General features: G+C 37.1%; 59 protein-coding genes and 1 tRNA gene (1 of these 60 running past the window's edge). 18 read left to right on the top strand and 42 right to left on the bottom strand.

Annotation, left to right across the window (positions count from 1 at the left end):
• Positions 1-869: the end of a TonB-dependent receptor gene (locus DEU40_RS07125; protein ID WP_110009197.1), read on the top strand. 1549 nt of this gene lie to the left of the window's left edge; the window shows 869 of its 2418 coding nt (coding positions 1550-2418); the start codon falls outside the window, past its left edge; the stop codon is at positions 867-869.
• A gap of 317 nt (positions 870-1186) precedes the next feature.
• Here DEU40_RS07125 and DEU40_RS07120 read toward each other — a convergent pair whose 3' ends face one another.
• Positions 1187-3442: a polyribonucleotide nucleotidyltransferase gene (locus DEU40_RS07120; protein WP_110009196.1), complete on the bottom strand. Its 2256-nt coding sequence runs from the start codon at positions 3440-3442 to the stop codon at positions 1187-1189.
• A 438-nt stretch (positions 3443-3880) separates the two neighbouring features.
• Here DEU40_RS07120 and DEU40_RS07115 point away from each other — a divergent pair, with 438 nt between their 5' ends.
• Together DEU40_RS07115 and DEU40_RS07110 are read left to right on the top strand one after the other, a co-directional pair.
• Positions 3881-5302: a sugar MFS transporter gene (locus DEU40_RS07115; protein ID WP_110009195.1), complete on the top strand. Its 1422-nt coding sequence runs from the start codon at positions 3881-3883 to the stop codon at positions 5300-5302.
• A 124-nt stretch (positions 5303-5426) separates the two neighbouring features.
• Complete coding sequence (locus DEU40_RS07110) at positions 5427-5786, top strand: DUF4260 domain-containing protein (protein WP_110009194.1); 360 nt, start codon at positions 5427-5429, stop codon at positions 5784-5786.
• Positions 5787-6175: 389 nt separating this feature from the next.
• Here DEU40_RS07110 and rpsO read toward each other — a convergent pair whose 3' ends face one another.
• Positions 6176-6445 (bottom strand): 30S ribosomal protein S15, encoded by a 270-nt coding sequence (gene rpsO, locus DEU40_RS07105; protein ID WP_034692246.1) that lies wholly within the window; start codon positions 6443-6445, stop codon positions 6176-6178.
• Positions 6446-6618: 173 nt separating this feature from the next.
• Here rpsO and DEU40_RS07100 point away from each other — a divergent pair, with 173 nt between their 5' ends.
• The 7 genes from DEU40_RS07100 (at position 6619) to DEU40_RS07085 (ending at position 11070) form a co-directional block, all read left to right on the top strand.
• Positions 6619-7167 carry a pyruvate decarboxylase gene (locus DEU40_RS07100; RefSeq protein WP_110009193.1) on the top strand — a complete coding sequence of 183 codons (549 nt, stop codon included), beginning with the start codon at positions 6619-6621 and terminating at the stop codon, positions 7165-7167.
• A gap of 323 nt (positions 7168-7490) precedes the next feature.
• Positions 7491-7631, top strand: coding sequence for a bacteriocin-like protein (locus DEU40_RS22360; RefSeq protein ID WP_171006355.1), 141 nt, complete (start codon positions 7491-7493; stop codon positions 7629-7631).
• A gap of 34 nt (positions 7632-7665) precedes the next feature.
• Positions 7666-7812, top strand: a complete 147-nt coding sequence (locus DEU40_RS22355; RefSeq protein ID WP_171006356.1) for a bacteriocin-like protein — start codon at positions 7666-7668, stop codon at positions 7810-7812.
• 151 nt (positions 7813-7963) lie between these two features.
• Entirely contained in the window at positions 7964-8113 is a 150-nt protein-coding gene (locus tag DEU40_RS22350; protein WP_181397941.1) for a bacteriocin-like protein, read from the top strand.
• A 344-nt stretch (positions 8114-8457) separates the two neighbouring features.
• On the top strand, positions 8458-9780 hold the full coding sequence (gene mgtE, locus DEU40_RS07095; RefSeq protein WP_110009192.1) for a magnesium transporter: 1323 nt from the start codon (positions 8458-8460) through the stop codon (positions 9778-9780).
• Positions 9781-9806: 26 nt separating this feature from the next.
• A complete protein-coding gene (locus DEU40_RS07090) occupies positions 9807-10547 on the top strand; it encodes an ABC transporter substrate-binding protein (RefSeq protein WP_110009191.1) in 741 nt (246 codons plus the stop codon).
• 55 nt (positions 10548-10602) lie between these two features.
• Complete coding sequence (locus tag DEU40_RS07085; protein ID WP_110009190.1) at positions 10603-11070, top strand: cupin domain-containing protein; 468 nt, start codon at positions 10603-10605, stop codon at positions 11068-11070.
• A gap of 50 nt (positions 11071-11120) precedes the next feature.
• On the opposite strand, the gene DEU40_RS07080 is transcribed toward DEU40_RS07085, so the two are convergent.
• A complete protein-coding gene (locus DEU40_RS07080; protein ID WP_062671360.1) occupies positions 11121-11570 on the bottom strand; it encodes a GAF domain-containing protein in 450 nt (149 codons plus the stop codon).
• Positions 11571-11583: 13 nt separating this feature from the next.
• Positions 11584-13011: a nicotinate-nucleotide adenylyltransferase gene (locus DEU40_RS07075; protein ID WP_079240911.1), complete on the bottom strand. Its 1428-nt coding sequence runs from the start codon at positions 13009-13011 to the stop codon at positions 11584-11586.
• A 54-nt stretch (positions 13012-13065) separates the two neighbouring features.
• Between DEU40_RS07075 and DEU40_RS07070 the strand changes: the two genes are divergently transcribed.
• Positions 13066-13833: an MBL fold metallo-hydrolase gene (locus tag DEU40_RS07070; protein WP_110009320.1), complete on the top strand. Its 768-nt coding sequence runs from the start codon at positions 13066-13068 to the stop codon at positions 13831-13833.
• Between the two features lie 92 nt (positions 13834-13925).
• Positions 13926-14005 (top strand) — tRNA-Leu (locus DEU40_RS07065).
• Between the two features lie 82 nt (positions 14006-14087).
• On the opposite strand, the gene DEU40_RS07060 is transcribed toward DEU40_RS07065, so the two are convergent.
• The 13 genes from DEU40_RS07060 to DEU40_RS07000 form a co-directional block, all read right to left on the bottom strand.
• A complete protein-coding gene (locus DEU40_RS07060; RefSeq protein WP_110009189.1) occupies positions 14088-14771 on the bottom strand; it encodes a hypothetical protein in 684 nt (227 codons plus the stop codon).
• 453 nt (positions 14772-15224) lie between these two features.
• The gene (locus tag DEU40_RS07055) at positions 15225-16802 is read right to left on the bottom strand and encodes a Na+/H+ antiporter (RefSeq protein ID WP_110009188.1); all 1578 of its coding nucleotides are present in this window, start codon (positions 16800-16802) and stop codon (positions 15225-15227) included.
• 80 nt (positions 16803-16882) lie between these two features.
• A complete protein-coding gene (locus DEU40_RS07050) occupies positions 16883-17419 on the bottom strand; it encodes a dihydrofolate reductase family protein (RefSeq protein ID WP_110009187.1) in 537 nt (178 codons plus the stop codon).
• Positions 17420-17490: 71 nt separating this feature from the next.
• Positions 17491-18225, bottom strand: coding sequence for a helix-turn-helix transcriptional regulator (locus tag DEU40_RS07045; protein ID WP_110009186.1), 735 nt, complete (start codon positions 18223-18225; stop codon positions 17491-17493).
• Between the two features lie 272 nt (positions 18226-18497).
• Positions 18498-19817: an aspartate kinase gene (locus tag DEU40_RS07040; protein ID WP_110009185.1), complete on the bottom strand. Its 1320-nt coding sequence runs from the start codon at positions 19815-19817 to the stop codon at positions 18498-18500.
• A gap of 222 nt (positions 19818-20039) precedes the next feature.
• Positions 20040-20735: a VIT family protein gene (locus DEU40_RS07035; protein ID WP_110009184.1), complete on the bottom strand. Its 696-nt coding sequence runs from the start codon at positions 20733-20735 to the stop codon at positions 20040-20042.
• A gap of 106 nt (positions 20736-20841) precedes the next feature.
• Positions 20842-21210, bottom strand: a complete 369-nt coding sequence (locus DEU40_RS07030) for a hypothetical protein (RefSeq protein ID WP_110009183.1) — start codon at positions 21208-21210, stop codon at positions 20842-20844.
• Positions 21211-21265: 55 nt separating this feature from the next.
• Positions 21266-21589, bottom strand: coding sequence for a low affinity iron permease family protein (locus DEU40_RS07025; protein ID WP_110009182.1), 324 nt, complete (start codon positions 21587-21589; stop codon positions 21266-21268).
• A gap of 195 nt (positions 21590-21784) precedes the next feature.
• Positions 21785-22192 carry a cytochrome C gene (locus DEU40_RS07020; protein ID WP_110009181.1) on the bottom strand — a complete coding sequence of 136 codons (408 nt, stop codon included), beginning with the start codon at positions 22190-22192 and terminating at the stop codon, positions 21785-21787.
• Positions 22189-22470, bottom strand: coding sequence for a hypothetical protein (locus DEU40_RS07015; protein WP_228406460.1), 282 nt, complete (start codon positions 22468-22470; stop codon positions 22189-22191). Before DEU40_RS07015 ends, DEU40_RS07020 begins: the two co-directional genes overlap by 4 nt.
• A 2-nt stretch (positions 22471-22472) precedes the next feature.
• The gene (locus DEU40_RS07010; RefSeq protein ID WP_110009179.1) at positions 22473-23462 is read right to left on the bottom strand and encodes a cbb3-type cytochrome c oxidase subunit II; all 990 of its coding nucleotides are present in this window, start codon (positions 23460-23462) and stop codon (positions 22473-22475) included.
• 11 nt (positions 23463-23473) lie between these two features.
• Positions 23474-25225 carry a cbb3-type cytochrome c oxidase subunit I gene (locus DEU40_RS07005; RefSeq protein WP_110009178.1) on the bottom strand — a complete coding sequence of 584 codons (1752 nt, stop codon included), beginning with the start codon at positions 25223-25225 and terminating at the stop codon, positions 23474-23476.
• 125 nt (positions 25226-25350) lie between these two features.
• Positions 25351-25566: a hypothetical protein gene (locus DEU40_RS07000; RefSeq protein ID WP_110009177.1), complete on the bottom strand. Its 216-nt coding sequence runs from the start codon at positions 25564-25566 to the stop codon at positions 25351-25353.
• 131 nt (positions 25567-25697) lie between these two features.
• On the opposite strand from DEU40_RS07000, the gene lgt reads away from it, so the two are divergent.
• A complete protein-coding gene (gene lgt / locus DEU40_RS06995) occupies positions 25698-26534 on the top strand; it encodes a prolipoprotein diacylglyceryl transferase (RefSeq protein ID WP_110009176.1) in 837 nt (278 codons plus the stop codon).
• 79 nt (positions 26535-26613) lie between these two features.
• Here the strand turns inward: lgt and DEU40_RS06990 are convergent, their stop codons facing one another.
• Positions 26614-27369, bottom strand: a complete 756-nt coding sequence (locus DEU40_RS06990) for an SDR family oxidoreductase (protein WP_110009175.1) — start codon at positions 27367-27369, stop codon at positions 26614-26616.
• A 684-nt stretch (positions 27370-28053) separates the two neighbouring features.
• Here DEU40_RS06990 and DEU40_RS06985 point away from each other — a divergent pair.
• Complete coding sequence (locus DEU40_RS06985) at positions 28054-28482, top strand: cold shock domain-containing protein (RefSeq protein WP_002981005.1); 429 nt, start codon at positions 28054-28056, stop codon at positions 28480-28482.
• 249 nt (positions 28483-28731) lie between these two features.
• On the opposite strand, the gene DEU40_RS06980 is transcribed toward DEU40_RS06985, so the two are convergent.
• From DEU40_RS06980 to queG, 8 genes are all read right to left on the bottom strand, one after another.
• Positions 28732-30183, bottom strand: a complete 1452-nt coding sequence (locus tag DEU40_RS06980; RefSeq protein WP_110009174.1) for a TolC family protein — start codon at positions 30181-30183, stop codon at positions 28732-28734.
• Positions 30164-33286: an efflux RND transporter permease subunit gene (locus tag DEU40_RS06975; protein WP_110009173.1), complete on the bottom strand. Its 3123-nt coding sequence runs from the start codon at positions 33284-33286 to the stop codon at positions 30164-30166. The genes DEU40_RS06980 and DEU40_RS06975 overlap by 20 nt, the downstream gene beginning before the upstream one ends.
• A gap of 28 nt (positions 33287-33314) precedes the next feature.
• Positions 33315-34403 carry an efflux RND transporter periplasmic adaptor subunit gene (locus DEU40_RS06970; RefSeq protein WP_110009172.1) on the bottom strand — a complete coding sequence of 363 codons (1089 nt, stop codon included), beginning with the start codon at positions 34401-34403 and terminating at the stop codon, positions 33315-33317.
• A 60-nt stretch (positions 34404-34463) separates the two neighbouring features.
• On the bottom strand, positions 34464-34715 hold the full coding sequence (locus DEU40_RS06965) for a hypothetical protein (protein WP_146207833.1): 252 nt from the start codon (positions 34713-34715) through the stop codon (positions 34464-34466).
• A 375-nt stretch (positions 34716-35090) separates the two neighbouring features.
• Positions 35091-35543, bottom strand: a complete 453-nt coding sequence (locus tag DEU40_RS06960) for an SRPBCC family protein (protein ID WP_110009170.1) — start codon at positions 35541-35543, stop codon at positions 35091-35093.
• Positions 35544-35589: 46 nt separating this feature from the next.
• Positions 35590-36234: a murein L,D-transpeptidase catalytic domain-containing protein gene (locus tag DEU40_RS06955; protein ID WP_110009169.1), complete on the bottom strand. Its 645-nt coding sequence runs from the start codon at positions 36232-36234 to the stop codon at positions 35590-35592.
• A gap of 3 nt (positions 36235-36237) precedes the next feature.
• On the bottom strand, positions 36238-36921 hold the full coding sequence (locus DEU40_RS06950; protein ID WP_110009168.1) for a TIGR02117 family protein: 684 nt from the start codon (positions 36919-36921) through the stop codon (positions 36238-36240).
• A gap of 360 nt (positions 36922-37281) precedes the next feature.
• The gene (gene queG / locus DEU40_RS06945) at positions 37282-38220 is read right to left on the bottom strand and encodes a tRNA epoxyqueuosine(34) reductase QueG (protein WP_110009167.1); all 939 of its coding nucleotides are present in this window, start codon (positions 38218-38220) and stop codon (positions 37282-37284) included.
• Between the two features lie 164 nt (positions 38221-38384).
• Between queG and DEU40_RS06940 the strand changes: the two genes are divergently transcribed.
• Both DEU40_RS06940 and DEU40_RS06935 read left to right on the top strand, forming a co-directional pair.
• Positions 38385-38684, top strand: a complete 300-nt coding sequence (locus DEU40_RS06940) for a rhodanese-like domain-containing protein (protein ID WP_047377132.1) — start codon at positions 38385-38387, stop codon at positions 38682-38684.
• Positions 38685-38711: 27 nt separating this feature from the next.
• A complete protein-coding gene (locus DEU40_RS06935) occupies positions 38712-39332 on the top strand; it encodes a hypothetical protein (RefSeq protein ID WP_110009166.1) in 621 nt (206 codons plus the stop codon).
• 69 nt (positions 39333-39401) lie between these two features.
• Here the strand turns inward: DEU40_RS06935 and DEU40_RS06930 are convergent, their stop codons facing one another.
• From DEU40_RS06930 to DEU40_RS06865, 15 genes are all read right to left on the bottom strand, one after another.
• Positions 39402-40172: an alpha/beta fold hydrolase gene (locus tag DEU40_RS06930; RefSeq protein WP_110009165.1), complete on the bottom strand. Its 771-nt coding sequence runs from the start codon at positions 40170-40172 to the stop codon at positions 39402-39404.
• 14 nt (positions 40173-40186) lie between these two features.
• Positions 40187-41131 (bottom strand): NAD(P)H-dependent flavin oxidoreductase, encoded by a 945-nt coding sequence (locus DEU40_RS06925; protein WP_110009319.1) that lies wholly within the window; start codon positions 41129-41131, stop codon positions 40187-40189.
• A 167-nt stretch (positions 41132-41298) separates the two neighbouring features.
• Positions 41299-42666 (bottom strand): peptidylprolyl isomerase, encoded by a 1368-nt coding sequence (locus DEU40_RS06920; RefSeq protein ID WP_110009164.1) that lies wholly within the window; start codon positions 42664-42666, stop codon positions 41299-41301.
• Positions 42667-42752: 86 nt separating this feature from the next.
• Positions 42753-43676, bottom strand: a complete 924-nt coding sequence (locus tag DEU40_RS06915; protein WP_110009163.1) for a PfkB family carbohydrate kinase — start codon at positions 43674-43676, stop codon at positions 42753-42755.
• Positions 43677-43703: 27 nt separating this feature from the next.
• Positions 43704-44261, bottom strand: a complete 558-nt coding sequence (gene gldD, locus DEU40_RS06910; protein WP_110009162.1) for a gliding motility lipoprotein GldD — start codon at positions 44259-44261, stop codon at positions 43704-43706.
• A 44-nt stretch (positions 44262-44305) separates the two neighbouring features.
• Entirely contained in the window at positions 44306-45340 is a 1035-nt protein-coding gene (gene mutY / locus DEU40_RS06905; RefSeq protein ID WP_110009161.1) for an A/G-specific adenine glycosylase, read from the bottom strand.
• Positions 45341-45590: 250 nt separating this feature from the next.
• Positions 45591-45725: a hypothetical protein gene (locus DEU40_RS22755; RefSeq protein ID WP_262510395.1), complete on the bottom strand. Its 135-nt coding sequence runs from the start codon at positions 45723-45725 to the stop codon at positions 45591-45593.
• 7 nt (positions 45726-45732) lie between these two features.
• Positions 45733-46731, bottom strand: coding sequence for a hypothetical protein (locus tag DEU40_RS06900; protein WP_110009160.1), 999 nt, complete (start codon positions 46729-46731; stop codon positions 45733-45735).
• 21 nt (positions 46732-46752) lie between these two features.
• Positions 46753-47298 carry a hypothetical protein gene (locus DEU40_RS06895; RefSeq protein ID WP_110009159.1) on the bottom strand — a complete coding sequence of 182 codons (546 nt, stop codon included), beginning with the start codon at positions 47296-47298 and terminating at the stop codon, positions 46753-46755.
• A gap of 47 nt (positions 47299-47345) precedes the next feature.
• Complete coding sequence (locus DEU40_RS06890; protein ID WP_110009158.1) at positions 47346-48296, bottom strand: hypothetical protein; 951 nt, start codon at positions 48294-48296, stop codon at positions 47346-47348.
• A complete protein-coding gene (locus DEU40_RS22345) occupies positions 48293-49387 on the bottom strand; it encodes a hypothetical protein (protein WP_181397940.1) in 1095 nt (364 codons plus the stop codon). Before DEU40_RS22345 ends, DEU40_RS06890 begins: the two co-directional genes overlap by 4 nt.
• A 7-nt stretch (positions 49388-49394) precedes the next feature.
• Complete coding sequence (locus DEU40_RS06880; protein ID WP_110009157.1) at positions 49395-50990, bottom strand: hypothetical protein; 1596 nt, start codon at positions 50988-50990, stop codon at positions 49395-49397.
• A 195-nt stretch (positions 50991-51185) separates the two neighbouring features.
• Positions 51186-51644, bottom strand: a complete 459-nt coding sequence (locus DEU40_RS06875) for a hypothetical protein (RefSeq protein ID WP_228406458.1) — start codon at positions 51642-51644, stop codon at positions 51186-51188.
• 78 nt (positions 51645-51722) lie between these two features.
• Positions 51723-53084 (bottom strand): DUF5458 family protein, encoded by a 1362-nt coding sequence (locus tag DEU40_RS06870; RefSeq protein WP_110009155.1) that lies wholly within the window; start codon positions 53082-53084, stop codon positions 51723-51725.
• 20 nt (positions 53085-53104) lie between these two features.
• A complete protein-coding gene (locus tag DEU40_RS06865) occupies positions 53105-53551 on the bottom strand; it encodes a type VI secretion system contractile sheath small subunit (protein ID WP_228406457.1) in 447 nt (148 codons plus the stop codon).
• Between the two features lie 352 nt (positions 53552-53903).
• Between DEU40_RS06865 and DEU40_RS06860 the strand changes: the two genes are divergently transcribed.
• The gene (locus DEU40_RS06860) at positions 53904-54950 is read left to right on the top strand and encodes a hypothetical protein (protein WP_110009154.1); all 1047 of its coding nucleotides are present in this window, start codon (positions 53904-53906) and stop codon (positions 54948-54950) included.
• A 61-nt stretch (positions 54951-55011) separates the two neighbouring features.
• Here DEU40_RS06860 and DEU40_RS06855 read toward each other — a convergent pair whose 3' ends face one another.
• Entirely contained in the window at positions 55012-57108 is a 2097-nt protein-coding gene (locus tag DEU40_RS06855) for a M13 family metallopeptidase (RefSeq protein ID WP_110009153.1), read from the bottom strand.
• Between the two features lie 237 nt (positions 57109-57345).
• Here DEU40_RS06855 and DEU40_RS06850 point away from each other — a divergent pair.
• On the top strand, positions 57346-57671 hold a 326-nt coding region (locus tag DEU40_RS06850; RefSeq protein WP_262510394.1), incomplete at its 3' end, for a transposase DNA-binding-containing protein.

Raw genomic sequence — 57671 nt, 5'->3', positions numbered from 1 at the left:
CTCAGATTACCACCCATCAAATCAATAAAAGAAATTATACCCAACTGTTCCCAAGCGCTGTTCTGAGTTATGATCTGACAGAGAAAAGCAACCTTGAAATCAATCTCAGCAGGAGAATTACAAGACCAAGCTACAACCAGCTGAATCCTTTCAAATTCTATCTTGACCCTACCACAATGAAAGCCGGAAATCCTGATCTGAACCCTCAAATCACGATGAATTATGAATTAACCTACAGTCTGAGTAATAAATACTTTGCCACTTTAAGCTACAGCAGGAATTCTGATAATATTACGGACATCCTAAAACCTGTCATAGAAAACGGGCAAATAGTAACCGTACAGACCATTGAAAACCTGAATTCTGCTTCTTATTTCGGATTAAACCTGATCGCTCCGGTGAAGGTGACCCAATGGTGGGATATGAACAACAGTGCTAATTTCTATTATGGTTCCTACACAGGAAATGTCTCCGGAACCCAGATCAATAATAAAGGGAATTTTACATTCAGCATCAACAGTATTAATTCCTTTAAGCTGGGAAATGGTTTCACTGCTGAACTTACAGGAAATTACAAAGCCAGAGAAATCTATGCTTATCTGAATGTGAGCCCGAACTGGTATCTGAATATCGGAGCGCAGAAGAAGTTTAAAAACAACAGTGTTCTGAAGCTTTCCTTCACTGATGTCTTCTTTACCAGCAATATCAAAGGGCAAACGGTGTATAATGATTATTTAGAAAACTTCGCAGTGAAAAGAGATACCCGTGTCGCAACCCTCTCCTATACTTACAATTTTGGTTCTTCCAAAAACGGACAGCCTAGAAAAACAGGCGGTGCTGAGGACCTGAAGCAGAGAGTGGGAAGCTAATTGTAAGAAGTTGGAAAACGCAAAGACGCCAAGAAGGAGAAATAAAATACGGTCTTTAAGACGCAAAGATTTTATCTTCGATAAAATTGAGCACCCAATTGCTATACCTGTATTTTAGTCCCTCACACGATTAGGCAGGCAAAGCAAATGCAAAAAATAAAACAATATGCTTGCTGAAAATCTTCGATTTTCTTGCGCCCTAATAATATAAAATTAAAATTCCTTTGCGCCTTTGCGTTTTCCAACTTATAACTTATGGTATGCAAAGCAAAAATCCCTCAAATTGAGGGATTTTTTATATTTAAGAATGAATCTTATTAAGCTTCGTTAGAAGGATTCTGATTTTCCACTGGTTTTTCGCTTTGCGGCCTTTCTCCTTGTGGTTTCTGTCCTTCTGGTCTTCTTTGTCCTTCAGGTCTTTTCTGTCCTTCAGGTCTACCTTGTCCTTCAGGTCTTGGAGGTCTTGGTAAAAGAACTTTACGGGAAAGTTTCATTTTCTTACGGTCATCGTAACCCATGAACTTCACTTCTACCTCATCACCTTCTGCATAAGGAACTTTATCTAAACGAGCCCATTCAATTTCAGAAATGTGAAGAAGTCCTTCTGTTCCTTTAGCAATTGCTACGAATGCACCAAAGTCCATTACTTTCACTACTTTACCTTTGTAAACTTCGCCTACAACCGGTACGAAAGTAATTTCATTGATCTTAGCAATAGCTGCATTGATTTTTTCTCTGTCTGTTCCTGCAATTTCGATACGTCCGATTTCTCCCATCTCTTCGATAGCAATAACCGTATCTGTATCTTTCTGTAATTGTTGAATAATTTTTCCACCAGGCCCGATTACAGCTCCAATGAAATCTTTTGGAATCTCCATTACCACCATTTTCGGAGCGTGAGGCTTCACATCTGCTCTTGGCTGGGAAATCGTTTCCGTGATTTTATTAAGGATGTGTAATCTTCCGTCTTTAGCCTGCATCAAAGCTTTCTCCATGATATCCATAGAAAGTCCCTGGATTTTAATATCCATCTGACAAGCTGTGATACCGTCTGCAGTACCTGTTACTTTAAAGTCCATATCTCCAAGGTGATCTTCATCTCCCAAGATATCAGAAAGTACAGTAAATTTACCTGATTTTGTATCGGTGATCAGACCCATTGCAATTCCTGAAACAGGTTTTGTAATCTGAACCCCTGCATCCATCAATGCTAATGTACCAGCACAAACTGTTGCCATTGAAGAAGAACCGTTAGATTCTAAGATATCGGAAACAATTCTGATTGTATATGGATTTTCTGCCGGAATTACTGCTGTTAAAGCTCTTTGAGCTAAGTTTCCGTGTCCTACTTCTCTTCTTGAAGTACCTCTTAAAGGTCTTGCTTCACCTGTAGAGAATGGAGGGAAGTTATAGTGTAGGAAGAATCTTTCGTCGTGCTGCGTGATTACGCTGTCGATCATGTTGGCATCTTTTACAGAACCCAGAGTTACCGCAGTCAGAGACTGAGTTTCTCCTCTTGTAAAGATCGCAGAACCGTGAGCTCCCGGAAGATAATCAATTTCTGACCAGATCGGACGGATTGTCTGAGGATCACGACCATCAAGACGGATATTGTCTTCAAGGATCATCTGACGCATTGCTTCTTTCTCTACATCATGGTAATATACTTTAACGAAAGGAGTTACTCTTGCCAGTTCTTCTTCATTTTCAGCATATTGTGCTAAAAACTCTTCAAGAACCGCTTTGAATTTTTCTCCTCTTTCTTCTTTATTAGATGGAGTCTTCGCTACTTCATATACTTTGTTGTAGCACTCTTTCCATACTTTTTCACGAATTTCCTCGTCGTGATCTTCGTGGCTGTATTCTCTTTTAGGGAAAGATTTTCCTACTTTTTCAGCTAATCTCTCCTGAGCTTCAATCTGTTTTTTGATCTCAGCGTGAGCGAAGTTGATGGCTTCAAGCATTTCCTGCTCAGAGATCTCCTTCATTTCTCCTTCTACCATTACGATGGAGTCTTTAGTAGCTCCCACCATAATGTCGATATCTGATTTTAATAAGTTTTCATAACTTGGGTTAACAGCCAATTGCCCGTCAATTCTTACTACTCTTGCTTCAGACATTGGTCCGTTGAAAGGGATATCTGTAATTGCAATAGCTGCAGAAGCTGCCAAACCTGCCAATGCTTCAGGCATTACTTCTTTATCGTAAGAAATTAATGAAATCATCACCTGTACTTCCGCATGGAAATCTTCAGGGAAAAGAGGACGTAATACTCTGTCCACCAATCTCATTGTAAGCACTTCATCATCAGATGGTTTTGCTTCTCTACGGAAGAAATTCCCAGGAATTCTTCCACCTGCATAAAATTTTTCTCTGTAATCTACCGTTAATGGTAAAAAGTCTACACCAGGATTGGCTTCTTTGTTGGCTACAACTGTTGCTAAAAGCATAGTTCCGCCACATTTCACCACTACAGATCCGTCAGCCTGCTTAGCCAGCTTCCCCGTTTCAATAGTGATTTCCCTGCCGTCTGCAAGGGTAATCGTTTCTGTAAACGCTTGAGGTATACTCATAAATTTGCTTCTTTATACTCCGTATTGAGTATGATTAATATTTAAACTCTTTAAATTTTCGTTTGCAAAGGTACTATATAATAATGATATATTAAATTTTTCGATTGCTTTAATAGGCGTTTAAAATACAAAAAATTGGCTTTCAATTGATGAAAGACTGAAAATTTACATGAGTAATATGAACTTATACACCATTTATGAAAATAAAAAAGTGTTTTTTTGAGGATAATGTATTGAAAAATCCGGTCGTTTTTGTATTATTGTCTCAAAAAATGAAAATAATACAATCCTCTGAAAAAAGTATCTGTTTCATTCTAAAAATTAGTAAAAATATTGCAAACCAATAGGCTGATCCCTATATTTGCCCTACTTCACCAGTTACAATGCTGTAGGCTAAAAAAGTTAAGGACTTATCCTTTTCAAGATAAATAAATGTTTATGATTAATAAAGAAGTACAATCTCAAAGCAGGAATTATACGGTTCCGTTGATTACCATTACCCTGCTGTTTTTTATGTGGGGATTCATCACCTGTATGAATGATATCCTGATCCCGTATCTGAAACAACTTTTCAATCTTACCTTTTTCGAATCCATGCTGGTACAGTTCTGTTTTTTCGGAGCTTACTTTATCGGATCGCTGATTTATTTCATGATTTCCATTACGAAAGGAGATCCTATCAATAAATTAGGCTATAAGAAAGGAATCCTGTTCGGAATTTTTCTGGCCGCATTCGGCTGCGTTCTGTTTTATCCGGCAGCTACATTCTCTTATTATCCGCTGTTTCTGGGAGCTTTGTTTATTTTAGGACTTGGCTTTACAGTACTGCAGATTACAGCCAACGCTTATGTTTCATTGCTGGGAAGTGAAGAATCTGCTTCCAGCCGGCTGAACATGACTCAGGCATTCAATGCTTTCGGAACAACGATTGCCCCGGTACTTGGAGGTCACCTTATTTTTGAATTCTTCTCTTCTCCGGACGGATCATTCAGTGCGGTAGCGACAAGAATTCCTTATCTTATTTTTGCAGGAATCCTTTTGCTGGTTGCTCTATTGATTTCCAGAGTGAAGCTTCCTTCCTTCCAGATGGGTGAAGAAGAAGTGGTAAAAGGCTGGGGAGCTCTTGAATTCAGTCACCTGAAATTCGGTGTATTCGCTATGTTCTGCTATGTAGGCGGAGAAGTTGCTGTAGGAAGTTTTATCATCAGTTTCCTGGAGCAGCCGCAGATTATGGGCTTTAATGAGATCATCAGTAAAAATTACCTTTCCTTATATTGGGGAGGAGCGATGATTGGCCGTTTTCTGGGAGCCATCTCTTTAAATCAATCCATAAGCCAAAGCAAAAAGGCTCTATATATGCTGGGAGCAGCAGCAGCTGTGTTCCTTGTGATTTTCAGCATTGTCAATCTTACTTTCAGTCAGATCAGCTTTTTCATTGTGTTTATCATCCTTAATTTCATTGCCTTTTTCGTGGGTAAAGCAGCTCCGGCAAGAACATTATCCATTTTTGCAGCGATCAATGTTGCCTTGTTGATTTCTGCGATGGTAAATCATGGTGAGCTGGCGATGTACAGTATTTTAGGAATAGGAATTTTCAATTCTATTATGTTCTCAAATATTTACACACTGGCTATTTCAGGATTAGGTAAATACACCAGCCAGGGATCTTCATTAGTCGTAATGGCTATTCTGGGAGGCGCTATTGTTCCTATTTTCCAGGGATATCTTGCCGATCAGTTTGGAGTACAGCATTCGTTTATTATTCCTGTATTCTGTTATCTGGTAATTCTGATATTCGGAGCGTACTGTACCAAGTATCTGGGTCATGTACAAAGTACCGAAGCAAAGTCCGGTCATTAAAATCAAATTCAAATCAAAATGTATAAGGCGGAATATCTCAAAGGTATTCCGCTTCTTTTTCCAATCCTAAATGTAACTTTCATATGAAAAAATTGACTTATTTTAAAGATCAGTACAATAAATTATGAAAATACAGTTAAAGCTTGAATACGCAGCCTTTCTTATATTAGGAATCTATGCCTTTGCACAAACAGGATATTCCTGGTGGTGGTTCGCCGGCCTTTTCCTTGCACCGGATATTTCTATGCTGGGATACACTGTTAATAACAAAACAGGTGCTTTCTTCTACAATCTCTTCCATCATTTTGGAGTAGCTGTCATTGTTTATTTTGCGGGAACAGCCTTGTCTCTGCCCTATTTACAAATGATAGGTGCTATTTTGTTTTCTCACTCTGCGTTTGACAGGATTCTGGGTTATGGATTGAAATATCCCGATAGTTTTCAGAATACGCATTTGGGGAAGATTGGGAAGAAGGCTGAATAGTGATGTTGAAAACCACCCCGTCAAAAATTCTTTGAATTTTCGCCACCCCTCCGAGGGAGGGGAATTATAACGTCTTTAGTTATGACGTTGGTCAGGATTGGAGTTTTTGTTGAGGCTTTTCTTGTTGGTTTAATACGGCTGGATTCCTACGGAATGACACAATTGGCGTATTGGTGTATCCATACAGTTTGCCATTCCGTAGGAATCTAAATACTCTTTTATCATCACATGAAATTCTAAGGCTTTAAGAAATTTAAGTGTTCTTCTCAACCATTTCGTATTTTCTAAAAAAACTTTTGTGGCTTTTGTGGTTAAAAATCCCCTGTTACGTAAAAACAAAAAAGCAACCTCTTTCGAAGTTGCTTTTTTATTTTGAAAATCTTTATAGATTATTTTCTTAAACCTAGTTCAGCAATAATTGCTCTATATCTTGCGATATCTTTGTTTTTAAGGTAATCTAATAAACTTTTTCTCTTACCTACCAATTTCACTAGAGATCTCTCTGTGTTGAAATCGTGACGGTTAGCCTTTAGGTGTTGAGATAAGTGATTGATTCTGAAAGTGAAAAGAGCGATTTGTCCTTCAGCACTTCCTGTGTCTTGTGCAGATTTCCCGTGTTTTGCGAAAATTTCCTGCTTTTTGTCTGTTGTTAAGTACATTCCAATATTGTTTAATGATTATTATGTAACGGGTGCAAAATTACGACTATTTTTTGATTCTGCAAACATTATTGATTTCATATATCAAATTTGATAGAAAAAAATGTTAAAAATTTCTTAATAATTTGTATGCCATCCAACGAAAAGGCAGTAATTTTGCATTCGAATTACAAATGAAAAAAATTATATTCTTTACAGCGGTTACTACTTTTTTATTCATCGGGTTTACAACGGTAAAAGCCCAGAAAAATGCCGATGATAAAATAAAAAAAGTTCTTTACTTCAATCCCGAGGTAGAGCCTGATATTGACGAAATAAAAGACCCTACCAATAACGCTTTCTTCGATGCCGTAACCGATAATTTCAGCGGCAGAAAAAATAAAATGCTCCGTGCAGAAGTTCAGGTTCCCTATGACAGCATTGATAAACAGACTATCGTAGATTACTGTCTCAACAATGATGCAGATTTTGCCATTGTTTCTAAAGTGAGGTATTTCAAAGTTGGATTTGGAAAGTATGTTTTCTCCAATCAGGTGGTGGTAAGTATGAAGCTTTTTGGTGCTGACGGCAATCTTGTCACCGAAAGCGATCACGATACCTACCGGAAAAACATGCGCCTGCTGGGATCCACAACCAATTCTGTCAAAATAGGTACTGAAGGTGCCATAAAAGGAATCATCAAAAAACTGAGAAAGCTTAAGCCAACGGAAGCGGAACTTTAAGGTTCAATGTTTAAAGTTCCTGGTTTAAGGTTGGAATATACAGCCTTATATCATCAAAGGTCAATTTTGCTTCGCAAGTCAATGGTGAATTTTGTCAGGAAGATTCTATCACTTATCATTCATCCTTATATTTTCATAAAGTATTTCCCTGCCCTGCATTATAAATATTTTCACATACATAAAGCACTTGTTATCTCTTACGAACAGGTGTTTTTTATTTAAAACACACTATAAATAACTGATTAACAATTAAATATTTTCACTAAATAAGGATTTATTAAATATTTTTTACTATTTTAGACCAACATTAAAACCAAAATCTTATGAAAAATCTAAAGAAACTCAGCAGAGAAAAAGCAAAACAAATTAATGGAGGATCTATGGAAAGATGCAGCGAAACCAATCCTTGTACTGTAGGATGGTGCTGTTTCGGAATCTGTTCTCCCTTCATCTGTATTGAATAAAGAATAAAACTAAATCATTTAAAAATCAAATCTCATGAAAAATCTAAAAAAACTCAGCAGACAAGTGCAAAAGGAAATTAAAGGCAGCGGACCTTTCAAAAGATGTACAGAACATTATGAATGTCCGGGCGGGTCATGTTGTCACAACACCTGTGTTATCGATCCATGTCCTCTGGAGTAAATATGACCATTACAGACACCTGCATTCGTAGGTGTTTTTATTTAACATATCAACAAAACCCTGATTCGTAATAAAATATTTTCACCTACAAATGATTAATATAGAAATATTTACTATTTTAGTCTGACATTAAAATCTAAACTATAACGCTATGAAAAATCTAAAAAAACTCAGCAGAGAAGCTGCCAAGCAAATTAATGGCGGTCTCGGACCGTTCAGATGCAGCATCACAAGACCTTGTTCTGTCGGATATTGCTGTAATGGAGAATGCCTTGATCACGACTGTATGATTGAGCCTTAATTTAAATGATCATACATGATGAAGAATTTAAATCTTAAGAAGCTCAGCAGGCTGGAACAAAAAAACATTAAAGGAAGTGGAATAAAAAAGTGTGGTGACAACTCAGATTGCGGACCATACCAATGCTGTACAAATGCTGTCTGCATCTACATTCCCACCTCAGAATGCGAACCAATGTAAAGAATATTGGAATTTAAAATTTAATTTTTGCACATCCGTTTCGGCGGGTGTTTTTTTTGCTCTTATACTGAAGCCATAAACTTTAATTAATCCTTAATTTTGTCAGTTTATTGCTCAGTCTTAAAAATTTGAATTATTTTTGCATATCCAAAAAATTTCACGTTTTGAATTCTAGAGACGAACTTATCTTCAACCCTGCCGATATTGCTGAAACTCTCAGCGAACTTCCTGCTGATGAGAGGCTGCTCGCGTTTCTGAAGGTTCCGAAAGAATACAAAGCAGAAGTATTTTCACACCTTGATCCTGATTTCCAGGAAGAAACCATCAGAAGTATCGGAAGCGATGAAGTGTCTGAAATTCTGAATGCCATGACTCCGGATGACAGAACGTCCCTTTTCGAGGATTTCCCGGATGAGCTGATCAAGTATTCCATCAACCATCTTAATCCGCAGGAAAGAAGGATTGCCTTAAAGCTTCTTGGCTACAATTCGGATTCGATTGCCCGTCTGATGACCCCTTATTATATACAGATCCGTAAGGAATGGACGGTAAAAAGATGTCTTCAGCAGATCAAAAAGGTAGGAAAGAGAGTGGAAACCATGAACTACCTGTACGTGGTAGACGAAAGAAACCGCCTGATTGATGACCTTGCCATCGGAACTTTGCTGCTGGAAGAAGAAGACACTCTGGTTTCTGATATCACCGATAACCATTTTGTAGCCATTACAACGACAACTTCCAAAGAGGATGCCGTAACCTACTTCGAAAAGTATGACCGTGGTGCTCTTCCTATTATTACAGAAGCAGGTGTTCTGGTAGGAATTGTGACTATTGATGACATTCTCGATCAGATTGAACAGCAGAATACGGAAGATATCCAGAAATTCGGAGGATTGGAAGCATTGGATCTTCCCTACACCCAGACTTCATGGACTGAGATGATCAAGAAAAGAGCCACCTGGCTGATCATTCTGTTTGTTTCGGAAATGCTGACTGCCTCTGCAATGGGATATTTTGACAAGGAAATTGAAAAAGCCGTTGTTCTTGCTCTATTTGTACCACTGATCATTTCCAGTGGAGGAAACTCAGGATCCCAGGCAGCTACTCTGATTATCCGTGCTATGGCTCTTCAGGAAATCAATCTGAAAGATTGGTGGTATGTCATGAAAAAGGAAATTATCTCCGGATTATGTCTTGGAGCCATCTTGGGAATTATTGGGTTTATACGAATCATGCTTTGGCAGCAAATTGGCTTGTTTGATTACGGCCAGTATTGGGTATATGTAGGATTGAGTGTTTCTGTTTCCTTGATTGCCATTGTTTTGTGGGGAACGTTATCAGGTTCTATGATCCCGTTTGTTTTAAAGAAATTAAATCTTGACCCTGCTACTTCTTCTGCACCGTTTGTAGCAACATTAGTGGATGTAACCGGGCTTATTATCTATTTTACCGTAGCCGGACTTTTCTTAACCGGAAAACTTTTGTAATTTTAGGCATCATCTAACATGCCAATATGAAAATCGTTTCACTTGTACCTTCTATTACTGAGGCTTTATTTGACCTTGGACTGACCGAAAATGAAGTGGTAGGAAGAACAAAATTCTGTATTCATCCTCAGGATAAAATAAAAAATGTACCCATAATCGGCGGAACTAAGAATATTAATATTGAAAAAATTAAAGCATTACAGCCGGATCTTATTATTGCCAATAAGGAAGAGAATGTAAAAGATCAGGTGGAAGCTCTGATGGATGAGCACAAGGTAATGGTCACCAATATTGATACTATTGAGGATAATTATTACCTGCTTAAAAACCTCGGAAAACTTTTTGGAAAGGAAGACAGAGCGCAGCTTTTCAATCTTAAAATTTATGATGTTCTGAATCAGGCAAAACTGGAATCTCCTGTAAAAGCAGCTTATCTTATCTGGAAAAATCCTTATATGACCATTGGTTCTGACACTTTCATCCACAGGATTTTATCTGAAATTGGTTTTGAAAATATTTTTAAAGATAAAACCCGTTATCCCCAGATCACTACTGAAGATCTGGCAGAAGCTGATGTCATTATGCTTTCATCTGAACCTTTTCCGTTTAAAGAAAAACATATTGAAGAACTGCAGGTTTTCTATCCGGATAAAAAGATTATGATTGTAGATGGTGAAGCCTTTTCATGGTATGGAACCCATATTGCCAAATGTGAAAATTATTTCAAAGAATTGCTGGCCGAAATTCACCTCATGCAGCAAAGCTAATTCTTCACCATCAACTTTAACCCCAAAACTTTAAACTTTAAACATTGAACTTTATATGTCCGGTACAATTATATTATCTGAAGGAGCAGAATTTGATCACGTAATACAGGAAGTTTCAAAATATATTCATTTGTATGTAATGGCGTTTGAAAAAGAGGAAAGAACCATTACACGACTGGAAAAACGTGAAAACATGTATGGAGGAAACGGAACTGTGTATATGATACAAATGTTCGATCAGAAAGAATTAGCCAACAATCGTCTGGCTGCCTATATGGCTTTATTGAATAAAGGGGATGAATCCGGATTTCATACGCACAATCTGAGAAATGAACAGGAGCTGTACGTTGTGGTGCACGGAACCGGAGAATATCGTGAAAGAACCGGAACAGAAGGACCCATACGCAGGAAAGTGCTGCAGAAAGGCGATATTACAGCGATCAGTTCTATAGGCTATCATTCTATTGAAAACACGGGAGATGAGCCTTTAATTATGTTTGTGATCACCACCAACAATCCATAAAAAACTCCGGCAGATGAGCCGGAGTTTATATTTTATATAGTAAGTTTTGATTATAAAATCTTAGAAACCTCATTACAAAGCCATTCTAATAATTCACGGTCTTCCTGCGTGAAAGGATCAATGGTATGAGAATCAATATCAATCTGTCCGATATTTTTTCCATCCTTAAAAATAGGAACTACAATTTCTGCTTTCGTATCAATGGAGCAGCTTAAATAATTGCTTTCCTCATGCACATCAGGAACAACAAATGTTTCATTGGAAACGGCAACCTGACCGCAGATTCCTTTACCGTAAGGAATAATAGTATGGTCGGTAGGTGCTCCTACATAAGGACCTAAAATCAATTCATCCTTATCTCCGTTTTTGAAATAGAACCCTGTCCAGTTGAAATAAGGAATTTCCTGATCCAACAGGTGGCATACTTTTTCAAGTTTTTCTTCTGTATTATGCTTAGGACTTTCAAGAATTGAGGAAAGTCTTTTCTTTAATTCTGACATTGTATTTATATTTTTAAGAGAATTGTTTTAGGGAAAGCTCTTCTTTATATCCGAACATTCCACGCTCTTTAATCATTTCTGCTACGCCTTCCGGTACCTGGGTTTCCCAGCCTTTCACACAACATGCAATTTTTCTCAGGATTTCTCTGGAATAAATTTCCAAAAACTCAGGATTATAATTGGTAATATCTACGATACGGTTGTTGTGTTTGAAGTATTTGTATAGTTCTTTCAGATTTTCTTCCACTTTCAGGTTGGAAGAATCCAGTAACTGATGAGTTTCCGGATCTTTGTAAGGATACAGATATACTCTCATTCCATTTCTGAAAAACTTACCGAATGCTTCAAGAATTCCTCCTGAAAGGTTTTTATAATATTTCTCGTCAAATACCATCAGCATGTTATTTACCCCCATCGCTACTCCGATATCTCCGCTTGTATAAGAAGCAAAGTAATCAATAAGCCTGTAATATTCGGAGAAGTTTGAAATAATAACGGTGTAACCAAGTTTTCCAAGAATATCTACTCTATCCAGGAAATCCCTTTCGTCGATATCTCCGTCTGCTCTCAGATTGGAAATGGTGATTTCAATAAGAACTTCTGTTTCTTCATGAGTACAGGTAGCATCTTTGAAGAACATATCCATCCCATTTTTAAGCATGTCAATGTTCACTTTCGTTACCGGCCTGAAACTTCCTCTTACCGCGAAAATATTTTTCTTATACAATACATCTGCCGGAAGCATATTACTCCCCTGAGAATTGAAGATTACCGCATCGGTCATTCCATTTTTTACCAATTGAAGGGACATCAGTCTGTTATCAACATAGGCAAAAGCAGGTCCGCTGAAGTCGATCATATCAATTTCCAGATTATCTTTAGCAATATCATCGTAAAGAGATTCTACCAAAGTTCTTGGATTGTCAAAATAATGAAAAGCTCCGAAAATAAGATTCACTCCCAGATTCCCTAAAGTTTCCTGCTGAAGAGTAGCATCATTTTCTTTGAATTTGACATGGATTACAATTTCGTTGTAATCTTCATTTTCTTTAGTCTGAAAACGGATTCCCACCCAGCCGTGGCCTTTTACAGTTTTGTCAAAATTGATGGTTGTTACCGTGTTGGCATAAGAAAAGAATTTTCTATCCGGATTATTATCTCTTGAAATTCTCTCTTCAATCAAAGCTACCTCATATCGAAGCATTTTGCGAAGCCTGTTCTGGGTAACGTACCTGTTTTTTACTTCTTTTCCGTAGATGGCATCACTAAAATCTTTGTCATAAGCAGACATTGCCTTAGCAATCGTACCGGAAGCTCCCCCTGCTCTAAAAAAGTGGCGAACAGTCTCCTGCCCTGCTCCAATTTCTGCGAAAGTACCATAAATAGTAGGATCTAGATTAATTGTTAATGCTTTTTGTTTAGGAGTTAGTTTCTGATACATTAGGACATGAAATTTTTTGTAAATTTACCAAAATTAAACCAACCTCAAAACAAAATGAAGTTGAAATTTTTAGGAACCGGTACTTCTCAAGGTGTACCCGTTATAGGCTGTACATGTGAAGTGTGTACTTCAGAAAATCCCAAAGACAAACGTTTACGTTCTTCCGTGATGGTTACCACGGACGAAAATAAAAAAATACTGATCGACTGCGGACCGGATTTCAGGCAGCAAATGCTTACCAACCATGAACATACTGTAGACATTGCTCTGATTACCCATGAACATAATGACCACGTGATCGGGCTGGATGATATGCGGCCCCTGATATTTAAAAGTGGAAAAGATGTTCCGTTGTACTGCTATTCAAGGGTGGCTCATGAGATAAAAAACAGATTTCCTTATGCTTTTGCGGATGTAAGATATCCCAGCGCACCCGCTTTTGAGCTACACGAAATAGAAAATAAGCCTTTTGAGGTATTGGACATAGAAATCACTCCTGTGGAGGTGATTCACTATAAAATTACCGTTTTCGGATATAAGTTTAAAAAACTGGCTTACATTACGGATGCCGGGTTTATTTCTGAAACGGAAAAGCAAAAACTCAGGAATCTGGATGTCCTGATCTTAAACTGTATCAGAAAATTTGATCCCCATCCTGCCCATTTTATCCTTCCGGATGTGATTAAATTATTTGAAGAGCTAAAACCTAAAAAATTATTTTTAACCCACATCAGCCATCATCTGGGACTGCATGACATTGAAGATAAGGAGCTTCCGGCCGGAATACACCTTGCCTACGATGGTTTGGAACTTAATTTTTAAAAAAATTCTTCAAAAAGCTTTTGAACATTGAAAAAAGTTCCTATATTTGCACACCAATTTGAAACAAACATCACGTTTGAACTCAACATCAAGCCCAGGTGGCGGAATTGGTAGACGCGCTGGTCTCAAACACCAGTTCTTAGGAGTACCGGTTCGATCCCGGTCCTGGGTACAAAAAGCCTCTGAAATCATTTGATTTTCAGAGGTTTTTGATTTAAAAATTATACTCATTGAAATGTTCCTCACTCAATACCTTAAGTACCATAATATACAATAGTAACTGATCCCTGAACCATTCTAAAAACTCTGCTATAAGCTGCTGTAACTTTAACAACATCTCCAACATTAAAAAACTGTGTTCCTGTCAGGTTATGTCCTATATCTACTGTTCCATCTACATGCCCCGAAAGATTATATGAAAACATAGAGCCGTTTTTAGAGAGGCTTGTTGTAGCAGATCCTCCTGAGGGGGAGTTCATGGAAATGTCATATTTTACAAATACTGAAAAATTATAATATCCTGCTTTATTTATGGTAAAAGAGCCATTATTATAGGTTAAATTGGCTGCATTATTTTTATTAAGCGTAAAAGTTACTGTATAAGTGAAACCTCCTGCTTGATTAGCAGATGCATTAGCAAAACCTATTGTAGAAATAGAAGGAATATTCAGGTTGCTTCCATCTACCAGAAAACCGTTAGCATCCGTACCTAATACCCCGATATTTTTGTATTTTTCAAACCGTACTCCTCCATCATCTTGCACGCGTAACAATTCTTTATTAGTACTGTCATTAACCTCCAGGGCTTTGGTTGCGCTGGTAGTCCCTTTACTGAGAATATCAAGCGCTGCACTAGGAGAAGAGGTATTAACCCCGGTTTGTGAATATGCCTTAACAAAAACAAATAGAATGGCTAATAATAAAATTTTTTTTTTCATAAAATCGGATTTTAAATAATTCCGGTCAAAAGTACGTCCAAACCAGTCTTCAGTTCAAAATCACAAGTACATCAAAAATACATCATCATAATAACAGGTTGAAAATCAAAAGAGAAAAAATATAAAAAAGAAAAAAAATTCTACATATCCGATCTAAAGCTTAATGTTAACAACGATTCCACCTCACAAAAATGCACCCCCGTTATAAGAAGCTTTTACCTACTTTTGAATTATCTAACCTTTATTTTCAGTATAATCTGATTATTTTGAAATTGCCGGCAGAAAAATTCAGTCTCTAAAAATAACTGATTAAGAAAAACAATGTAGTGTGAGGATCATTTATCTGAACTATGTCTGTGAAAGGAGACTCAATAAAAATTATAAAAAAGAGTCCGTTCCTAACTCGTGAAAACGGATTCTTTATAAACAGAATTAATTGTGACTTAAATACTATCAGCCTTTCATATTCAATCTTTCCTCCTGCAAATCCAATAGTCTCAGATGTTTTCTGATAATATTTTCATCCAGTAACAATTCCTCACGGTTTTTATGGATAAGCCAGCTTCTTTGGGTGTCGAGAATGTCAATATAAATATGTCTGTATTCTTCGTAATTTAAAATAATTTCAGAACTGCTCAACTGATTTTCATATTTCTGTAACTGATCTTTCAACGCCGGAAAACTGTCTATTTTATCAGCATAGTCGCTTCGGATTTTATCAAGCGCTACTTTTGCCAGACTGTTCTGAATGTCATAATCGATCTCTTTTGCACTTCTTACGAAATCACGGTCTACCGGCGGAAATTTTTTAAGTAGAAAAGGAAGCGTAAGTCCTTGCAAAAGCAGCGTTACCAGAATCACAATAAATGTAATAAACAGGATCATATTTCTTTGTGGAAACGGAGATCCATCATCTAAAGTCATAGGAATGGAAAGTGCTGCCGCCAGGGAAACTACTCCCCGCATGCCCGTCCATCCAATAATCAGGGGAGTTTGCCAACCTGGCGACTGTGGATCCGCAACGGTAATAAAATTTCTCATAATTAAGGTAGTAACCAGTGCTCCATATCCTGCTAAAATCCTGACAATAATCAAGACTATCGTCACTGCAATTCCATAGCCAATCGCTGTATAAATATCTGTGTCGCCTAAGCCTGAAACAATTTCCGGCAAATCTAACCCGATAAGCATAAAAACAATTCCGTTTAACAGAAAGCAAAGACTTTCCCAAACTGTTACCGTACGTATCCGCGACGCACTGCTGAGAAAATCATGGCTCCGATAGGAAAGAAACAGCCCTCCGGTTACCACTGCCAGGACTCCTGATGCATGCAGTTGTTCCGCAGCCAGATACATAGAAAAAGGAGCAATAAAAGTCAGCAGAATATCTATATTTGAATCGGTAGGTAACATCTTATGTATTTTCAGAAAGATATATGCAATTGCAAGCCCGATTCCCACACCTCCGAAGCACATCCATACAAAACTTCCGGCTGCTTCATGCCACACAAACTGTCCGGTTGCAGCAGCAATCATAGCAAACCTGAAAATAATCAGAGAAGAAGCATCATTCAGCAAACTTTCCCCTTCCAGAATGGAAGAAAGCCTTTTCGGAACCTTTACAAATTTCAGAATTGCTCCGGCACTCACGGCATCAGGTGGAGAAACAATCCCACCCAATAGAAAACCAAGAGCCAGAGAAAACCCGGGAATAAAATAATTGGCAAAAGCTGCAACGGACAATGCAGTAAAGAAAACAACTACAAAAGCAAAGCTGAAAATAATCCTGCGCCATCTCCAAAGTTCTTTCCATGAGGTTGACCACGCAGCTTCGTATAGCAAAGGAGGTAAAAAGATGATAAATAGTAATTCAGGTTCTATTTTAACGGGCGGCACTCCGGGAATAAAACTGATGACGAGTCCGGCCAATACCAGCAAAACCGGATATGCTACTTTAATCTTATTAGCCAGCATGATCAGCATCGTAATTAAGAAAACGAGGAACAGATAAAATTCAAAGTCTTTAAGCATAGGAAAAATTTAGACACTTAAATATATATTAAATTTTTAAAAACCATACCCATTTTACTTATCGCAGTTTTATCGGAAAACTATTCTTTTTTTCTATTATAATGCAGCTGTATCAAGCCGGTTTCAAATGTTTTTGAAGTAATATATTCAAGTGCCTGCTCGGGGCGGTCATCTTTAAAAAGCTTTGTTCCGCCGCCTAATAACACCGGGATCACAGAAATAATAAATTCATCTATCAGATCATGCTTCAATAACTCATTGATTACTTCAGCACCACCATCACAATATATATTCTTTCCTTCCCCGGATTTTAAATGGTTAACCAATTCTGTTATATCTCCTGTGTAGAAAGTCGTTCTGCCCTCTTTCGGCCTTGTTGTTCCTGTGATTACGTAAACATCCCGCTGGCCGTTGTCATAATGAGATGGGCCAATTTCTTTCATCACATAATCATAGGTTTTCCTACCTACAATTACAGTGTCAATTCCGGCAGTAAAGTCCGCATAGCCGTAATCCTCACCTTCTTTTTCAACGATTTTCAGAAAGCTCAGGTCGTCATTGGGCTGGGCTATATAGCCATCTAAGCTCATAGCAATAAAAAGTGATAGTTTTCGCATTGATTTTAGTTTTAATATAGCAGCAAATTTATTTCTACACAACGATCTGCACTTTGTAAAAATGCGACAAATTAAAGCAATGAAGGTGCAAGTCCCGTATTTCGTTTGATTTCATTGGTAAGATGCGAATGATCATAATAGCCGCATTCAAACGCAATTTCCAATAAGCTCCGGTTTTGATCTGAACTTTTAATCAAACTCATAGCATACTGAAACCGGATAATATTTGAATATTCCCTGGGTGATAATCCGATGAGTTTTTTAAAATTCCGTTCCAGCTGTCTTACAGTAGTACAATGTATTTTGGCCAGCTCGTTAATACTTACTTTTCCGTTTGTTGAATGTATATGATTAAGAACTTCCTGCAGCCGGATATTTTTGTTTTTTAGTCTATCGGAAAAAAACTGGTCAAAATAATGGAAAGGGTTGTCTAATGTTTTCTCAACATTAAACGACTTGCCCTTTTCAAATTCAACAGTAGTATTTGTCAATTCATTTTGTGAGGCATAGCTGTAAAAATTTGAAAAAGTGGCAGGTTTCAGGCACACGCCTGCTAAATGGGTTTCGCTGTCAATAAAACTATCCTTGAAAGAATTCATGGCCCCGACCACATAAGTCTTTCCTGATTCCATTGAGAAAAGGCCATTATCGGTTAAACATTTATTTCCCAAATTTATCAGTATACCTGCGCAGCCATCCGGGAAAACCCTTTCCCATTGTTTTTCTATCAGATTTTCTTTCAATTCCCAATAGAAATGAATAAAAGGTTCTAATTCTTTACAAGGTTTTATTTTTTTGTACTGCATGGCTTATACTATTCGCTCTTTAGGTTATCTGTAAGTATTAGTTAATATTTTTAATAGTATATAATTAAATATACAAAAATATCCCTTTGCAGATGATTCTAAGCCCAATCTTATTCTCCGTTACGGTTTATGTCTTTCATGTCATGGTGACTTCATTTCATAATAAATCCCAGCCTGTAGCCTGGGATTCATTGCTTAAAAACATTCACATGAAATAACCATGGGATGTAGTCTGGGTTATTTCAATTATTTAAATCATACTTACTTAATTCTTAAAACAATCTGTTATGAAGGGATCTCAAGGCTTCTATCTTATACGCAGATGAAACAAGCAGTGAAATATTATTTTCACTTCCTCCGTAAGAAATCATTCTGATCGGAATATGTTTTACCGCCTCGGAAACAATCGTAGCATATCCGTTGTTGTTTTTTCTGAAATCACCTACGATACAAACGATAGACTGTTCGTTATCAATCTCAACGGCTGAGAAAGATTCCAGTTCTTTCACAATTTCAGAAAGATAATCGGTTTGGTCTATGGTAAGTGAAACAGCTACTTCAGAAGTAGTAATCATATCAATAGGGGTTTTATAGCGTTCGAAAACTTCAAAAACCTTTCTTAAAAATCCGTAAGCCATCAACATTCGGGAAGACTGAATACGGATTGCCGTAATATTATCTTTTGCTGCTATAGCCACAATCTGATTTTGATTGGTAGCTTCTCCGGAGATCAAAGTTCCGGATGCACTTAAATTCATCGTATCCAGCAATCTTACGGGAACATTATATTTTCTTGCCGGAAAAACACTTTGCGGATGAAGAATTTTAGCTCCAAAATAGGATAATTCGGCAGCTTCGTCAAAGCTAAGTCTGGCAATAGATTTTGTATTTTGAACATATCTCGGATCATTATTATGGAATCCGTCAATATCTGTCCAGATCTGGATTTCTTCAACCTGCAGTGCTGCCCCTAGTAATGAAGCGGTATAATCTGAACCTCCTCTTTGTAAATTATCAATTTCACCCTCAGCATTTCTGCAGATGTACCCCTGGGTGATAAATAAGGTTTCCTCCGGGAATTCTGCAATTTTACGCTCTGCATGTTCTCTGATGTAATCGATATTCGGTTCTTTATCTTCATCAATCAGCATGAAATCAAGCGCTGACAATAATACTGACGGAACTTCAATTTCTTTTAAATGTAAATGGAAAAGCGTTGTTGAAATAATTTCTCCCTGAGCCAGAATAACACGCTCTGCACTGGAGTTAAAGTTTTTATTTTTAAACTGATAAAACAGATCAAATATTTTGTCAATGAATAGTAATGCTTCTGAAATACCTTCTTCAGTTTTAAATAGCTCATTGACAAATTTTTTGTATTTGTCGTACAGTACATCAATATGTTGGTAAGCGGCTTCAATATCTTTGTTCTCATACAGCTCCGATAATTTTACCAAATCGTTTGTAGTTCCGGAAACAGCTGATAAAACAACAAGGTGTTTATCTGCTGCCTGAGATCTGATGATCGGTAATAACTGTTCGATTCTCTCCGGACTTCCTACTGAAGTTCCTCCAAATTTTAATACTTTCATAATAGATATAAATTGTTAAATATTTTCCAAAAAAAAAGAGCTTGTCGTGATGACAAGCTCCTGATATATTTTAGTTTCTAACCAAAGGAAAATGACTCACGACGTTCGACGTAAGTTCTGTTTCTTTGCTTTTTTAAGGTTAGATAAGTTCATTTTCTTTTTTTGCTCGGCAAATATACGGATTTTTATTAATCTCACAACAAAAATCATTTTATCTGACATTTATGCCACATTAACTCCGAAAATATGCCCTACCAATGCTGTAATTCCCATCGCAACGGTTCCCCAGAAACAGATTCTTAGTACCGCTATCTTAATGCTGGAGCCTCCTGCTCTTGCAGAAATTGCACCCAAAAGCATTAAAAAGATGATTGAAAAGCCATATTGAAAATACACCATTTGTTTGAGTGGTGCCAAAAGAGAAACGGTAAAAGGCAATAAAGCTCCCACAGCAAATGAACCAAATGAAGCCATTGCTGCCAGCAAAGGTTTGGCCTGTGTTATTTCATTAATTCCGAGTTCGTCACGGGCATGTGCTCCAAGCGCATCGTGTTCTGTAAGTTCGATAGCTACCTGCATTGCCGTTTCCTGGGTACAGCCTCTTTTTTCATACACTTTGGCCAGTTCTCTAAGCTCTATTTCCGGCATTTCCTCAAGTTCACGCTTTTCACGGAGCAAATCTGCTTTTTCTGTATCTTCCTGGGAGCTTACAGAAACATACTCACCGGCAGCCATAGACATTGCCCCGGCAATCATACCTGCTAATGCGGCAAGGATAATGATATGACGTTCCGGTTCTGCAGCCGCAACCCCAATGACAATACTTGTGGTGGATAACAATCCGTCATTGGCTCCCAATACAGCTGCCCTAAGCCAGCCTACCCTGTTTACATAATGTTTTTCCAGCTGATGATGCATAACTTTTCTTTTTGGTGGCAGGCTAAAGTTACCCAATATTTCGTCAAGAATCAATTTAAATTACCACATTTCATGATTGGTAAAGGCTTAATAGTTTATCTGATGATCAGGGATTTATTTTTGATACCACTTTCAGTATAAAAATCCAGTAAACTATAAATAGTATTTCAAGAATACAATCTATCATATAAGTCCATTTGATCACATTGTTCAGATAATAATAAAGGTCAATCCCTGCCAGCCCGGCACAACAGAGCATGATGGCGAGAATAACCAAAGGGCTCTGCTTTATTTTTACTACATATACAATAAGAAGGATATAAGGAAAAAGCAGTAAGCTGACCGTTTTTACCAGCCATATATCCGTCTTGGGACCCGTAATTTCCAAAAAGCTTTCAAGGTGTACAAATGGCCATATTATGGTAAGCAGAAAATAAATCATTTGAACATAGGCCAGTGTCTGATATTTTTTCATGAGGCATGATTTATGAAGTCCATTTTCATGAGATATTATATACCTCTATGATCATCTATTTATATCTATGGTAAGCCATGTGCTGATTTTCCGGCCTGTCGTTATCAGGAATATTTTTTTCTCTGCGCTGTTTTTCCAGGTCGTCATAAAATTTATAAAGCTGTTTCAGTTCATCTTCTGTAAGATGTTGTATTTCTTTTATTTTATGGGAGTCTTTGCTTGCTGCCATCAATTCATCAAGCCTTTCCTGAAGTACTTTTATCTCTTTATTCTGTACATTCCGGATAAAAAATACGGTAAGCCCTGCAATACCTAAAAAAGCAGTTCCTTTAACATACACCGGCCAGTCCTGCCATCTGTCTAAAATATCTTTAATCATAACTATTATTTTTAAAATTACTTATGTCAAAACAAGTCATACAGATTGCTCCATATGACCGGTTTTCAACATTAATCTCTATAATCTATAAACTAAAACAAGATCTTACGGTTTTCAATTTTAACCGTATTACTTCTTTCCAGCATTTTTATTGTTCTTATCACGGTTTCTACACAAAGCCCCGGTAAGACTACATTACTGAATATTGTAACTTGTTATTTCATAATAAATTGCCCATGCTGCAAACACGATGACAATGATCCATATCCAGAAAGGAATGGTTTGCGGTGTTTCACTCCCATTGATCAGAAAACTTTTCTGATTTCCTTTATCATAAGCATTGATCATTAAAGAAAGCGTACCGTCCACCACATCTTTATTTTTAAGGCCTTCTATCCGTATTGCCGGGCCATTGGCTACGGTAAACTGTATTCTCCTGATCCCTTCTTTTCCTGATGGTGAATGGCTTATGATTTTAAGGGTATGGTCACCATCTGTGAGCTTTTGGGTATCCAGATCAAAAACAATGGGAGTATCCAGTTCTGCAATGGGAGCCGGATCATCATCAATAAATAAAAAAACTTTGCTTTTATCTTTAGTCATGATCTTGAATTTTCACCTGAAAAAACGGAGTATTTGATATGGGATTTATCTTTTTCACCAGGTCTGAACAGATATTTGGCAGAAAGTATAAAAGCCAGTACAGTTATCAATACGACAAATCCTACGATAAACCAGTCCCAGTTACTTTCCGGACCTGTTCCGTGGGTAAAGTTTCTTGTCACCTCGGGCTGCTGGAGTTTACAGGCATCACAGGCAGATACATAGGTTGTAAACATTATTCCAGACAGTATGATTATATTTTTAAAAAAATCTCTCATTGTCATTTTATTTTATCCATTATGGTTTTCACTTCTTCAGCGGTTACCTTTTTAGCATTATTTCCCCAGCTTGTCCGCTCATGATTCATAATTGCAGCCACATCTTCAGGTGTAAAATTAGCGTTGATACCCACCGGCGGCATCGTTGCAAACTCCGGTCTCGGGTCATAGCCTTTCATGATGATGGTGACATATAATTCAAGATCTCCTCCTGCAACAACAGGACTTCCTTTCAATGGCGGAAATGCACCGGGAACCCCTTCTCCGTTCGCCTGATGACAACTGGCACAGTTTGCTGTAAAAAGTGCTTCTCCATCCGGTAAACCGGCATTGCCTCCCTGGGCAGCTTCTTCTTTTTTCTGTTTATAGAGAAAAGCCGGAACAATAGATTTGTCTGTATAATCTGTTTGTTTCAGGGACTTCAGATAGGCAACAAGCAACAGGGCTTCCGGGCCCGCTACAATTTTTTTATATCTGGGACGGAATTTTTCAGGAACTTTCACCTCAACATCTCCTGGCTGAAGATAATCCCTCTCTATAAAAAGCCAGGGATAGGCAGGCATTACTGATTCTTCAACTGCTGCTCTCGGCTGATAGAGATGAATCAGATGCCATTCTGCACTGGGCTGTCTTTCACCGATACTGGTAAGGTCTGGCCCTGTCCTCTGGGTTCCCATCAGATTGGCTGTATTTCTCCAGAAATCTGTACGGGTATTGATGGCAAAATCTGCAGGTATGCTTGGTCTTTTCCCAAAAACATTATCCATTTCTACATTTCTTACCTGCTGGGTATGGCAGGCAATACAGCCGTTATCTATATAGACTCTTTTACCAGCCTGTTCTTCTTTTGTCAGAATTTTCGACTGTCTTAGCAAAGGTTTATTAATCCTCTGATTATCCAAAGCAGGCAATATGGCAATATAAAGCGTAAGCGAAACAAAAAGTAAAAGTGCAGAGCCAAAAAGGATTCGATGGTCATTTAAAAATATCATGATGCTGATCTTTACGTATTAAACTCTGTATTTCCGTATTGTCTCTTCGCTGCAAGAATTTCTGCAGGCGTTCCGGGAATTCTAACCTGATCTTCTTTTCTTACCATTCTATAGAAATTATAAGCAAAGATCAAATGTGACACCCACATCAATGTTCCTCCGATAGCCCGCCAGAGCCAGAAAGGAGCCATATTGATCACTCCTTCAATAAAAGGTTTTTTCCTGATCCAGAGTTCTCCCGTCTGTGTTCCGCCAATCATTAAAGCAATAACATAAAACAGCAATCCAATCAGTGCAAACCAGAAATGAATTCCCACTAAAAGTTTCGGAGGTTCTTTTCCTGTAAGCCGCGGAACCAGCGTATAAAAAAATCCCCAGAGCATAAATGTGATAATCCCGTACATGGTAAGATGTGAATGCGCTACGGTGAAGTCCGTAAAATGCCAGAGAAGATTGGTATACCTGAACGCTTCCACTGTTCCCTGGAATGATCCTGTAAAATAAAATATGATAGACATAAAATAAAACGGAAGCGTATAGCTTGTTCTAAGCTGATACCATGCGCCATTAAATGTCAAAAGGAAGTTGGCTGTACCTGCAGCCACCGGAATCAGCATTCCCGCACTTGCAATGATAGCCGTTGTCTGCAGTCGCCAGGGAATCGCACTGAAAATAAAATGGTGGGTTCCGATCAGGGTATAAAAGAACGTATGGGTCCAGAAAGCCAAAATCCCTAAGCTGTAGGAATAAATAGGCTTATTGAGCTGTTGCGGCAAAAAATAATACATCAATCCCAAATTGATCATCATAAACCACATTCCGATAGCCTGATGCATATAATATCCCTGAATAATGGTCTCTCCTACTCCGTCCTGCCAGATAGGAATGTAAGCAATGACAATCACAATAACAATAAACATTGTTCCTGATACGATATACCAGTTAGACAAATAAATTTCTTTGGTTTTTCTGTGTGCGATAGGTTTAAAGAAATTATGCAGGGAAAGGGCTACACCTATTCCGAAAGTAATCATAATCGGCCAGATATATTCCCGGTATTCACCACCTCCGTTATTTACCCCGGCAAGAACAGATATTGTCCCGGCAAGAACTGCTGCATTAACCAGAATAAGAGAGAGATAGCCTTGTTTTATATTAAATTTTTCCACATTACTTACCCGTGGTATGACATAATGTGCAAACCCCAGCATGGCCAAAGATGCCCAGCCCCAGAATACGGCATTGGTATGTCCCGGCCTGAGCCTCCCATAGCTGAACCAGTTGGTATGCTCTATATCTGGAGCCACAAGCTTTATCCCTGCATACAAGCCGAAAGTTGTTCCCAATACAAGCCAAAAAATAGCGGTCCCCAGGAAATAAAGAATCAGACGGTTCAACTCAGGGGAAATATATTTCTGAAAAGAGGATGTTCTTCTTTTGTCAGGAAATACCCTCAGCTCTTCTACAGAATTGATATTTTGTACAACGCCTTTTGTATCTGCAGGAGGTAAAGTACCAGAAAGCTCATTTTCCGGCAGTCTGAAGCTGAGTTCTTTTTCCCTTTGCTCATATTTGGCTACTTCTTCCGGGGTAAGATTCTCTATTTCTTTTTTGGTCTCGGCAGATTCTTTCCGTCTTAATATTTTAGCATAGATGGATAAAAACTTAAGAACAACGATGACAAGGCCGGCTACAATGACCATTAAAGTAATTAGTAGGGTAATCTGTATCCCGGTTTCTTTAAATAATGAGATATCGGCCATAACAGTATTATTATGGGTTAATGAATCATGCTTTTCTGGTTTATTTTCTTAATAGAATTCTCTACTGATCCTTTTTTAACAGAGATCAGTCCCGTCTTTTAAAACGTCAGTGGCTGTAAATATGATTATTTACTTTTTTTAATAGAATCTACGTCATACGCAGAGCTGTCCACCGTTGGTGTTTGATCTGCCGAATCCGGTGAAATCCGGGCAGAGCCTGAAACAAGGCTGTCAGATGCCATAATGGTATCTGTATTGGTCTGTTGTGTCTGAGGTTCTTTTTTGCTGCAGCTGACGACAAAAAAGCCGGCAAGTACAATGAATGATACAATGAATTTCATACTATTAAATTTTGTGGTGTGTGTAGTATCAAATGTAGACAACATCGCGCTAACGCTTTATGACTCAGATCATAGAACTCCTGAGCAGTACCATTCTCCCCGGAAAATCCTATTTTCTTATCTTTGCAGCAATGAATTTATTATATATCAACTGGGATATTAATCCCGAAATCGTCAATATCTTAGGACTTCCCATAAAATATTACGGATTATTATTCCTTGCGGGACTTGTTTTATCACTTAATATTTTAAAAAGAATTTATAAAAAAGAAGGCCTTAGTTCACAAGCCCATGAGGCTTTATTCTCCTACGCCCTGATCGGGATTCTGGTGGGTGCAAGACTGGGACACTGCCTTTTTTACGATTTTGATTATTATTCACAGCATCCGCTTGAAATATTTTTACCGATTCAGAAAGGGCCGGATGGTGTCTATCATTTTACGGGATTTGCAGGTCTTGCCAGCCATGGCGGCGGTATTGGTCTGGTGATTATGCTTCTTATCTATGCAAGAAAATATTCTATCCCATTCATGACCGTTCTGGATGCCATAGCGATTGTACTTCCGCTGGGTGGTACTTTCATCAGGCTGGCCAATCTTATGAATTCTGAAATTATAGGAATTCCTACTGATGTTCCATGGGCTTTTATCTTCCGTCAGGTTGATGATCTTCCGAGACATCCGGCCCAGCTTTACGAGGCCATCTCTTATTTTATCATTTTCCTTTCTGTTTATTTGATCTACAGGAAGAATATTTTTAAGATCGGAAAAGGGTTTTATTTCGGAATAAGCATTCTGCTGATCTTCATTATGAGAATCCTGATTGAATTTATCAAGGTGGATCAGGTAGAATTCGAACATGGGATGACCTTAAATATGGGACAGCTTCTGAGTATTCCGTTTGTTCTTCTCGGATTATTCTTTATGATCAAAAGTATACTGGAGAAAGGAAAGGTTAAAACTACTTAATTTACTTATTTCTTTACCATAAAAAACTCACTGAAAACAACTTTCAGTGAGTTTCTCTTTTTTAATGGATTTACAAATACTATCTTGTTGTGTATCCGCCGTTGGCAAATATCGTCTGCCCGGTAATCCACCAGCCTTCTGTTACCAGGAATTCTACCAGCGGAGCAATATCTTTAATATCTGTAAGCCCACCCAATGCGGATGCAGACTTATGATAAGCGACCGCATCGTCAGTTTCCTGCCCGTAGAAGAAAGGAGTATCCATCGGACCAGGCGCTACTGCCGTTACAGAGATGCCTCTTGCCCCAAATTCTTTGGAAGCCGCTCTTGTAAAATGCTCTACCGGTGCTTTTGCTCCTGCATATGTAGAATACAATCCGGTGTACGCTGCCAGCAATGAAGTAACAATCGTACAGATTTTTCCGTGATCGTTTAGTTTTTTACCCGCTTCCTGTAAAAAGAAATACGCAGATTTTGAATTGACATTGAACATGGTGTCATATTCAGCTTCCGTCGTTTCGGAAAATGGCTTTTTCAATACCATCCCAACAGTATTGATGGCAATATCCACTCCTCCGAAACGGGAAATAGTTTCATCGAAAAACTTCGTGATATTATCTACTTTGGTAAGGTCTCCCTGAAATAAGAATGCTTCCGCTCCTAATGCCTGTACCTCAGCCAATGTTTTTTCACTTTCAGCTCTTGAGCTTTCGCTGTTGTAATGGATAGCCAGCTTTGCTCCTTTTGAGGCAAAATCTCTGCTTAATAATCCTCCTAAGTTTTTACCTCCTCCGGCAATTAAAACCACTTTTCCCTGTACATTTTGTGTTGACATGTTTTTATATTTAAATGTTAATAAAACAAAGGTCAATAATAAAAATGGCCTCAACATGGTGAAATTTTCGGGAATTTTTATTTATTCATTTAAACCGAATAAAAAATGTTTATTATTTTATGTAAACAATAGTTTTTAATAGAATGCTATTTACCAACCAGATACACTTCGGAACACGTCATTTCAGTTAAACACTCCTATATAATTCCCAAACCAGCCTCCATTTTAGGCATAACATTTGATACCTTCCTCCCGTATCACGCACCACCACTTCATTTTTAATATATTTTTTTATAATCCTCAGACTTCTGAGGATTTTTTTATACTATTATTACAATTTTATGTACTGCTGCATACAGAACACAAGCATCAATTAAAACCATTTCTGATAATCAATCATTTAAAACCTGATTATTCATTTTATTGTTGTATATTTGCATATTAATAAACCAAGTCATTACTTTGTTTTCTGTAACGACCCGAATATTTTTTATTCAGTCTTTGCCTTTTGAGCAGCCATCTTTTTAACTTTTATTCTTCTATTAAAGAACAATACTTGTCGGAATTTTAAAGCTCTGTATGATTGGAAATATCCAAGACAGGAAACATCGGCAGGCTTTATAGGTCTGATGCAGACCAGATTGAACCAATTAATTTATAGAAACTAAATACTAAAAATAATTTATGGCAGATTCTTTTTCTAAAAAGGAAAATTTCAAGAAAAAAATTCAAAAGCAAAAAGAAAAGGCGCTAAGACGCGAAGAACGTAAAACGAACAACAACAAAGGGAAGGACATGGAGGATGTATTCATGTACGTGGATGAATTCGGAAGATTAACATCTACTCCCCCTGAACAAAGACAGGAAGTAAATCTTGATGATATTCAGTTGGGTGCAGCACCTATTATTGAAGAAGATCCAAGAAAAACAGGAATTGTTACTTTCCTGAGCGAAAAAGGATATGGTTTCATTACGGAAGATAATTCCAAAGAAAACATCTTCTTCCACAATAACAACTGTGCAGAGCCGGTGAAAAAAGGAAACAAAGTATCTTTCGAAAAAGAGAAATCTCCTAAAGGATTTTCTGCTGTTGAAATTCAGCTTGTTAAATAATATGTACTAAAAGTGATTTTGTTCTGACAACAGATTCATTTTAAACCATACACAAAGAGACTGCCCGTTAGGACAGTCTCTTTTTTTAGGGACATATAAAAAAAGTTAACTTAACTTATAAAAAGTTAGATTGTAACGCAATATGCCGGAATTATTTCAATGATCATTACGGGAATCCGTAACCTTTGATTACATTATAAAAGAAGCTGCCTGAAAAGACAGCTTCCTTCATCGTAAAAAAAGTAAAAATTAATTCAGTTTCCCTCCCAGTGCTTTAAACAGCAGGACGTTATTTCTGGTATTCTGATGCTGGAACTGCAGTAAATCCAGTTCAGCAGTTAATTTGCTCTTCTGTGAATTGATCAGTTCAAAATAGTTGGCGTATCCTGTAAGGTACAGATCATTGGAAACCTCAACACCACGGTCGAGAAAGCCTACTTCTTCTGATTTCAGTTTCAGAACACGTTCATAGATTTTGGTTTGTTTCAGAATCGACTGAAGTTCATTAAAAGCTGTTGTGATACTTTTCTGATAGTTTAAAAAGGCAATTTCCTGCTCTTTGCTCGCTACCTTAAATTCATATTTCAGCTGCCCTTTATTGAAAACAGGAACCATTAATCCTCCCAACAATTGTCCGGCCAGTGAACTTGGTTTAAACAGGGTTTCAACGGAAAAAGAATTCAGTCCGAAACCGGCCCCCAGATCAATCTTGGGATAAAAAGCAGCTCTTGCAGCCTTTGCATCAGCCTGAGAAGCTTCTAAAACATAATAATTGGCAGCTACATCCGGTCTGGAATGGATCACATTTTCTACATTAATGGTTTTATTTAATACTTCCATATTGGTAGGCATCAGTATTTTACCACGCTTCACCTCTCCGCCATAGCTTCCCGTTAATGTTGTAATCGCCTGCTCTACTGTAACGATTTCCACTTTGATGTGTTCAATCTCTGCCAGCCAGTTGTTATTCTGGGCTTTAAACTGCTGAACTGCCAATTCCGTAGCTTTTCCCACTTCACGCTGGGCCAGAACAATTTCAAAGGCTCTTTGCTGAAGTTTATAGTTTTTCTGATAAATCGCAAGACGGTTATCTAAAGCAACCAGCTGATAATAGAGATTCGCAATATCGGTGAAAAGCTCTACCTGCAATAATCTTAATCCTTCCGTTGAAGCGAGATATTTCTTCTGCGCAGCAATCTTCTTATTTTTCAGCTTTCCCCAGGCATCAATTTCCCAGCTGCTTCTTGCTCCCAGCCAGTAATTAGGAGTAAAATCCCTGTTAATTTTCTGGTCTTCCGTAATATTAGGCGAAAGATTGGTATCATAATTTCCCACACCTTCCATTGTATATTTTCCATAATGATTACCAGAAACCTCTGCTCCCACTTCAAGGGATGGCAGCAGATCCATCTTTGATCTCTGAAGGAAGCTGTTGGCAATTTCCACTCTTTGCCGGGCAATCTGGAAGTCCGGATTTGCCTGAACTACTTTATCAAAAAGCTCAAGCAGCTGCGGATCCGTAAAGTAAGCTTTCAGGTTGATCTGCCGGAACTCATCAGGGTTTTTATTTTGATCTGCTTTAATAATCTCTTCTGGTAATTGCTGAGCCTTTTTCAGCTCCATTACTTTGGGAACAGCACACGAAACAAGGCTCAGTGATGCTATTCCGTACAATATATTTCTATGATTTAATCTTTTCATTTTTCTTCTTATTTTCAAGTTTTGCAAAGAATATATACAGTCCCGGAATCACCACCAGTCCGAAGATGGTTCCAATCAGCATTCCTCCTGCTGCTGCCGTACCAATGGAACGGTTACCAATGGCTCCGGCTCCTGATGCAATACACAAAGGAATAAGCCCTGCTACGAATGCAAAAGAGGTCATCAGAATCGGTCTCAGACGCTGTCTTGCCCCTTCAATAGCTGCAGGAATGATATCAAATCCCTGTTTATTTCTTGCCACGGCAAATTCTACAATCAGAATGGCATTTTTGGCCAGAAGTCCGATCAGCATGACCAATGCCACCTGGGCGTAAATATTATTATCAAGGCCCATTATTACCAAAGCGATATAGGAACCGAAAATACCTGTCGGAAGGCTTAATAATACCGGCATTGGAAGAAGGAAACTTTCATACTGTGCCGCTAATAAAAGGTACACGAATAAAAGACAGATCGCGAAGATATAAACGGTCTGGTTTCCTGATAGGATTTCTTCTCTTGTCATTCCTGACCATTCAATATCGAATCCTCTTGGCAAAGATTCTTTGGCTACACGTTCCACAGCAGCAATGGCATCCCCGGAGCTGTAACCGTCTGCGGGTTCTCCATTGATCATGGCCGACATATACATGTTGTACCTTGTAAGCACTTCAGGACCATATACTCTTTCGATAGTAATGAAAGTGGAAAAAGGAACCATCTCGCCTTTATCATTTTTTAAATATAAATTCAGAATACTTTCAGGTGTATCCCTGTGTTCCGGACTCGCCTGCACCATCACTTTATACATCTGGCTGAAACGGATAAAGTTCGTAGCGTAGTAAGATCCCAGCATCGTCTGCAGCGTAGACATCGCATTGTCTACCGAAACTCCTTTCTTCGCTGCCATATCATAATCCACATTGATCATGTACTGTGGGAAAGTAGCATCAAAACTGGTAAAACTGTTCTGCAGTTCGGGCGCTTCATTGAGTTTTTTAACAAAATCCTTGGTGATCTTATCTGTATTTTCAATCGTTCCTCCGGTTCTGTCCAGCAAACGTAATTCAAAACCACTGGTATTCCCGAATCCGGGAACGGTTGGCGGCGCAAAGATCTCAATCTGGGCATCTGCAATACCTTTTGTTTTATCAGAAAGTTCTGCAATGAGATCATTTACTGAAATACTTCTTTCTTTCCAGTCTTTCAGGTTGATCATTGCCATTCCGTAAGAAGAGCCTGCAATTTCAGTTACGATACTGTACCCTGCAAGCGTGGTCACGTTTTCTACTCCTTTAATTTTCTTGGCAATAACTGTTACTTCATCGAGTACTTTTTCTGTTCTTTCCACTGTAGCGCCCTGCGGAGTGGTAACACTTACATATACCATTCCCTGGTCTTCCATTGGGATAAATCCTGTCGGCAGGAATTTGCTGGTCACAAAAGTAAGTCCGATAAATAAAAACAGCAGTCCGAAAGTTACCGTAGTTCTTGTGGCAAATTTTGATAAAATACCTACATAACCATTCGTCAGTCTTTCAAAACCGGTATTGAAGCTCTGGAAAGCCCTGTCGATGATCGTTTTCTTCTTATTGTGGTCATGAGGTTTTAAAATAATAGCACAAAGTGCCGGAGTAAGTGTCAATGCATTCACCCCAGAAATCACGATACTGATGGCCAGCGTTAATGAAAACTGACGGTAAAATACTCCTACAGGACCATCCAGGAATGCCACGGGAATAAATACGGCAGACATTACGATCGTAATCGCTACTACCGCTCCTGCAATTTCTTTGGTAGCACTGATGGTGGCATCCATCGCATTCATTCCTTCTTCCATTTTCACGTGGACGGCTTCAACGACGACAATGGCATTATCGACGACAATTCCGATGGCCAGAACCAACGCAAAAAGGGTTAAAAGGTTGACAGAAAAATCCAGCATATTCATAAATGCAAAAGTTCCTACCAATGCTACCGGAACAGCCAGTACAGGAATTAATGTTGAACGCCAGTCCTGAAGGAAAATAAATACTACAATTCCTACCAGAATAAAGGCTTCAATAAGGGTTGTTAACACTGCACTGATGGAAGCATCAAGAAATCGGGAAACATCATAAGCCATGTTATATTCCATTCCCGGCGGAAAAGAAGTGACTTTTAATTCTTCCATTTTTGCCTTTACACTTTCAATCACTTCAGATGCGTTGGAACCCGGGCGCTGCTTCATCATAATGGATGCAGAAGGTCTTCCGTCTGTTTTGGAAACCATTCCGTAGTTCATGGCTCCAAACTCCACTTTAGCAATATCTTTAAGCTTTAAAATGGTTCCGTCCACATCAGATCTGATGGGAACTTCTTCATATTGTTTAGGCTCAAAAAACTTTCCTTTGTATTTTATAACATACTGAAGCTGGCTTGAGGTTTTACCAGAGGTTTCCCCTACTTTTCCAGGTGCAGCTGAAATATTCTGTTTTTGCAGGGAAGTGATTACCTCATCTGCAGAAATATTGTACGCTGCCATTTTCTGAGGATCCAGCCATACTCTCATCGAATATTCTTTCTGTCCCATAATTTCAGCACGTCCTACTCCATCAATACGTTTCAATTCCTGAAGGACGTTGATATCCGTAAAGTTATAAATGAACTGTTCATCCTGGCTCGGATCTGTACTTGTGATATTAAGGTACATCAGCATACTGTTCACCTCTTTTTCAGTAGTTACCCCGGCTCTGATTACCTCTTCAGGAAGTTCATCAAGAATAGTGGTTACCCTGTTCTGAACGTTTACTGCTGCCACATCAGGATCTGTTCCTACTTCAAAGAACACCTGAATAAGGGTAAGACCGTCATTGGAGGTTACCGTAGACATATACGTCATCCCCGGAACTCCGTTGATGGCACGCTCCAGAGGAAGAGCCACCGCATTGGCAGACACTTCAGCATTCGCTCCTGTATATTTTGCTGTAACGGTTACTGAAGGCGGTACAATGTCGGGAAACTGGGTGATGGGCATTTTCAGCAATGCCATAATTCCCAGCAATACAAATAATATGGAAATAACCAACGAAAGAACCTTTCGTCTTATAAACATTTCTACCATAGTCGATTGATTTAAAGATTATGAAAGGTTAATACTTCTTTTTGATTTTGATGATATCTCCATCTTTTAAAGACTGAGTTCCTTCATAAATGATTAAATCTCCTTTTTTAAGACCACTTTCCACCATATAAGAATCTCTCAGGGTAGTTCCGATCTTAATATTGGTCATTTTCACTTTATTCTGTTTATCCACAACAAAAACATAGGTCTTATCCTGAATGGAGAAGGTCGATTTCTGTGGAATAAGGATCGCATTATCCTGCTGTTCGGAAATGATAAGCTTCCCGGAAGTACCGTGTTTGATCAAACGGTCCGGATTCGGGAAAAGCACTTTATATCGAATAGAACCTGTAGTTCTGTCGATTTCCCCTTCGGCTGTTTTCAAAGCTCCGTTGAACTGGTAATTGACTCCATTAGGCAGCGTCAATTCAATTTTTTGATGATTTCCAATTTTATCGTTAGCTAAAAGTTCAAAGTATAAGTTTTCAGGAATGGAGAAATAAGCGTACACTTCGTTCAGTTGTGAAAGTGTGGTTAATAAAGTTCCGTTTTCCACTAAACTTCCGTCTTTATGAGGAATAACGTCAATCACTCCATCAAAAGGTGCTGTAATTCTTGTAAAGCTTATTTTCTGAAGAACGGTTCTTTTTTCTGCATCGGCAAAGGCATGTTTTGCCTTTGCTGAAGACAGTTTTGCCTTTACCATTTCCAGCTCGTTATTGGCGACAAATTTCTTGGCATGAAGACTCTGAATCTGCTTCAGCTCTACTTCTGCAATACGAACGTCTGCTTCAGTCTGTTTTAATGCTGCATTGGCTTTCAGAAGTTCCATTTGCAGCTCAGCATCATTGATTTTAAATAAAGCCTGTCCCTGCTGAACAAACTGTCCCTCGTTGACATAGATATGCTGGATAATACCTCCGATTCTGGAACGCATTTCAACATTTTTTTTAGCCTGGATATCGGTGACAAACTGGTTGCTCACCAATGTATCTTTTTCCTTGATTTCCAGTACAGGAACTTCTTTATCTTTTTGATTGTTTTTTTTCTTGTCTTTACTGCATGACACAGCGAATAATGTTGCAAGAATGCAAATTATTACAGTTTTAAAATACATTTTTAAATGTTTAAGTTATAAGATTTCCGTTAAAATGATTTGGCATTCAGAAACTTAAACCTAATACAGCTGGAGGAGATGGAGAAAGGATTTAACGCCACAAATCGTGGAAACCGCAATCTCAGGAAGGGAAACTTTTGGAATAACTTTTAATATTCCTGAAAAATCTGCAATGGCAGAATCATTTTTTTTAACTGAATGTTTTACAATTTTTGAAGCAGCAGGCAGCGCATGCGTATTCATATCTGCTTCCTCGTAAACATCCAGAACATGAATGTTGGTTACAGGAGGAACATGAGGGATATTTCTCAATGATTTTTCCGCCCAATTCGAATTGAAAAGGGAAAAAACCAGTATGATATAAAATAAGAAAAATGACCTCAGACCTGCCATGTCAATCAGAATACTTTAGTTTTTCAGTAAAAACGATAGTTGTGCAAAAATAGGGATTTCTACTGGAAAATCCGGCCATGGAATTGTTAAAAAAACTTAAACAATTAGTGAATAATTCTGCTCATTCGTATTTATATTCATACGTAATGACAATACAACGCAAAGTCTATTCATGCAGTCTGTTATTGCGTAGGAATCCAACTTTTAAAATTCTGAATGAAAAACGGGATTAGGTTTTGGCCAGATGAATTTTGGCTTATTTTTAACGGGCTAAAGCCCGTTCCTATTGAATACTTAGAACAGTTTACTCAATACTCTGAAACGATAATCAAAGATGTATTCCAGTTTCTTTTTCACGAAAAGACCGTGGGCAATTTCACCTAAAAATCCCATGGGAAGTTCATAATCTATGGTGTCTCTCATCAGAACCCCTTCGGCATTGGGAATAAATTCATGATGATGGTTCCATAATTTGTACGGTCCTTTTTTCTGAAAATCAATAAAGCTTTTCCGGAAGTCTACATGGGTAATCTCAGTCTGCCACTTCATTTTAATACCGAATAACGGAGAAACGTAATAATCGATGAGCATCCCTTTATAGATTTCATCGTTTTCCATTTCCGTTAATACAATAAAGCCCATATCCTTCGGGGTGATTTCTGAAAGATTGTTGGCTGAGGAAAAGAATTTCCATGCCGTTTCTATATCACAATTGAGCTGTTGTTCGCGGAAAAGGGTATGTTTCATAAGGTGGAATCAGTTAACACGATTGTTATGAAACAAAGGTAAAGATTTAATTATAGATCCACATCAGTACAGGTTTTCCCGATTTCTGAATCATCGGATCAATTTCTTTCATGGCGTTATTGGAAACAGTCGGGCAGCCCCATCCTTCGGGAGATCCGTCAGGAAACACTTCCTCATCGCTCATAAGATCCCAGGAATGAAAGACAATATATCTTTTTAAAGCATTGCTGTTGGTTTCTTCAAGGCCGTGCATAAGGTATTTTATATTGATTCCCCAATCGCTGTAGCCTCTTCCTTCCAATTTATACTTTCCTAAAGATGAAAGGTGGCTTCCATCTTCATTGCTAAAACCCGGATTGGCTTTAGAATTATCTTTACTCCATGAATTGGAACCGCAGCCATGTCCTACCAGATATTTCTTTGATATTTTATTATTTTTAAAATCCCAGATAAAAAAACGGTTAACACCGGAATGAAGGCTCATATCAATAAGAATGCAGAAGTCTTTGCTGAGGTTCTTTGAATCACAGAATTCCAATGCTTCTTCCGCTTTACTTTTTATTTTGGAAAGATCGGCTTCAGGCTTCTTTTCTGCCGCCAGAGGTCTATTGGTTATTATTGTATTGCTGTTCCTTTCCTGGGAACATGAACCCACCAAAAAGATAATGAACAACAGATAAATCCTCTTCATGTATTATTTATAGTGTTGAAAAATTCCAAAATCTGAGGGGGTCCAAAGTGCGGCTTTTTGTCCTGCAGCTTTTAAAGCGTTATTGCTCCAGGTATTGCAGGTATAAAGAAAGCTGTACGTTCCTTTTGCATCATAAAAGGCATCATTATCACCGTATACGGCATCTGTTGGAATCAACATGAAGTTTCCGTTCTGGTCTCTGTCAAATTTATCTTCTACAAATTTTACCAGATTCTGGTATTGATTTCTGCTGATCATGATCATTTTACAGTCGTCGCCTTCTTTCATCGTATTATAATAGGTACAGTGCATTGCGGAATCACTTAGCCAGAATGCAGCTTTTATGGCTGTTGAAAATTTCAGATCTGCCCAGGTAGGAGTATCAAGATAAAACCCTTTGTCTCCCCATCCTATTCCTATATACTGATAATCTGTTTTTTTTGATTTTGTATTGGCAAAAGGAATTTTCCGGCTCCAGTCCTGAAGGTCATTTTTTACAGGCATTACGATATCGGTATGCACTCCATTGGTGTAAATATAGATTGGGATTTCTTTCTTCTGTCCGTCATCTTTTGCAGAAACGGGAATATAGGGAATCAGCAGCCCAAGGATTACGTAAATAATCACAATTCCTAAAATAATTCCTAGCACTTTCAGGATATACATTAATATCGTTTTCACAGTCATGTTTTTTAACAAAATTTAATCTTTAATTTTTAGTAAAAGTATTTGTTTTAATCGAAAAAATGGCTATATTTAGTTACGAAATATTCATAAATATGCGTAAAAATACTAAATCCCAAAAAAGATTTAAAATAAGAGTAAAAACTGCTCCTAAAAGAATACAAAAAAGACGTTGATTTTCGGTGAGATTCTGATCTCCTGAAAATCAATTTTTCTTTATAGGAAAGGCTTTTTAAGAAACTTATTGATATAAATCTTCACCTCCTTAAAGCGAAAAATTTAAGGAATGGTCAATTATCAGCTCTGGTTTGGAACTTCAAAAAATTCCAAAAGAGGAATTGTCACCGAAAGTTCAGAGAAAAATCAGTCGGAAGTCTTCTGTAAAAACTCAATATTTCTCTTGAGACCAGCAAACTTGGTTCGTTTTACGGGAGATTTTCTGAAGATTTCCGAGAAAATTTCCTGGGTAAGTTCTTTCCACTCTCCTTTCTTAAAGTTTTTCAAGGCTTCATTGGGCTGGAAACGGCTCTGTTTATTGGGCGCAGAGAATCTGTTCCAGGGGCAGACATCCTGACAGATATCGCAGCCAAACATCCAGTCTTCCATTTTATCCTTAAAATAATCCGGAATTTCATTTTTGAGTTCTATGGTTGCATAAGAAATGCATCGGCTTCCATCTATAATCTTTTCAGAAACAATGGCATCTGTGGGACACGCATCGATACATTTTCTGCAGCTTCCGCAATGATCTGTAGTGGCATGGTCAGGGATCAGCTCCAGATCGCAGATGATTTCGGCCAGAAAATAAAAAGAACCGCTTTGTTTGGTAATAAGGTTGGCATTTTTCCCTACCCAGCCTATTCCTGACTTTTTCGCCCAGGCTCTTTCCAGAACCGGCGCAGAATCTACAAAGACACGAAATCCAAATTCCCCTATTTCTTCCTGCAGCTCTGCAACCATTTCACGGAGTATTTCTTTGATTACTTCATGATAGTCTTCTGCATAAGCATATTTTGAGATTTTAAAGTTCTCCAGCGTAGAAATTTTTTCTTCAGGAAAGTAATTGTAAGAAAGTGAAATTACAGATTTTGAACCTTCTACCAAAAGTCTCGGATCAAGTCTTTTATCGAAATGATTTTCCATATACTTCATTTCGCCGTTATAATTATTCTTCAGCCATTTTTCAAGATGGGGAGCTTCTTCCTCCAGAAAATCAGCTTTGGAAATGCCACAACTCTGGAATCCAAAACTTTTTGCCCTGGATTTTATGAGTTGGGAATATTTTTCAGCGTCTGCATTCATTAATTTCACACTGCAAAATTAAGATTATTTTATCAATCTTCAGATTTCTGCCAAAGTACATCCCACTGATGGTTCTTTTCTGAAAAAATTATGTTTTAATTAGGATTTTTTTCAAAAAAAAAATACGTAATTTCGTTTCTAATTTAATGTTTAAACCAACAACTATGTCTTTAATAGAAGTAATACAATCAGGAAACTATGAATTAATCGACGTTCGTGAGCCAATGGAGCTTGAAATGGACGGTAATATAGATGGTGCCAAGAATATTCCTTTAGGTGAAGTAGAAGACAGACAGGATGAAATCCTATCTATTGAAAAGCCTGTTATCTTATTCTGCAGAAGTGGAAACAGAAGCGGAAAAGCATTGGATTATCTTAACGCTCAAGGATTAAAGGACGGTTACAACGGCGGAGGCTGGGCCGAGCTGAAGGCTGTTCTGGAAGCAAATCAGGGAACTTTTTAAAAGTTCCTTTTTTTATATCTTATTTCTATGAATCTGAAAAATTATTTTGAAACGCTTTGTTCTTCTTTCACCGAAAACAAACAGCTGATCGACAGCCTGTGGAACGAACTTGAAACCAGATATTCTGAAAAAGGCAGACACTACCACAATCTTCTTCATCTTGAAAATATGTTCAGTGAACTTGAAGCTGTGAAAAGCGATATTTCAGATTTTACAGCCATTTCTTTCTCCGTGTTTTACCATGACGTTATCTACGATGCTTCTTCTAAGTCTAATGAGGAGAAAAGTGCGGCCAAAGCAGAAAAAAGGCTTGGAGAACTTCATTTGAACAAAGACAGAATTTCACTCATTTCTGCGCAGATTCTGGCAACAAAATCACATCAACGTTGTGATGATGAAGACACCAATTATCTGCTGGATGCTGATCTTTCTGTATTGGGAAAGGATTTAGAAAACTATCTGGAATACACTCAGAATATAAGAAAAGAGTATTCCATTTACCCTGATTTTCTGTATAAACCGGGACGAAAAAAAGTGCTCAAACATTTCCTTGAACTTAAAAGTATCTTTAAAACAGAATATTTTAAGGAAAAATATGAAGCCCGGGCAAAGGAAAATATTGCGGCTGAACTTCAGTTATTGAAATAAAAATAGATCAATCTGTTTATTTAACAAAACAAAGACACCCGTTAACAGGTGCCTTGTTGATATTGTATATTAGAAATATTTGCTGATAAATCCGGCCGCTTTCTCCAATACAAGCTCAGGTACTTCTTTATGCGGTGTATGGCCTATATCGGGAATGATATATTTTTCCGAACTTCCACTGACCTGAGTAACTGTTTTTTCTACCTGATCCAGTGTCCCGTATTCATCAGCCTCTCCCTGAATAAATAACAACGGCGCTGTAATATCTTTCAGGAAATACTCTATATTCCAGGTTCTGTAATCATCCCGTGTCCAGGTTTCTGTCCAGGCTCTGAAAAGCATTTCTACTTTATCACCATGATATTTCTGTAAACGTTCCGGAAGATTGGTCGTTTTGTAAGCTTCCCATGCGTCGTAAACTCCTTTTAAAGTTGTTTCTTCTACAAAAATATGACCAGCTTCACAAATAACGGCTTTTATTCTTTCGGGATATTTTGCAGCGGTGATCAAAGCAATTGTTCCCCCATCACTGTGCCCAAAGAGAATCGCGTTATCAATATCCATTTCAATCAGTACATCATTCAACAAATCTGCTTCCAGTTCCATATAATGTACCGGCCGCTCATGAGTAAGCATAGGAAATGATTTACCATAGCCTAAACGGTCATAAGCAAGGGTATTGCACTGTGCTGCTTCAGACAGTTTTGCCGGAAAATCTCTCCAAAGCTGCACAGATCCTAATGAATCATGCAGAAAAACAATCGTAGGCCTGTCCCGAAGCTGATTATTGTGTTCGATATATAATTTTTGTCCCTTTACATCTATTATCCTTCCTTCCATCGAATAAAATCATATTAAAAAACCGGCATTTTCGTTTCTTCAAATTCTTTTAAAAGATGGCTGAAAACAGTTTCCACCGGAAGAATTTCATCAATTAAAGCAGAAACCTGGCCTATTTCAAGTTCTCCCTCTTCCATATCTCCTTCAAACATTCCTTTTTTTGCTCTGGCTCTTCCTAAAGAGGCAATTAAAGCGTCTTTATTTCTTCCGTTCACATAAATATCTTCCAGCTCATTGAAGAATTTATTTTTAACCATTCTTACAGGCGCCAGCTCTTTCAAAGTAAGATGAGTATCTCCTTCCTGCAGTTCCGTGATTTTCTTTTTCCAGTTTTCATGGGCACTAGCTTCGTGGGTAGCAGCAAAACGGGAACCGATTTGTACACCATCTGCACCGAGAATCATTGCAGCCTTAATTTGTGAACCTAAAGCAATTCCTCCGGCAGCGATTAACGGTTTAGAAATATGTTTCTTTACATTCGGAATAAGACAGAATGTGGTGGTTTCATCTCTTCCGTTGTGGCCTCCTGCTTCGAAACCTTCTGCAACAATGGCATCTACTCCGGCATCTTCACATTTTACAGCGAATTTGGTGGAAGAAACGACGTGAGCTACTTTTATTCCTTCTTTCTGAAGGGTTTCCGTATAGGTTTTCGGGTTACCGGCTGATGTAAATACAATTTTCACTCCTTCTTCAAGAATGATCTGAATGATTTCCTCAATATTAGGATATAACATCGGTACATTTACTCCGAATGGCTTATCCGTTGCCAGTTTACATTTCCGGATATTTTCTCTCAGGATATCAGGATACATACTTCCTGCTCCGATTATTCCCAATCCTCCACAGTTGGAAACGGCAGAAGCAAGTCTCCATCCTGAATGCCAGATCATACCAGCCTGGATAATGGGATATTTAATAGTAAAAAGGTGTGAAATTCTATTGTGTGTGGCCTCCATGTCATGAAGTTTTTTTGCAGCGTTAAAATCTATAAAATTGCTCATGCGTAAAAATACTAAAAACAATGGTTTTCCGGGAAATATCTGTCAATATTTTCCATCGTGGATTTTCGCCTTTACAAAGTTCGATGATAAAAAAACCTTCAGAAATTCTGAAGGTTTTGATTTTATTTTGTTAAGGATTGTTTCTTCCAGTTAGACTTAAAGTTACAGCTGTCGTAACGTCCGTCAATTGAAATAAAGGTTGTCGGCAACTTGGAGTTGACAAACTTTTCAACCATTTCACTTTTCTTTTTATTCAGTGCCATCTGCTTGATTCTGCTGAAATCTGTTTCCAGCGTAATCTGATGAGAAGGAATCACATCTTCCACTTTGATGATCTTGATTTGTTTTCTTTTGTTCTCTTCATCTTCAAAAGCAGTAGTGATATCACCTTTGTTTAAACCTGCCAATTCGTAGCTGATTGTTCCAGGGATACTTTCTCTTTCAATTTTATCAGAACCATCAGCTCCAGGAATGATCCCTGCGTTGAACTTTGTTCTTTTATCATCTGAGAATTTAAAAGCGGCATCTTTGAATGTCATTTTACCATCGATAATAAGACCTCTGATACTGTCTAATTTTGCTTTTGCAGTTTTGATCTCATCATCAGTAGGAACAGCTTTCAACAAGATGTGTCTTGCATCATATACTTTACCGGATCTTTTCACCAACTGAATAATGTGGAATCCGAATTCAGATTCAACAGGATCTGAGATTTCATTTTCCTGGAGGTTCAATGCAGCAGCTTCGAATGGCTTCACCATCTGCCCTTTATTGATATTTTTATATAATCCTCCGTTGGCTGCTGACCCTTCATCTTCAGAATAAATTCTTGCCTGGCTTTCGAAAGTTTCCCCTCCGATAATATCCTGCTTGATTTTTTTCAGTCTGTTGATAAGGTCTTGTTTGTGAGCTTCTGTAAGTGACGGGTAGATCATAATCTGAGCTAAAGTAACTTCATCCTTTACCTGTGGCAGCTGTGTTTTATACATATTGTAGAAATCAGTTACCTCATTTGGAGTTACGTCTGCTTTATCAGTAACTCTCTGGTATTTCGCCTGTCCGTAATACTGGTCTGTATCTATTTTTTCAATAGCATTTTTCAGTTCATAAGAGTTTCTGAACTTATAGGCTGCAAGCATTGTTTTTTCATCCGGAAACTGAGAAAGCATCTGACGGTATTTTGCATTAGCTTGTTCTTTGATGGCTGCAGAACGGTTTTCAATTAACGTATCTTTTTTGGCTTCGTATACGAGAAGTTTATTGCTGATAAGGTTTTCCAGGAATTCACATTTGTCTGTGTTGGCAGCTCCCTGTTGTTTACCATAATTCATCTGCTCGATTACATCAGATTCCAATACAATCTCATCCCCGATAACAGCTGCAATACCATCCACCAGATCTCCTTGTTTTAGCTGGGCATTCATAATATTTGAAGAGAATATCATGATGAAAATCCCAAGAAGAAAAGTGATTTTTAGTTTATTTGTCATTTTACTATTTTAACAAGTTGCAAATTTAGAATTCTTAACGAATTTCACTCAATTTTTTATTATAAATATTTCTTAAAAAGACTTATTTATTGCAGTTCAACATCAAATGTTGTCAATTCTTTGAATTGTCTCAATCTGCTGAACATATCAGCTTCATTTACTTCCTCTATCCTTTCTGTTCCGAATTTCTCTACGGTGAATGAAGCCATTGCAGATCCTACGATAAGAGCAGACTTCATCGTTTCGAAATCAATTTTTCCTTTCTTAGCAAGATATGCCGCGAAACCTCCTGCGAAAGTATCTCCTGCTCCTGTAGGATCGAAAACATCTTCTAACGGAAGTGCCGGGATAGCAAATACTTTATTATCATGGAAAAGTAGAGCTCCATGCTCTCCTTTTTTGATAATTACATATTCAGGACCCATAGTGTGGATCTTTTTAGCTGCTTTCACTAAAGAATATTCTCCTGAAAGCTGTCTTGCCTCTTCATCATTGATGGTAATAACATCTGTTTTAGCAATCATATCCATTAAGATATCCCATGCAGAATCCATCCAGAAGTTCATAGTATCAAGGATAACCAGCTTAGGACGGTTGTTCATTTTTTCAAGTACAGATAACTGAACTCCAGGGTGTAGGTTTCCAAGTAGTAAAATTTCGGCATCCTGCATTGAATCCGGGATTTTCGGATCAAAGTTCTCCAACACGTTTACTTCTGTAGCCAAAGTATCTCTTGTATTCAGATCGTTGTGGTATTTTCCGGACCAGAAGAATGTTTTTCCTTCTTTCACGATTTCAATTCCTTCAATGTTTACATCTCTGTTTGTGAACATATCCAGATGTTCCTGTGGAAAGTCTCCTCCTACTACAGAAACAATTCCGGATTTAACGCCTAAAATTGATGAAGTGATCCCGATATAAGTGGCTGCACCTCCTAAAATTTTGTCCGTTTTACCAAATGGTGTTTCAATTGCATCAAATGCAACACTTCCTACAACTAAAAGTTTCATATATTTTTCAATGTATATTAAAAGTAATTATTTTTTCCATTCAAAAGTGTCCAGCAGATGTTTCATATCATTTTTGATATAATTTACTGCAGGCGCAAGGGAGTCCGGTTTCGGTCTCGTATTAAAGTATAAGTAAGCAGTTACGAAGTGTTTCGTACTGTCTGTAATGTAAAACTGAAGATTGGAAGCGCTCTGCCCTTTCAGTTCATAGAAGTTCCCGTATACTTTCTTTTCAGGGTATTCGAAGGATTTTGTATCTATAGAACTGGCTTTGATGGTATGCTCATACACCATTTTTTCAGCTTCCTTGATATGGTCAGCAAAGTCGTTTTGTATCGGATAATAAGTAACGAAAAGCTTAGCTTTCATTTTCGGATAGTTCAGATAAAACCAGCAAGGTTTTTTGGCTGGCGTTATGGAAGCAAAATCCGAATACTCAAAGGTATAGGCGCAATCGTTTTCAAACTTCTGGTATTTCGGTGCGGGATATTCAAGACGCAGTTCTCCATAAGGTTTTGGTGAAGGGTCTTTTCCACATGAAATTAAAAGCAGCGATACAAAAATAAAAATGACTTTTTTAATCATTTTGCAAAAGTACAAATTAGATTTCAGATTTCGGAAGACAAATTTCAGTCTTTCAGTGCGTTTTGAATGTAAATTTCCAAAGGCTTCGGAAAGGATTTTTCATGAGAGCCTTCAAGGTCTGTAATCAGGTATTGATTTTCAGTGATAAAATCATTCCATTGTTTTTCTGAAGTAACCTCGACATTCCAAATTCCGATGCTTAAATTCTTATGAGTCAGTTTATGGGTAACTGTTTTTGAACCTGTAATGAAGGGTTCCATATCGGAAGGAATAGCTGTGGGAAATTCAAATAATTTCTTCCATATGAAGTCATCTGCTCTCTGACGGATCAGAAACTGTCCTTTTCTGTGAACAAAATAATAAGTCAAAGCAAGATCTTCTGCTTTTACTTTTTTCGTTTTTACAGGATAATCTGAAATTTTTTGCATGGAAAATGCCAGACAATCTTCATTTACAGGGCATTCTCCGCACAACGGATTTTTGGGTTTACAGATTTCCGAGCCGATATCCATCATAGCCTGATTAAAGTCTCCTACATTTTCCGGCATTACCAGGGCGGCCAGTTCAGAAAAATAGGTAAACGCTCTTGAATTTGAAATATCAAAATCATCGGCAAAAAGACGGCTCAGAACACGGTAGAAATTTCCGTCAACGGCAGGCATTCTTCCCCCGAAGCAGATGCTTGAAACAGCTGCTGCAGTATATTTCCCTACTCCTTTCAGTTTTAAAATTTCTTCATATTCGTGAGGAAAGACACCCTGATAATCGTTCATGATCTGCCGGGCCGCTTTATGAATATTGATGGCTCTTGAATAATATCCCAATCCTTTCCAATAGAGTAAAACTTCGTTTTCTTCAGCTTCTGCCAATGTTTTTACATCGGGAAATCGTTTAATGAAATTATTATAATGATTCAATCCCTGATTGATTCTCGTCTGCTGAAATACAATTTCACAGATCCAGATTTTGTACGGATCTTTTGTCTGTCTGAAAGGCAGATCTCTTGCATTATTTCTGTACCACTCCAAAAGCCTGTTTCCTATATGAAGGAATTCTGAACCTGTTCTATTTTTTTCCAAAAACCAATCTTATTTTAAATCATTGAAGAGATGATTTTCTCTTCATCCTGAACATTGTTTCTATGCTGCAAAGATAGGTTTATTTTATTTTTCCTGTTTTTGATGTTGAAGGAGTTTTTTTGTGAATCCGTTATTGTATAACTTTTTTACTCTTATCTATTCCTACTATTTGCGTATGAAAAAAAGATAAATAATTAAAAAGTTCTCATCAGGATATATAGTTTATGAACTAGTTGATATTTATTAGGATTTATTGATAATCATCATCTTGGGGTGAAGTTGTACTCTCGTTTTCTAGGCCACCGCTTTCAATATATTTTTTTAAATATGGATAACCAAAATAGTTGTGTTTTTTTAAAATATCTAGTACTTCAGGGTGATTCATTGTGCTTTTATTTTGAAGGTAGAACAATGTAGTTCCAAGAATCCGTATTTAAACCTTTATAGTTGTTGAATGCAGGGATTTCTATATTGGATATATTTGCTACAATTTCAGCCTTTTCATCAGGTGAAAATAGAGATTTTATACTGTCATTATAAAGTATACCAATCACATAATTTGATAATGCAGAGACATATTTATCATTATTTTTAGTTGTGTTTTTTTCTATATACTTAAGTAAGTTTTTTCTAATACTTAGTTTTCCTTCACAATTTTTTACAAATAAAATATTTCCTATTTTTTGAGAGGATTCTGGCGTTTCTTTGGAATATTCTTGAAATAGATCATTTAGAATTACTTCATTTATTTTATCCTCTTTATCAAAGCCAAAATTTACAAGTAATATTTTTAAAAAATCCTTGTCATTAGCTAATAACCAAGCCAAGTCTCCTTTACTGTTGTTAAATAAATATTTGTTTCTAGCAATAATAGTTTGATTTAAATTTACTTTCAAATTATTGTTTTTTAACTCCACAATATCATTTAAAAGAGGCAGATCTGTTAAAATTTTAAGATTGGGATAAACATATATATGATCATAAGTGTAATCAAATTCTGTTTGTTTAATATTTTGTTCCTGTGACGAATTGACAAAATAAGTAGTGAAATTTTGATGCTGCTTTACTGAGGTACATGAACAATCTTCCTGTGTTTCAAAAATATCCTTAATTTGCTTTGAAAAAAAGCTGTTTTCAGGTACTTTATAACCATTTTCTTTCAATCCTTGTAAGGTTAACTCTCCACCTAATTCTAAATCTTTATCTATTAGCTTATACTGATTTGATGTATTTGTGTCATTTTCAGAAAGCTCAATTTTTTCTTGAAGCCTCATATGTTTTTTTATAAAATCTATATCATTATTTATATTTTCAACTGTTGTATTTTTCTCTTTATTTTGACAGCAAATAAGACTTGTTGCTGAAAAGAAAATGATTACAAATTTTTTCATTTTTTATTATTGCTAAATTATTTATTCTGATAGGATTTTATCCAAATCAAGCTGTTTGAGCAATATTTTTTCAGAGATCTCTTTTTGCATCCATTCTTCCTCACCTGTTTTCGCACTTGTTCCTAAAGTTGCGATGAATAATTTTTCAATAAATAAATCATTATTCTTGAAAAAAACGGGCATAACAATTTTTCGAGACGTATTTTGATACTGATCTGTGTAACCTAAAATTAAATTGAAGATTTGTTTGTTTTTTGTATTAGTATCTATTTCTATAAAATCACAGTCAATGTTTTTTGTAAAAAATACTTTATTATCAGTTTGCGCTTTTAAAGTATAATCATTTGTATTTTTTTCTATAATAATGAGATCATTTTTATCACTTTTATTAAAGTTAACTCTATAACTTTTAGTTTGTGTTGAATTTGAATTAAAAGAAGAAGGTAGATCTTCTTCATCAATATTTTCTTTTAAATTTATTTTATCACTATTAATGGCTTTCGTATTATTTTCTTTACAACTAAAAAAGAAAATGAGAGGTACTACAGTTAAAACGGGTTTCATCATTGTCCATTTATATTAATTTTCAAACATTTGGAAACAGTAAGGATTATTTATTTAATTTTTTGTAATGGGATTTCATTATTTCCGGGGTTGATAAAATATATGGGATTTCCTGAAATAAAGTAATTGTCGTCTGATTTTTCAATGTAAATAACTCCCATCTCATCAGAAGAATCATTATATTTTATTTTAATTTTTTGATAATTAATTTCTTCAGCCTTTAATTTAGAATATTTATTTGTTGTTCCTTCTTCAGTAATATCCATAGAAATATCTTCAAGGGAATTTATTATGATGTTAAAAATAGTTTTTACTTCGTCTCTATTTGAAGCTTCAAAATGATATTTTCCTTTCCAAAAATCAATACTTGTTTTCGTAATATTATTATCTTTTGAGAAAGATTTTTGTTGTACTGAAGATATTTTGCCTGAAGAATTTATTTTATAATGTTCCCATTTTTCAACATTTACTCCAGATTCATCTTCTACGATATCTAATAAATAAATTTCATTTTTATCAAGATAATAATATTTTGTTTTTACAGTTAATGCTTCTGAAAAATTAAAAGATTGGTAAATAACAATCGAGTCAGTTATTGTTTTATTTTTTTCAATATACAATGTCGTTTGGTAACTTAAATCTGCATTATTGCTTTTAGGAATATTATTTTTAATAAATAGTTCTATATTAGAAGCCAGTTTTCCAATAATGTTTTTTTTATTTATTGAGTTTAATTTTTCATAATTGAATTTGATTTTAGATAGGGTACATTTTGCATCATCTTCTTCAATTTGTTTTTCTGATCTATTAAAAAAAGTAGTTTTTAATTTACAAGTAGGATTGATAGAGCTGACAAAATTCAAATCAGAAATTAACTTATCACCATTCCAATTTTTATCAATGGATATTTCTTGGGAGAAAGATGGTTTTGAAACATTCTCTTGCGCTTTTTTGCAAGAAAAAATACTTAAAAAAGATAATAAAATAATTAGGTTTTTCATTTTTCTTTAATTGTTTTTATAACACTACTATTAAAATTTCCAGAATGCAAATGACTATTGTGAAGGCTTCCCCCATTACCAGCTCTTTTTAGCTTCTGACAGTACTCATTTATACCCTTTAAAACCTCTGTAAAATGGAAAAATATTGCACTATCTATTACCTTTTGATCTTGCTCAACAATACCTAAATAAAGTGTATCTACACTTCTTCCATTACAATGTTCCTGACTTGGAAAGCTTGAGCCTTCAGAAAAACAACTACCTGTTGTAGTTAGTTTGTATCCAGATTTAGCTAAATACCCAATAAATCCAGCAAAAGAATCTGCTCCAGTATATCTTCTTTGAGTTTTTGAAAAGCTATAAGCAATAGAAACACCATCTTTTTTATAATTTAAACTATCTGGCATTTTAATTAATTCAACATTATTTTTTCCCGCTTTATATAATAGCCAAATGATTCCTTTTTTAGGATGAGTTCCGTATTCTGCAATATCTCCATTTTCATATTTTACACGTCTAGATGTATTTCCTTCAGAAACATATTGATCAGAAAGAACTTTTGAATGAGTAGGTTTAGTGTTATAAACTTGTCCAACACCCTTTTCTTTAGTCGTATGCCAATCTACAGTAGTTATTTCATGCTCATTTCCTATTGAATCATGATAAACATATTTATATCTAGTTTCATTTCCTTCCTTTATTTTTTTAGGAATATGTTTTTCGATTTTATTATCATGATATATATGATAAGTTACAATATCTTTTGCATTAATATTATCACTTTTTGTACTATTATTGCCGCATGTAAAAGTCTTTGTTTTATTAGATCGTCCTAATTCTTCTACTTCTTTCAAAGCTTCTTCGAATTCCCAAACATAGGATTTTCCCTCTTTACCTTTATAAAATTGCTTTTTGCCATTTTTATCAATCCAAAATTCGTGTGTCTCTCTTTTGAACATTGAGTTGTCATCATATGCATCTTTCGTACTATCATAAACAACATAATTTTTTTCAGAAGCATGGGCTGTTGAATTTGGATAGTTTACAGCTAAGTAAAGAGCAGTTCTATTTTTTAATAGATTTTTATACATTTTTTTCTTAAAAATGTTTTTCAACGTAGTCTAATTGTTGTTCTGCAGTTAATGACATCAAATGAGTTCTTGTTGTTCCAATTTCCTCTGCTGCAGCTTTTCCAAATTGTATTAATCCAATATATTTGTATTTACTATTTTCATCAGGATTTTTCCTAAAAGTACCACATTTAGGGCTAAATGAATATGCTGATTCTAGAGCTATAATTGTCATTAGCCAATTTGCCCCTTCATAATTTTCTTGTGGTAGTTCTAAATTTTTAGCAATTTGCACTACTTTCTTTCTAAACTCACAACTTACTTTTCCTCCCCATACTAAATCTTTATACTGTTCCTGACATATACAACTTCCTGGTTTATCTGGGTTTTGCGTATTCTGTACTCCCACCGCACTCTTCACCTTCTCCACCTGCATCAGTCCATCCGAATTTACCCCAAATTTCTGAGATTCTGCAGAAAGATCTTTGGAGATAATTTCTATAAAATAGTTTTGTGTATAGGAATTCAGATTGCCGATAGGAAAGCCTATTCCTTTTTCAGAACTCACTTTTGTAATGATAAATCCTGAGGTATCGTATACATCGGCAGTAATTTTAATCATTGCACTTCTATAAACTTCATGAGTGGATGTGGAATCATATTTCCAGATAACATATTGGATGTGTTTTCCCACCATATTCTTGGAGTGAATTCTTACCCTTGCTTTATCTCCTACACCTACTTTCGAGAGCTCTTTTCCTGTATCATCTATGAAAACCGCTTCTATAATATTACCTTTAGGATCAGGTTGTTTGGGACCACCTTCTGGTCCGACAGGAAATTTTGGTGTATGTTTCTCAGGCTGCGGCTTAGGTTGATTTTGAGGCTGGCCCTTATAATCAGGGTTGGCTACCTCTACATTCACCTGGCTGGCTCCCAGAATTTTCCCGGAGTAGGTGGCCGTAACATAATATTCATGATTCGGTCCTTCATTTCTGTCTCCTTTCATCAGAAACCGATTGGCCATCTGACGAAGGATTTTTTCATCAGACATTAAATGAATAGATACTTCCGCAATTCCTTTTTCATTGACGCGAGCCTTGTAGCTGCGTGTGTGACGGTTGTTTTTGTTAATACTGACATCGTGCCCTTTCCCAGGAGCGTCATCTTCCCAAAGGTGAAATTCAATTTCTTTATTAAACATCGCGATGCAGTGAGCCTGCGCAATAAGAGTATCACGGTAGCTGGCTGTATTGAAATCTTTTGCTCCTCTGTTAAAGAGGACTACTTTATCAATCTTCGGAACCTTGTTACTGATAGGAACAATTATAAGGCTGCCAGCAAGTTCCTTGGTAACGGGAAAACCAGGTAAAAGCCCTTTTTTAATCTCATAGACTTTTATTTGAAATTCTACTCCCAGCGCTATTTCCCCAAAGTTGTATGTTACCTTTTCACCGGTCTTTGGTTTTCCGGTGATGTCTTTCCAGCTTCCGTTTTTTTGTTTCTTAAAAAGATACCATTCATAGTCTCCATTCAGTACGAATGAAAGTCCTGAAGGCTTTATTTCGTAGGAACACACTGTTCCAACCCGAGGATTCTGATCCCCGGCAATATTCCCTGTCATGGCTGATAGAATTTAAATAGCTTTCAGCTGAAAGCCATAGAGACAGGTATTACTTTTCAGATTAAATTGTAGGAGAGGATGAAGGATTATATCCTCATACGGGGTTACATTCTTTTTCATTTTGTTTTTGTGTTTGTTCAAAAACAAAAGTAAAAAAAATCATGATATAGTGATATAAAAAACTTGAATTTAAAGTTAATTTTTCTCAACTGAATATACCGGAGCCGCTTTTAACCACTGATACTTAAGGTTTCTATCTTTGGCTATAAAACGATACCCTTCAAGCTTCTTCAGATACACATACATAGAATCTGTATTTTTGATCTTTAATTTGTATTGAGATAAAAACAGCATTGGCATATCTAGCGTAGAATCTCTTACTGTTTTCAATACTTTTCCGGATTTTACTTTATAGAGATAGAATGATTTTCCGCGGCCTTTTGAACTGTCTGCCAGTTTTACCTCTGAACTTGCGATAACGAGCTCACTTCCATCAAAACATTCATCTTCATTCATGATGTATGCTTTTCCTTCCTGACGTTCCTGTGCGAAGAGATCATTTTCGTAAGTGCCCGGACTTTGGTATTTTTTTTCACAACTTATCAAAAGAAGTATTGATAACATTGGTAAACCAATGATAAGTTTCTTATTCATATTCAATTTCATAGGTGTTGGTTGAAAAAAAACCGATGTAATATTGCATCGGTTTTTGTTATCTAAAGTACGTTTATGTTACTCCTGAGTATATTCTGCATCCCATTCGTTACCATCATCTCCTTTGTGTCCGTCCAATTTAATAACGAAACTTTTTGTAGGGAAATAAGGGGTCATACGGATATCCAGCCATACTCTGTCTTTGTTTACTCTATCCTGCTCGAAACGAACAATTTTGAATTTCTCAATCAACTTGTCCGGTCCTTTGATGTTATCCAGGAATGTTACAATCTGTCTTCTCAAATCATCCTCATTCTTAGCATTCCAGTTTTCGAAAGCTCTTCTGTTAAGGAAATCAAGTAATACTTTAGTTACATAGTCGAATACACGAACTACGGAATACGTCTGAAGACCGATATTGTCTCCTGTAAATAAGGTCTTCGCTGAGAAAGCCATAATTTTTCCGTATTCGTTAACCATTGGTACAAGACCCATTTTTTCAAGCTGAGAAATTTCACTTTTCTTAAGCTCGAATTTTACAGCGTCTACTTCGTTGATGTTACCATGTTTTTTACCTGCTGCTACCTGAGACATCAGTGTTTTATGGATTTTTCCTGCTAATGACGTGGAAGGTGGAAGTTCTACGTTTTCTTCTTCCCCTACTTCTTCAGCTTTACCACGTCCTACCAGCCAGTTACACGTCATGATAACGTTACTTCTGTGAAGCTCACCTCCTGTAAGGTTGGCAGAGTGGAATAAGTCTACTACATCATCCGGCTTATCAAGGTTGGCGAAGTCTGTAACCATCATTACTTTGTTTTCGTTACAGATTTTTGCCCACTTCTCGATGACCTTGTTTGATCCTAAATATCCAGGTATGGCAAGGATTGAGTAGTTATCTCTAAGGTCAAGACGGTCATAATAATTTTTGAATTCTTCTGAAATAGCATCAATGAACAGAGGATTATCCAGATCGGAAACCTGCTCAAGGCTTGCATTGACGATACTTACGTTATCCACTTTATCCAATTCCGTATTTTTGTAGAATTGGGCTACTGTTCTGTAGTTGGTTTCCAGCATACGAACAGCATCCAGTGTATTTTTTAAGTTTTTCTTTAAATTCTCGTCGGCCTGTTGTGCTTTACTTTTGCACGTATCAGCCATTTTATCAGCAGATTCGCTACCTTCTAAAAGGTTTATCCAAAGGTTGATCTTCTGAAGAAGTTCTTTTCTTTCTTCTGCTTTATTGCTGTCATTCAGGAAGATTTCTTTTCTTGCCTTTCTTGTGGGGTTCATATTGGCAATACCGTCTACAACGGATTCAACAAAGCCAAATCCTCCCATTTTATTGAGCTCTGCAAGCGGGTTGCCCTTCGGCTGCCCTGCGTGTTGCTGCTGACCCTGCTGCTGGCTTTCTTGTGCCTGTAATTTGCTATCCATGATTTAATGTAAGTCTTTAATTATTTTTCAAGTTCTTGTGCCACTTCTTTCAATACCTCTATGAACGCCACTCTTGTCTGATCGTTCTCCAGCATATTGCGTAGAATTTTGTTTGTTTTCAGCTGACGTACTATTTTATTGTACTGCTCCTGTTCCATGCTCAATTGCTGCAGATAATCTGACTTCTGAGTAAGGCTTTTAGGGGTAAAGTCTCCAAGGTTTTGAAAACGGAATTCTTCTTCTACCACTCCACCATCTTCTGTTTCGTGCTGTACCGATACTGAAGGCTGGAAATGTCTGAAAACGTCTTCCACTGTTTTTAATCCTGTTACGATTTCAGGGGTATAAGACTCTTCTGTTGTAAGCTGGCTTACTATCAGTGATTTATTTTCCTGTATTTCCTGAATAGCTTCATTAGCGTCTACTTTTACCTCGTTTCCGCCAACACCATAATTAAACATTGCCATATTATTGTTATTTTGAGATTTACTATTTTGGTTTGGATCTGTCCTTGAGTAATTTACCGATGAATCAAATAAATTACCAATCCAATGTTTAAATTTAAAAAAAAACTCTAACATACAAAATTTTACTAAGATTTTTCTTGGATCATCAAAATTCTTCTGCATTTATTCAACATAAAATCACCGTATTACGATATCACTAAGCTATGAAAAAATAAATAAAGTCTTCCAAGAAAAATCAAATAATTTTTCGTTCGCCGTACTCGTTACAAAATGGTAAAATGAATGTTAAAATAAGAAATCCTCAAACTTTACAAGAAAATATTCTTTATATTTAAAGAAAGTGAACAGTGTTATGAAAGATGTAAAAATAGCGTTCAGAAAACCGATATTTCCAGTTTCAGAAGCATTACAGCAATATTTGGAAAAATACAACAGAACCACCAAAATTAAGTTTCTGTATGAAGATCTCTTAAGATTTAATGACAGTGTAAGTATTCTGGATAAGGAAGGAAAAGATACCTTATGGCTTGGAGTACTGTATTCTGAATATGAGTTTAAAGAAATAGAAGCTAATTTAAATAAAATTTACACCCTCCTTCATTCTGATGGAGATACCGCTACGCTACCTTATCTGACAGTAGATACCATCGATTTTTGTACTTTCGGAAATTCAAAACCTTTCCGGATCCGGGTGAGAAATGTACTGAATGATAATTATACCTATTTTTATATTAAACAGGCTGATGCTTCCCGGATATTCGGGCTGGAACTTGAGGATCTGCTTTCTCCCAACCGGATTAACTTTCTGGTGTATAAAAACACTCTGATTGAAGAGCATATCTTAGGAATTCCCGGGGATGTCTTTATTCAGAAACATCTGCCCAACTGTACAGAACTGGAAAAAGCACAGATCTCCAAGGAATTCGTGAAATTCAATGAACGCTGCCTCATCGGACTTCTTGGGGACATGCGTTCTTATAATTATGTGGTGATTCCCATCCATGATTTCGACCAGGTAATTTACAGAATCCGCCCCATCGATTTTGATCAGCAGACTTATGAGGGAAACCTGAAAGTATATCTTCCCCAGTATTTCAAGGAAAACAATCAGATGGTGAATATGGTTCTGGAAAAACTGAAGCCAAGTTCTATCGAACAGTACCGCAAGGAAGTGCGCTCGCAGATCGTAAAAAGAGTTACGAGCAGCCAAAACAGATTTTATGAGCTCATTTCTATTATGAAAAAAGACAATATTGCGCCGGAAGCCAATGTTATCGAGTTAAGAACAGCTTTGCAAAAGCTTACCTATGATGTTAATTTCAAGTACTGTAAAACCATGGGTGACATTATGGAAACCGGAATCAAGTTTGTGCTCCGGAATTATAAGAGAGAATATTAAAAGAAAATCCATCTCAAGCAATATGAAATGGATCTTTCTTTTCTAACAATTTAAGGTAAAATTACCAGATTTTTATTCTGTCCTGAGGAGCTTTATACATTTTGTCTCCCGGTTTGATATCAAATGCTTTGATGAATGAGTCCTGATTGACCAACGGACCAAATGCTCTGAACATTCCCGGAGAATGAGGATCGGTTTTCACCTGGTTGATCATATACTGATCGGTAGCTTTCGTTCTCCAAACTGTTGCCCAGCTCATGAAAAATCTCTGATCCTGAGTAAATCCACTGATCTTTCCGGGGTTTCCTTTATCTTTTAAGTACATCTGAAGGGCATCATAAGCCACTGCTACTCCACCTAAGTCACCGATGTTCTCACCGCTTGTAAACTTACCGTTCACGAAGCTTCCTTTTACAGGTTCGTAAGCACTGTACTGAGCGGCTAACTGGCCTACTTTTGCATCAAAGTTTTTACGGTCTGCATCCGTCCACCAGTTATTCAGGTTACCATCTCCATCGAAACGGGAACCGCTGTCGTCAAATCCGTGAGAAATTTCGTGACCGATTACGGCTCCGATTCCTCCGAAGTTCACTGCAGCATCCGCTTTAGGATTGTAGAAAGGAGGCTGAAGAATAGCTGCCGGGAATACAATTTCGTTGTTTGATCCGCTGTAGTAAGCATTTACAGTCTGTGGAGACATTCCCCATTCTGTTTTGTCAACCGGTTTTCCTACTTTATCTAAACTTCTCTGATACTGCCATGCAGCAACATTCTGAAGGTTTGAATAAAGCGTAGCTCCTTCTTTTGGAGATTCTACTTTCAACTGTGTATAATCTTTCCATTTATCCGGATAAGCAATTTTTACGGTAAACTTGGATAGTTTTTCCTGAGCTTTTACTTTGGTTTCCGGAGACATCCAGTCTATATTGGCAATATGTGTTTTGAATGATTTTAAAAGATAATCAATATACGTTTCCATCTGCTTCTTAGCTTCAGGAGTGAAGTATTTGTCAACATACAGTTTTCCGAAAGCTTCTCCAAGAACACCATTGACAAGGGTAAGCCCTCTCTTGTTCATTGGACGCTGTTCTTTCTGGCCCTGTAAATATTTGGCATAGAAATCAAATCTGATCTGCTCTAAATTGTCATCCAGGTTGCTTGCGTTTCCGTTGATGATATGGTATTTCAGATAGTCTTTCAGCAGAGGAAGGTTTTTCTGGGTAATGAACTGATCCATATTCTGGTAATATTTCAGTTCTCCAATGATCACTCTGTCTGTGTTTACACCTGCATCTTTCAGGTATTTGGCAAGATCAACGTTTTTCACAAGATCTGATAATTCAGATACATTTTTAGGGTTGTATCTTAAGTTGGCATCTCTGTTCTGCTCAAGTGTCAGCAAGTAATTGGCAAGCTGTTTTTCAAAGTCTACCACATTCTGTGCAGCCTGAGTTGTATTTTTATATCCTAAAACTCCGAATAACTTTCCAACATAGGTTTGATATTCCGCCAGTGTTTTTGTATTGGCATCATTTACTTTCTGATAATAGTCTCTCCCCAAACCAAGATCCGGACCACCAAGATACACCGCATTCATCTTGGAATTCTTCATATCAGCACCTACTCTCCATCCGTAGAAAGAATTATCTCCTAATCTTGTAGCTTCCAAAAGGTATTTCTGAAGATCAGCAAGAGTCTTAATAGCATCTATTTTGGCAAGATCAGCTTTAATCGGTGCCAGACCTTCCGCATTTCTTTTATTCGTATCCATAAAAGAAGCGTAAAGATTCTGGATTTTCTGCCCTTCTGATCCTGCAGGGTATGATTCTGTAAGGATTTTGTTCAAAATATCTAATGAAGCATCATCTACATTTTCTCTCAAAGCATTGAAAGATCCCCAGTTGGCTTTATCGGAAGGAATCTGAGTCGTTTTCACCCAGTTTCCGTTCACATAGCTAAAAAAGTCATCCTGTGGACGGACACTTGTATCCATATACGATAAATTAATTCCCTCTTCTTTTGCTTCTTCTTTTACCGGTTCGGCTACTTTTGCCGTAGCTTCAGTTTTATTCTCTGTCCCTGCAGTCTTAGCTGTACCACACGAATTAAGAAATACAATACCTGAAAGGGCAAGTATTCCAATATTTAGCTTTTTCATTAAAGATAATTTTTGATTTTACACAAACTTATCAAATATACAAACTTTAATGATATGTAGTGAATGATATTTATATATGGCTGAAAATTGAAAATTTGGATTAAAAGTTTAAGGTTTGAAGTTATTATGTGTAGAACCACCCCGTCAAAAATTCTTTGAATTTTTGCCACCCTTCCGTAGGACTATCGTGTGGACACAATTATTCCTAGTTTTATACATTTATTGTTATTTAGTATTATGACAAGAAATTTCAGGGAATTAGCCGATAAACGTTTACTTAAACGTGGCAATAAAATTTTAGATGATTTATTTTCCAAAAGCGTTCATTCGATTCGCCGTTTAAGTGAAGATGAAGCTTCCGCCAAGGGATATTACCGTTTTCTTCAGAATGATCGTGTCAGAGAAGAAGACCTGATCCGCAATATGTCTTATAACTGTATTGAAGCCTGTCAAGGCAAATATGTGATCTGCATTCAGGACACTACTGAAATTAATCTTTATAGTCATAAAGGGAGAATAAAAAAAGACCACTTTATTGGCACGACCACCTCCAAAAAGGATCT

It is taken from the genome of Chryseobacterium sp. AG844 (assembly GCF_003182335.1).
GTDB classification, from domain to species: Bacteria; Bacteroidota; Bacteroidia; order Flavobacteriales; family Weeksellaceae; genus Chryseobacterium; species Chryseobacterium cupriresistens.
This window is presented reverse-complemented; position numbering and strand designations above follow the sequence as displayed.

Bases quoted from the DNA above. Each gene is read 5' to 3' on its own strand.
- DEU40_RS06940 (WP_047377132.1), top strand. From the start codon at position 38,385: ATGTCTTTAATAGAAGTAATACAATCAGGAAACTATGAATTAATCGAC.
- DEU40_RS22360 (WP_171006355.1), top strand. From the start codon at position 7,491: ATGAAAAATCTAAAGAAACTCAGCAGAGAAAAAGCAAAACAAATTAAT.
- DEU40_RS07035 (WP_110009184.1), bottom strand. From the start codon at position 20,735: ATGCATCATCAGCTGGAAAAACATTATGTAAACAGGGTAGGCTGGCTT.
- DEU40_RS06975 (WP_110009173.1), bottom strand. From the start codon at position 33,286: ATGGTAGAAATGTTTATAAGACGAAAGGTTCTTTCGTTGGTTATTTCC.
- DEU40_RS06990 (WP_110009175.1), bottom strand. From the start codon at position 27,369: ATGTCAACACAAAATGTACAGGGAAAAGTGGTTTTAATTGCCGGAGGA.
- DEU40_RS07010 (WP_110009179.1), bottom strand. From the start codon at position 23,462: ATGATATTTTTAAATGACCATCGAATCCTTTTTGGCTCTGCACTTTTA.
- DEU40_RS07100 (WP_110009193.1), top strand. From the start codon at position 6,619: ATGAAAAAAATTATATTCTTTACAGCGGTTACTACTTTTTTATTCATC.
- DEU40_RS07060 (WP_110009189.1), bottom strand. From the start codon at position 14,771: ATGAAAAAAAAAATTTTATTATTAGCCATTCTATTTGTTTTTGTTAAG.
- DEU40_RS07030 (WP_110009183.1), bottom strand. From the start codon at position 21,210: ATGAAAAAATATCAGACACTGGCCTATGTTCAAATGATTTATTTTCTG.
- DEU40_RS06960 (WP_110009170.1), bottom strand. From the start codon at position 35,543: ATGAAACATACCCTTTTCCGCGAACAACAGCTCAATTGTGATATAGAA.
- DEU40_RS22355 (WP_171006356.1), top strand. From the start codon at position 7,666: ATGAAAAATCTAAAAAAACTCAGCAGACAAGTGCAAAAGGAAATTAAA.
- DEU40_RS07015 (WP_228406460.1), bottom strand. From the start codon at position 22,470: ATGAGAGATTTTTTTAAAAATATAATCATACTGTCTGGAATAATGTTT.
- DEU40_RS06900 (WP_110009160.1), bottom strand. From the start codon at position 46,731: ATGAAAAAATTTGTAATCATTTTCTTTTCAGCAACAAGTCTTATTTGC.
- DEU40_RS06935 (WP_110009166.1), top strand. From the start codon at position 38,712: ATGAATCTGAAAAATTATTTTGAAACGCTTTGTTCTTCTTTCACCGAA.
- DEU40_RS07080 (WP_062671360.1), bottom strand. From the start codon at position 11,570: ATGTCAGAATTAAAGAAAAGACTTTCCTCAATTCTTGAAAGTCCTAAG.
- lgt (WP_110009176.1), top strand. From the start codon at position 25,698: ATGAATTTATTATATATCAACTGGGATATTAATCCCGAAATCGTCAAT.
- DEU40_RS07070 (WP_110009320.1), top strand. From the start codon at position 13,066: ATGAAGTTGAAATTTTTAGGAACCGGTACTTCTCAAGGTGTACCCGTT.
- DEU40_RS06920 (WP_110009164.1), bottom strand. From the start codon at position 42,666: ATGACAAATAAACTAAAAATCACTTTTCTTCTTGGGATTTTCATCATG.
- DEU40_RS22350 (WP_181397941.1), top strand. From the start codon at position 7,964: ATGAAAAATCTAAAAAAACTCAGCAGAGAAGCTGCCAAGCAAATTAAT.
- DEU40_RS06870 (WP_110009155.1), bottom strand. From the start codon at position 53,084: ATGGATAGCAAATTACAGGCACAAGAAAGCCAGCAGCAGGGTCAGCAG.
- queG (WP_110009167.1), bottom strand. From the start codon at position 38,220: ATGAATGCAGACGCTGAAAAATATTCCCAACTCATAAAATCCAGGGCA.
- DEU40_RS07085 (WP_110009190.1), top strand. From the start codon at position 10,603: ATGTCCGGTACAATTATATTATCTGAAGGAGCAGAATTTGATCACGTA.
- DEU40_RS07050 (WP_110009187.1), bottom strand. From the start codon at position 17,419: ATGCGAAAACTATCACTTTTTATTGCTATGAGCTTAGATGGCTATATA.
- DEU40_RS06955 (WP_110009169.1), bottom strand. From the start codon at position 36,234: ATGAAGAGGATTTATCTGTTGTTCATTATCTTTTTGGTGGGTTCATGT.
- DEU40_RS07090 (WP_110009191.1), top strand. From the start codon at position 9,807: ATGAAAATCGTTTCACTTGTACCTTCTATTACTGAGGCTTTATTTGAC.
- DEU40_RS07075 (WP_079240911.1), bottom strand. From the start codon at position 13,011: ATGTATCAGAAACTAACTCCTAAACAAAAAGCATTAACAATTAATCTA.
- DEU40_RS06925 (WP_110009319.1), bottom strand. From the start codon at position 41,131: ATGGAGGCCACACACAATAGAATTTCACACCTTTTTACTATTAAATAT.
- DEU40_RS06985 (WP_002981005.1), top strand. From the start codon at position 28,054: ATGGCAGATTCTTTTTCTAAAAAGGAAAATTTCAAGAAAAAAATTCAA.
- DEU40_RS06865 (WP_228406457.1), bottom strand. From the start codon at position 53,551: ATGGCAATGTTTAATTATGGTGTTGGCGGAAACGAGGTAAAAGTAGAC.
- DEU40_RS06890 (WP_110009158.1), bottom strand. From the start codon at position 48,296: ATGAAAAACCTAATTATTTTATTATCTTTTTTAAGTATTTTTTCTTGC.
- DEU40_RS07020 (WP_110009181.1), bottom strand. From the start codon at position 22,192: ATGACTAAAGATAAAAGCAAAGTTTTTTTATTTATTGATGATGATCCG.
- DEU40_RS07005 (WP_110009178.1), bottom strand. From the start codon at position 25,225: ATGGCCGATATCTCATTATTTAAAGAAACCGGGATACAGATTACCCTA.
- DEU40_RS06880 (WP_110009157.1), bottom strand. From the start codon at position 50,990: ATGACAGGGAATATTGCCGGGGATCAGAATCCTCGGGTTGGAACAGTG.
- DEU40_RS06980 (WP_110009174.1), bottom strand. From the start codon at position 30,183: ATGAAAAGATTAAATCATAGAAATATATTGTACGGAATAGCATCACTG.
- DEU40_RS07115 (WP_110009195.1), top strand. From the start codon at position 3,881: ATGATTAATAAAGAAGTACAATCTCAAAGCAGGAATTATACGGTTCCG.
- gldD (WP_110009162.1), bottom strand. From the start codon at position 44,261: ATGATTAAAAAAGTCATTTTTATTTTTGTATCGCTGCTTTTAATTTCA.
- rpsO (WP_034692246.1), bottom strand. From the start codon at position 6,445: ATGTACTTAACAACAGACAAAAAGCAGGAAATTTTCGCAAAACACGGG.
- DEU40_RS06970 (WP_110009172.1), bottom strand. From the start codon at position 34,403: ATGTATTTTAAAACTGTAATAATTTGCATTCTTGCAACATTATTCGCT.
- DEU40_RS06930 (WP_110009165.1), bottom strand. From the start codon at position 40,172: ATGGAAGGAAGGATAATAGATGTAAAGGGACAAAAATTATATATCGAA.
- DEU40_RS07045 (WP_110009186.1), bottom strand. From the start codon at position 18,225: ATGCAGTACAAAAAAATAAAACCTTGTAAAGAATTAGAACCTTTTATT.
- DEU40_RS06895 (WP_110009159.1), bottom strand. From the start codon at position 47,298: ATGATGAAACCCGTTTTAACTGTAGTACCTCTCATTTTCTTTTTTAGT.
- DEU40_RS06860 (WP_110009154.1), top strand. From the start codon at position 53,904: ATGAAAGATGTAAAAATAGCGTTCAGAAAACCGATATTTCCAGTTTCA.
- DEU40_RS06950 (WP_110009168.1), bottom strand. From the start codon at position 36,921: ATGACTGTGAAAACGATATTAATGTATATCCTGAAAGTGCTAGGAATT.
- DEU40_RS07000 (WP_110009177.1), bottom strand. From the start codon at position 25,566: ATGAAATTCATTGTATCATTCATTGTACTTGCCGGCTTTTTTGTCGTC.
- DEU40_RS06915 (WP_110009163.1), bottom strand. From the start codon at position 43,676: ATGAAACTTTTAGTTGTAGGAAGTGTTGCATTTGATGCAATTGAAACA.
- DEU40_RS07120 (WP_110009196.1), bottom strand. From the start codon at position 3,442: ATGAGTATACCTCAAGCGTTTACAGAAACGATTACCCTTGCAGACGGC.
- DEU40_RS07025 (WP_110009182.1), bottom strand. From the start codon at position 21,589: ATGATTAAAGATATTTTAGACAGATGGCAGGACTGGCCGGTGTATGTT.
- DEU40_RS22345 (WP_181397940.1), bottom strand. From the start codon at position 49,387: ATGTATAAAAATCTATTAAAAAATAGAACTGCTCTTTACTTAGCTGTA.
- DEU40_RS06875 (WP_228406458.1), bottom strand. From the start codon at position 51,644: ATGAATAAGAAACTTATCATTGGTTTACCAATGTTATCAATACTTCTT.
- DEU40_RS07110 (WP_110009194.1), top strand. From the start codon at position 5,427: ATGAAAATACAGTTAAAGCTTGAATACGCAGCCTTTCTTATATTAGGA.
- DEU40_RS07040 (WP_110009185.1), bottom strand. From the start codon at position 19,817: ATGAAAGTATTAAAATTTGGAGGAACTTCAGTAGGAAGTCCGGAGAGA.
- DEU40_RS07055 (WP_110009188.1), bottom strand. From the start codon at position 16,802: ATGCTTAAAGACTTTGAATTTTATCTGTTCCTCGTTTTCTTAATTACG.
- DEU40_RS06855 (WP_110009153.1), bottom strand. From the start codon at position 57,108: ATGAAAAAGCTAAATATTGGAATACTTGCCCTTTCAGGTATTGTATTT.
- DEU40_RS22755 (WP_262510395.1), bottom strand. From the start codon at position 45,725: ATGAATCACCCTGAAGTACTAGATATTTTAAAAAAACACAACTATTTT.